The 57,462-nt window shown below is 49.3% G+C and carries 53 protein-coding genes and 4 tRNA genes (2 of these 57 running past the window's edge); 33 read left to right on the top strand and 24 right to left on the bottom strand.

All coding sequences use genetic code 11. From position 1 onward, the window contains the following. Positions 1–54: the 3' portion of an alkyl hydroperoxide reductase subunit C gene (gene ahpC / locus A5320_RS10650; RefSeq protein WP_068064151.1), read on the top strand. It extends 510 nt beyond the left edge of the window; 54 of the gene's 564 nt are visible here — the last part of the coding sequence; its start codon lies beyond the left edge, outside the window; its stop codon occupies positions 52–54. A gap of 230 nt (positions 55–284) precedes the next feature. Further along, a complete protein-coding gene (ahpF, locus tag A5320_RS10645; RefSeq protein WP_068064149.1) occupies positions 285–1,826 on the top strand; it encodes an alkyl hydroperoxide reductase subunit F in 1,542 nt (513 codons plus the stop codon). 67 nt (positions 1,827–1,893) lie between these two features. On the opposite strand, the gene A5320_RS10640 is transcribed toward ahpF, so the two are convergent. Next, on the bottom strand, positions 1,894–2,511 hold the full coding sequence (locus A5320_RS10640; protein ID WP_068064148.1) for a TetR/AcrR family transcriptional regulator: 618 nt from the start codon (positions 2,509–2,511) through the stop codon (positions 1,894–1,896). A gap of 223 nt (positions 2,512–2,734) precedes the next feature. On the opposite strand from A5320_RS10640, the gene A5320_RS10635 reads away from it, so the two are divergent. The 5 genes from A5320_RS10635 to A5320_RS10615 all read left to right on the top strand — a co-directional run bounded on the left by A5320_RS10635 (position 2,735) and on the right by A5320_RS10615 (position 8,291). Beyond that, the gene (locus tag A5320_RS10635; RefSeq protein WP_082971673.1) at positions 2,735–3,826 is read left to right on the top strand and encodes an MBL fold metallo-hydrolase; all 1,092 of its coding nucleotides are present in this window, start codon (positions 2,735–2,737) and stop codon (positions 3,824–3,826) included. 195 nt (positions 3,827–4,021) lie between these two features. Then, complete coding sequence (locus A5320_RS10630) at positions 4,022–6,121, top strand: protein-disulfide reductase DsbD family protein (RefSeq protein ID WP_231916711.1); 2,100 nt, start codon at positions 4,022–4,024, stop codon at positions 6,119–6,121. Between the two features lie 52 nt (positions 6,122–6,173). Continuing rightward, positions 6,174–6,818 carry a redoxin family protein gene (locus A5320_RS10625; protein ID WP_331712107.1) on the top strand — a complete coding sequence of 215 codons (645 nt, stop codon included), beginning with the start codon at positions 6,174–6,176 and terminating at the stop codon, positions 6,816–6,818. Between the two features lie 149 nt (positions 6,819–6,967). Then, positions 6,968–7,798 (top strand): helix-turn-helix domain-containing protein, encoded by an 831-nt coding sequence (locus A5320_RS10620; protein WP_068064915.1) that lies wholly within the window; start codon positions 6,968–6,970, stop codon positions 7,796–7,798. A 40-nt stretch (positions 7,799–7,838) separates the two neighbouring features. Then, positions 7,839–8,291 (top strand): carboxymuconolactone decarboxylase family protein, encoded by a 453-nt coding sequence (locus A5320_RS10615; RefSeq protein WP_068064147.1) that lies wholly within the window; start codon positions 7,839–7,841, stop codon positions 8,289–8,291. Positions 8,292–8,585: 294 nt separating this feature from the next. On the opposite strand, the gene A5320_RS10610 is transcribed toward A5320_RS10615, so the two are convergent. Together A5320_RS10610 and A5320_RS10605 are read right to left on the bottom strand one after the other, a co-directional pair. Further along, entirely contained in the window at positions 8,586–9,032 is a 447-nt protein-coding gene (locus A5320_RS10610; RefSeq protein WP_231916710.1) for a response regulator, read from the bottom strand. Beyond that, a complete protein-coding gene (locus tag A5320_RS10605; RefSeq protein WP_068064145.1) occupies positions 9,022–9,645 on the bottom strand; it encodes a response regulator in 624 nt (207 codons plus the stop codon). The genes A5320_RS10610 and A5320_RS10605 overlap by 11 nt, the downstream gene beginning before the upstream one ends. A gap of 218 nt (positions 9,646–9,863) precedes the next feature. Between A5320_RS10605 and A5320_RS10600 the strand changes: the two genes are divergently transcribed. Further along, a complete protein-coding gene (locus tag A5320_RS10600; RefSeq protein WP_068064142.1) occupies positions 9,864–10,205 on the top strand; it encodes an FKBP-type peptidyl-prolyl cis-trans isomerase in 342 nt (113 codons plus the stop codon). 24 nt (positions 10,206–10,229) lie between these two features. Here the strand turns inward: A5320_RS10600 and hisIE are convergent, their stop codons facing one another. The 8 genes from hisIE to hisG form a co-directional block, all read right to left on the bottom strand. Next, positions 10,230–10,856, bottom strand: a complete 627-nt coding sequence (hisIE, locus tag A5320_RS10595) for a bifunctional phosphoribosyl-AMP cyclohydrolase/phosphoribosyl-ATP diphosphatase HisIE (RefSeq protein ID WP_068064140.1) — start codon at positions 10,854–10,856, stop codon at positions 10,230–10,232. Further along, entirely contained in the window at positions 10,853–11,626 is a 774-nt protein-coding gene (hisF, locus tag A5320_RS10590) for an imidazole glycerol phosphate synthase subunit HisF (RefSeq protein ID WP_068064138.1), read from the bottom strand. Before hisF ends, hisIE begins: the two co-directional genes overlap by 4 nt. Continuing rightward, the gene (hisA, locus tag A5320_RS10585) at positions 11,608–12,345 is read right to left on the bottom strand and encodes a 1-(5-phosphoribosyl)-5-[(5-phosphoribosylamino)methylideneamino]imidazole-4-carboxamide isomerase (protein WP_068064137.1); all 738 of its coding nucleotides are present in this window, start codon (positions 12,343–12,345) and stop codon (positions 11,608–11,610) included. Before hisA ends, hisF begins: the two co-directional genes overlap by 19 nt. A 152-nt stretch (positions 12,346–12,497) precedes the next feature. Further along, on the bottom strand, positions 12,498–13,139 hold the full coding sequence (gene hisH, locus A5320_RS10580; RefSeq protein WP_068064136.1) for an imidazole glycerol phosphate synthase subunit HisH: 642 nt from the start codon (positions 13,137–13,139) through the stop codon (positions 12,498–12,500). Then, positions 13,140–14,210, bottom strand: coding sequence for a bifunctional histidinol-phosphatase/imidazoleglycerol-phosphate dehydratase HisB (gene hisB / locus A5320_RS10575; RefSeq protein WP_068064135.1), 1,071 nt, complete (start codon positions 14,208–14,210; stop codon positions 13,140–13,142). Further along, a complete protein-coding gene (hisC, locus tag A5320_RS10570; protein WP_068064133.1) occupies positions 14,210–15,328 on the bottom strand; it encodes a histidinol-phosphate transaminase in 1,119 nt (372 codons plus the stop codon). Before hisC ends, hisB begins: the two co-directional genes overlap by 1 nt. A gap of 16 nt (positions 15,329–15,344) precedes the next feature. Beyond that, positions 15,345–16,709: a histidinol dehydrogenase gene (gene hisD / locus A5320_RS10565; RefSeq protein ID WP_068064131.1), complete on the bottom strand. Its 1,365-nt coding sequence runs from the start codon at positions 16,707–16,709 to the stop codon at positions 15,345–15,347. 3 nt (positions 16,710–16,712) lie between these two features. After that, positions 16,713–17,621, bottom strand: coding sequence for an ATP phosphoribosyltransferase (gene hisG, locus A5320_RS10560; protein ID WP_068064128.1), 909 nt, complete (start codon positions 17,619–17,621; stop codon positions 16,713–16,715). Positions 17,622–18,290: 669 nt separating this feature from the next. On the opposite strand from hisG, the gene A5320_RS10555 reads away from it, so the two are divergent. The 7 genes from A5320_RS10555 (at position 18,291) to A5320_RS10525 (ending at position 24,013) form a co-directional block, all read left to right on the top strand. Next, positions 18,291–18,614 carry a hypothetical protein gene (locus A5320_RS10555; RefSeq protein WP_068064127.1) on the top strand — a complete coding sequence of 108 codons (324 nt, stop codon included), beginning with the start codon at positions 18,291–18,293 and terminating at the stop codon, positions 18,612–18,614. Between the two features lie 224 nt (positions 18,615–18,838). After that, entirely contained in the window at positions 18,839–20,788 is a 1,950-nt protein-coding gene (locus tag A5320_RS10550) for an ATP-dependent DNA helicase (protein ID WP_068064126.1), read from the top strand. Further along, positions 20,785–21,474: a tRNA (adenosine(37)-N6)-threonylcarbamoyltransferase complex dimerization subunit type 1 TsaB gene (gene tsaB, locus A5320_RS10545; protein ID WP_068064124.1), complete on the top strand. Its 690-nt coding sequence runs from the start codon at positions 20,785–20,787 to the stop codon at positions 21,472–21,474. The genes A5320_RS10550 and tsaB overlap by 4 nt, the downstream gene beginning before the upstream one ends. A gap of 259 nt (positions 21,475–21,733) precedes the next feature. Further along, positions 21,734–22,054 (top strand): hypothetical protein, encoded by a 321-nt coding sequence (locus A5320_RS10540; RefSeq protein ID WP_068064122.1) that lies wholly within the window; start codon positions 21,734–21,736, stop codon positions 22,052–22,054. A gap of 115 nt (positions 22,055–22,169) precedes the next feature. Continuing rightward, the gene (locus tag A5320_RS10535) at positions 22,170–22,949 is read left to right on the top strand and encodes an SDR family NAD(P)-dependent oxidoreductase (protein WP_068064120.1); all 780 of its coding nucleotides are present in this window, start codon (positions 22,170–22,172) and stop codon (positions 22,947–22,949) included. After that, a complete protein-coding gene (locus A5320_RS10530; RefSeq protein ID WP_068064118.1) occupies positions 22,942–23,448 on the top strand; it encodes a DUF2878 domain-containing protein in 507 nt (168 codons plus the stop codon). The genes A5320_RS10535 and A5320_RS10530 overlap by 8 nt, the downstream gene beginning before the upstream one ends. Further along, positions 23,420–24,013 (top strand): chalcone isomerase family protein, encoded by a 594-nt coding sequence (locus tag A5320_RS10525; RefSeq protein ID WP_082971670.1) that lies wholly within the window; start codon positions 23,420–23,422, stop codon positions 24,011–24,013. The genes A5320_RS10530 and A5320_RS10525 overlap by 29 nt, the downstream gene beginning before the upstream one ends. Before the next feature lie 116 nt (positions 24,014–24,129). Here the strand turns inward: A5320_RS10525 and A5320_RS10520 are convergent, their stop codons facing one another. Beyond that, on the bottom strand, positions 24,130–25,491 hold the full coding sequence (locus tag A5320_RS10520) for an alkaline phosphatase (RefSeq protein WP_068064117.1): 1,362 nt from the start codon (positions 25,489–25,491) through the stop codon (positions 24,130–24,132). Positions 25,492–25,839: 348 nt separating this feature from the next. Between A5320_RS10520 and A5320_RS10515 the strand changes: the two genes are divergently transcribed. From A5320_RS10515 to rnd, 5 genes are all read left to right on the top strand, one after another. Further along, the gene (locus A5320_RS10515) at positions 25,840–26,439 is read left to right on the top strand and encodes a Slp family lipoprotein (RefSeq protein ID WP_068064115.1); all 600 of its coding nucleotides are present in this window, start codon (positions 25,840–25,842) and stop codon (positions 26,437–26,439) included. Positions 26,440–26,476: 37 nt separating this feature from the next. Continuing rightward, positions 26,477–27,253: a class I SAM-dependent methyltransferase gene (locus tag A5320_RS10510; protein WP_231916709.1), complete on the top strand. Its 777-nt coding sequence runs from the start codon at positions 26,477–26,479 to the stop codon at positions 27,251–27,253. A gap of 5 nt (positions 27,254–27,258) precedes the next feature. Further along, complete coding sequence (locus tag A5320_RS10505; protein ID WP_197490063.1) at positions 27,259–28,134, top strand: alpha/beta fold hydrolase; 876 nt, start codon at positions 27,259–27,261, stop codon at positions 28,132–28,134. A gap of 289 nt (positions 28,135–28,423) precedes the next feature. Next, complete coding sequence (gene fadD / locus A5320_RS10500; protein ID WP_068064109.1) at positions 28,424–30,082, top strand: long-chain-fatty-acid--CoA ligase FadD; 1,659 nt, start codon at positions 28,424–28,426, stop codon at positions 30,080–30,082. A gap of 142 nt (positions 30,083–30,224) precedes the next feature. After that, positions 30,225–31,370, top strand: a complete 1,146-nt coding sequence (gene rnd, locus A5320_RS10495) for a ribonuclease D (protein WP_068064108.1) — start codon at positions 30,225–30,227, stop codon at positions 31,368–31,370. A gap of 123 nt (positions 31,371–31,493) precedes the next feature. Here the strand turns inward: rnd and minE are convergent, their stop codons facing one another. Genes minE through minC form a run of 3 tightly spaced genes read right to left on the bottom strand, consistent with a single transcriptional unit; the run spans position 31,494 to position 33,308 of the window. Beyond that, positions 31,494–31,754, bottom strand: coding sequence for a cell division topological specificity factor MinE (gene minE, locus A5320_RS10490; RefSeq protein ID WP_068064106.1), 261 nt, complete (start codon positions 31,752–31,754; stop codon positions 31,494–31,496). 3 nt (positions 31,755–31,757) lie between these two features. Beyond that, positions 31,758–32,567 (bottom strand): septum site-determining protein MinD, encoded by an 810-nt coding sequence (minD, locus tag A5320_RS10485; RefSeq protein WP_068064105.1) that lies wholly within the window; start codon positions 32,565–32,567, stop codon positions 31,758–31,760. 12 nt (positions 32,568–32,579) lie between these two features. Further along, positions 32,580–33,308 (bottom strand): septum site-determining protein MinC, encoded by a 729-nt coding sequence (gene minC, locus A5320_RS10480; protein WP_068064906.1) that lies wholly within the window; start codon positions 33,306–33,308, stop codon positions 32,580–32,582. A gap of 173 nt (positions 33,309–33,481) precedes the next feature. Between minC and A5320_RS10475 the strand changes: the two genes are divergently transcribed. The 5 genes from A5320_RS10475 to A5320_RS10455 all read left to right on the top strand — a co-directional run bounded on the left by A5320_RS10475 (position 33,482) and on the right by A5320_RS10455 (position 36,972). Then, entirely contained in the window at positions 33,482–33,763 is a 282-nt protein-coding gene (locus A5320_RS10475; protein WP_068064104.1) for a YcgL domain-containing protein, read from the top strand. A 68-nt stretch (positions 33,764–33,831) separates the two neighbouring features. Beyond that, entirely contained in the window at positions 33,832–34,977 is a 1,146-nt protein-coding gene (locus A5320_RS10470) for a lytic murein transglycosylase (RefSeq protein ID WP_231916708.1), read from the top strand. A gap of 12 nt (positions 34,978–34,989) precedes the next feature. Further along, positions 34,990–35,742, top strand: coding sequence for a fumarylacetoacetate hydrolase family protein (locus A5320_RS10465; protein ID WP_082971668.1), 753 nt, complete (start codon positions 34,990–34,992; stop codon positions 35,740–35,742). 58 nt (positions 35,743–35,800) lie between these two features. Then, positions 35,801–36,301 carry a YcgN family cysteine cluster protein gene (locus A5320_RS10460; RefSeq protein ID WP_068064102.1) on the top strand — a complete coding sequence of 167 codons (501 nt, stop codon included), beginning with the start codon at positions 35,801–35,803 and terminating at the stop codon, positions 36,299–36,301. Between the two features lie 26 nt (positions 36,302–36,327). Continuing rightward, positions 36,328–36,972, top strand: a complete 645-nt coding sequence (locus A5320_RS10455) for a mechanosensitive ion channel domain-containing protein (RefSeq protein WP_082971667.1) — start codon at positions 36,328–36,330, stop codon at positions 36,970–36,972. A gap of 71 nt (positions 36,973–37,043) precedes the next feature. Here A5320_RS10455 and creD read toward each other — a convergent pair whose 3' ends face one another. The 4 genes from creD to cysZ form a co-directional block, all read right to left on the bottom strand. Beyond that, entirely contained in the window at positions 37,044–38,393 is a 1,350-nt protein-coding gene (gene creD / locus A5320_RS10450; protein ID WP_068064101.1) for a cell envelope integrity protein CreD, read from the bottom strand. Positions 38,394–38,480: 87 nt separating this feature from the next. Beyond that, entirely contained in the window at positions 38,481–40,016 is a 1,536-nt protein-coding gene (creC, locus tag A5320_RS10445; RefSeq protein ID WP_068064100.1) for a two-component system sensor histidine kinase CreC, read from the bottom strand. Then, on the bottom strand, positions 40,009–40,725 hold the full coding sequence (creB, locus tag A5320_RS10440) for a two-component system response regulator CreB (protein ID WP_197490062.1): 717 nt from the start codon (positions 40,723–40,725) through the stop codon (positions 40,009–40,011). Before creB ends, creC begins: the two co-directional genes overlap by 8 nt. A gap of 87 nt (positions 40,726–40,812) precedes the next feature. After that, positions 40,813–41,526, bottom strand: a complete 714-nt coding sequence (cysZ, locus tag A5320_RS10435; protein ID WP_068064099.1) for a sulfate transporter CysZ — start codon at positions 41,524–41,526, stop codon at positions 40,813–40,815. Positions 41,527–41,813: 287 nt separating this feature from the next. Between cysZ and smc the strand changes: the two genes are divergently transcribed. The 5 genes from smc (at position 41,814) to A5320_RS10410 (ending at position 52,306) form a co-directional block, all read left to right on the top strand. Beyond that, positions 41,814–45,245: a chromosome segregation protein SMC gene (gene smc, locus A5320_RS10430; RefSeq protein WP_068064097.1), complete on the top strand. Its 3,432-nt coding sequence runs from the start codon at positions 41,814–41,816 to the stop codon at positions 45,243–45,245. A gap of 22 nt (positions 45,246–45,267) precedes the next feature. Then, on the top strand, positions 45,268–46,101 hold the full coding sequence (gene zipA, locus A5320_RS10425) for a cell division protein ZipA (RefSeq protein ID WP_068064094.1): 834 nt from the start codon (positions 45,268–45,270) through the stop codon (positions 46,099–46,101). A 472-nt stretch (positions 46,102–46,573) separates the two neighbouring features. Further along, complete coding sequence (locus A5320_RS10420; RefSeq protein ID WP_197490061.1) at positions 46,574–49,546, top strand: TonB-dependent receptor; 2,973 nt, start codon at positions 46,574–46,576, stop codon at positions 49,544–49,546. A gap of 204 nt (positions 49,547–49,750) precedes the next feature. After that, entirely contained in the window at positions 49,751–51,772 is a 2,022-nt protein-coding gene (ligA, locus tag A5320_RS10415) for an NAD-dependent DNA ligase LigA (RefSeq protein WP_068064092.1), read from the top strand. A 21-nt stretch (positions 51,773–51,793) separates the two neighbouring features. Beyond that, on the top strand, positions 51,794–52,306 hold the full coding sequence (locus A5320_RS10410; protein ID WP_068064091.1) for a DUF2919 family protein: 513 nt from the start codon (positions 51,794–51,796) through the stop codon (positions 52,304–52,306). Positions 52,307–52,345: 39 nt separating this feature from the next. Here the strand turns inward: A5320_RS10410 and A5320_RS10405 are convergent, their stop codons facing one another. Then, positions 52,346–53,965 (bottom strand): tetratricopeptide repeat-containing response regulator, encoded by a 1,620-nt coding sequence (locus A5320_RS10405; RefSeq protein WP_068064090.1) that lies wholly within the window; start codon positions 53,963–53,965, stop codon positions 52,346–52,348. Positions 53,966–54,152: 187 nt separating this feature from the next. Between A5320_RS10405 and A5320_RS10400 the strand changes: the two genes are divergently transcribed. Continuing rightward, the gene (locus tag A5320_RS10400; protein WP_068064088.1) at positions 54,153–54,872 is read left to right on the top strand and encodes a hypothetical protein; all 720 of its coding nucleotides are present in this window, start codon (positions 54,153–54,155) and stop codon (positions 54,870–54,872) included. A gap of 185 nt (positions 54,873–55,057) precedes the next feature. Here A5320_RS10400 and A5320_RS10395 read toward each other — a convergent pair. The 4 genes from A5320_RS10395 to A5320_RS10380 all read right to left on the bottom strand — a co-directional run bounded on the left by A5320_RS10395 (position 55,058) and on the right by A5320_RS10380 (position 55,517). Continuing rightward, positions 55,058–55,133, bottom strand: a tRNA-Val gene (locus A5320_RS10395). Positions 55,134–55,166: 33 nt separating this feature from the next. Next, a tRNA-Val gene (locus A5320_RS10390) sits at positions 55,167–55,242 on the bottom strand. A gap of 57 nt (positions 55,243–55,299) precedes the next feature. Further along, positions 55,300–55,375, bottom strand: a tRNA-Val gene (locus A5320_RS10385). A gap of 66 nt (positions 55,376–55,441) precedes the next feature. After that, positions 55,442–55,517: transfer RNA gene (locus tag A5320_RS10380), tRNA-Val, on the bottom strand. A 202-nt stretch (positions 55,518–55,719) separates the two neighbouring features. Between A5320_RS10380 and gltX the strand changes: the two genes are divergently transcribed. Together gltX and A5320_RS10370 are read left to right on the top strand one after the other, a co-directional pair. Further along, the gene (gene gltX, locus A5320_RS10375; protein WP_068064086.1) at positions 55,720–57,132 is read left to right on the top strand and encodes a glutamate--tRNA ligase; all 1,413 of its coding nucleotides are present in this window, start codon (positions 55,720–55,722) and stop codon (positions 57,130–57,132) included. A 120-nt stretch (positions 57,133–57,252) separates the two neighbouring features. Then, positions 57,253–57,462, top strand: partial view of a DUF481 domain-containing protein gene (locus A5320_RS10370; RefSeq protein WP_068064085.1) — the beginning only. It continues 723 nt past the right edge of the window; the window shows 210 of its 933 coding nt (coding positions 1–210); it begins with the start codon at positions 57,253–57,255; the stop codon falls past the right edge of the window.

Below are 57,462 nucleotides of genomic sequence, written 5' to 3'. Positions count from 1 at the left end.
ACTCCGGGTGAAAAAACTCTGGCGCCATCACTGGATCTGGTTGGTAAAATCTAAGCTGCTTCAGCAGGCTTTGAATCAAGCGTTTTGAATCAAAACGCGGAAACTGAAAAGGTCGGACATTGTCCGGCCTTTTTGCATTTAACAAAGGTCCGTTATTGCTGTTTAATCGAATATAATGATTGGTTTCATTTGTTTTATTCGTTATTTATGTTTGATGGTTTTGGTTATGATGGCTTTATCGAATTCAGAAAAAATTGAACAGCCAAATTTAGAGGAATCACCCCATGTTAGATGCCAACCTGAAAAACACTTTGCGTAGCTACCTGCAGAATTTAAAAACGCCGGTCGAGCTGTCGTTAGCAGTTGACCAAAGCGAAAAAGGTCAGGAACTGAAGGCACTCGCGCTGGATATTGCGACCTTATCTGATCTGATCCTGGTGACCGACAACCCTACCGCCAAACGTGTACCTTCGATGCTGGTGAGCTCGCAAGCTAAAGGCACCGAAATTACTTTTGCCGGTGTGCCGATGGGTCACGAATTTACCTCTTTAGTGCTGGCCTTGTTGCACTCCGGCGGTCATCCAATTAAAGAAGAAACTGCGGTGCTGCAGCAAATTGCCCAGCTTGAAGGTGAATTCCAGTTTGATATGTACATTTCGCTGAGCTGCCAGACTTGTCCGGAAGTGGTGCAGGCGCTGAATTTGATGGCGGCAGTGAACCCAAAGATCAAAACCAATATGATTGATGGTGCGGTGTTTGGCAACGAAGTGGCTGAACGCAATATAATGGCGGTGCCAACAGTATTTTTAAACGGCGAGCAGTTCTCGCAAGGCGCTATTACGCTGACCAATATTCTGAACAAAGTCGACAGCTCTGCTGCTAGTCGCCAAGCCGAAGCACTGGCGCAAAAAGACAATTTTGATGTGTTAGTGATCGGCGGTGGTCCAGCCGGCGCGGCTGCAGCCATTTACTCCGCCCGTAAAGGTTTAAACACCGGCGTACTGGCTGAACGGTTTGGTGGCCAGGTGGCAGATACTGTAGGTATCGAGAACTTTATTTCGGTAAAAGAAACCGAAGGTCCAAAACTGGTGGCCAATTTAGAAGCACATGTCCGGCAGTATGAAGTCGACATCATGAATAGCCAAAAAGCCGTGAAATTGTCACAGCATGAACTGTTTGAAGTGGAACTGGCCAATGGCGCAGTACTGAAATCAAAAACTGTCATTCTTTCGACCGGCGCGCGCTGGAGAGAAATGAATGTTCCTGGCGAAAAAGAATACCGTGGTCGTGGTGTGGCGTATTGCCCGCACTGTGATGGCCCTTTATTTAAAGGCAAACGTGTAGCGGTGATTGGTGGTGGTAACTCTGGTATTGAAGCGGCCATCGACTTAGCTGGGATCGTTGAACACGTCACAGTTCTGGAATTTGACAGCAAATTACGCGCCGACGCCGTACTGGTGAAAAAAGCCAATTCGATGGGCAATATCGACATCATTCTGAACGCGCAAAGCACTGAAGTTTTAGGCGATGGCAACAAAGTGACCGGTATTAACTTTACTGACCGCGTGAGTGGCGAAGCCAAACATGTCGCCCTGGCCGGTATTTTTGTGCAAATCGGTTTGGTGCCAAACACTGAATGGTTACGTGGCGTGGTGGAATTAACACCACGGGGTGAAATTATTGTCGACAGTCATGGTCAGACATCACTTAAGGGGGTATTTGCGGCAGGCGACGCCACCAACACGCCATTTAAACAAATTATTATTGCGATGGGTTCAGGCGCAACTGCATCTTTAGGCGCTTTTGATTATTTAATTCGTAATTAGTACCGTTCGATTTCCGTAGCACTCCATCTTGCCGCAGCTGGTCTGCGGCTTTTTTTTGCCTGCAACTTCAAGGATGACGGGTATACAGCGCCAAAAACATCGCTACATTGCTGTCGATAATCTGTTGTTGTTGCCCATCGTAACTGCCGAGCTGAAACACTTTGGGCCAAAACGAAAAGGTTTTAAACAGACCCCAGAATTGCGAAGCGGCCAGTTTTAAATCAGGAATGTGCAACAGTCCTGCGGCCGTGGCGGCTTTAAGCCAGCTTTCTAAACCACCTTCCTGTTGCTCCAGTTGCGTCATGGCAGCCACGGCGCGTTCCGGCTGGCGGATATATTCGGCCATCACCACCCGGGCCAGTTCAATAAAATCGTCCTGCTGATAATAAGCCCAGCTTTGGCGGGCAATTTGCGCCAGTTGATCAGCGAGCGGTCTTTTGGCATCAAAAGGCACAGTCGCTGCGGATTTGCTGCGTGACCACAACAACACCGTGGCTTGCTCAAACAAAATTTCTTTACTGGCGAAGTGGTTGTACACAGTGCGCTTGGACACCTGTGCCAGTTCAGCGATCGCATCCATACTGGCGCCGCTAAAACCACAACGCTGGAATTCCGCCACTGCGGCATCGAGCACTGCCTGACGTTTTTGTTCAGAACGACTTTGTGTCACAACAACTTGCACCATGATGTCCCCGATCTATTTGATCAATGCGAATGAGCACACTGAATAAGTACTTTGAAAATTGTACACTAATGAGTTTACTTTTGCATTTCTATGTGTAAACTACACTGTGTAGTTTACTTTTAGTTGTGGAAATTCCACCGTGCAAAAAAGCAAGTTTAAGATCCGTTCAATCAACAAATCAAAGCTGTGGTTCTGGCTCGGATTAAGCCTTGGAGGCGCAATCATGATCAAATCTGTGTGTTGGCAACAAAATGCTGAAATGGCGCAGGCAGTGCGCGGGCCATTTAAAAACCAGGCTGCCAAAGTCGACAGCGGCGATGGCAAAATTGGTGCGATTTTATGGCGCTATCTGACCGAAACCGTGGCCGATAAAACGCCGGCGCAGGCGTTACCAGTACAACGGATGCAATTACCGGCGCAAGCGGGCGCAAACGATCTGCTGTATAAAATCAGCCATTCCACTGTGTTGCTGCAGCTGAACAGTCATTATTGGCTGCTTGATCCGGTGTTCTCAAAACGCGCTTCACCAAGCCAACTGGTGGGGCCGGCGCGGTTTCATTCGTTACCGCTTGAACTTGCCGAAGTACCTGAACTCGCAGGTATTATTATTTCACATGATCACTACGATCATTTAGATAAAGCCAGTATTCAGGCGCTTGCAGAGCGCACCGCTTTGTTTATCGTCCCGCTAGGTGTGGACCAACATCTGCGCGACTGGGGCGTACCGGCTGCGAAAATTGTCGCGCTGGATTGGTGGCAGCAGCATCAAAGCAAAGGTGTGACTTTTACCGCCACGCCGACTCAGCATTTTTCCGGCCGTGGTTTGTTTGATAAAAACCAAACCTTGTGGGCATCCTGGGCGATTAAAACTGAAAAGCTGAATTTATACTTCAGCGGCGATTCTGGTTATTTCCCGGGTTTTGCCGAAATTGGCCGCAGATTAGGACCTTTTGATCTGACGTTGATTGAAACCGGTGCTTATGACGATATGTGGTCTGATATTCATATGCAGCCGGAACAATCGCTGCGCGCGCATTTGGATTTACTCGGCAAAGTGATGATCCCGGTGCATAACAGCAGCTTTGATTTGGCGATGCACCCCTGGTATGAGCCGCTGCTGCGCTTGAGCACTGCGGCGGCTGCATATCAGGTGCCATTATTAACGCCGATGTTTGGGCAGACGGTGTTGTTGGCGGAGTCTGCCAGCATCAATCAGAATGAGGCCGTATTTGAGGCCGCAACTGAGCAGTGGTGGCGGCAGTTATTGCCAGCCGAAGTTAAGGCGGCTGAGATCCTGTTGCCACAAAGCTTGTAATAGCCGTTACCTTGAACCGCACTGAGGCAGAATGCTGCTCTGGTGCGGTTGATGGCAATTGTATAGCCGATCGGATGTGGCGGAATTTCGTACACTAACTTATCCGATAGTGACGATACAGGTTGGCTTGGTTTGCATAAGCTTGGTTTGAGTACAAAACTGGCGCTGTTTGCTCATTTCCGATGGATCCGGCTGTTGACCTGGCTGTATTTGCTATGGTGCCCGGCCGCCTATGCCGCAAGTAGTGGCTGGGTGCAAAGTACCCACTTAAAAGCCGAGCTGGTCAGCGAATATCGTCAGCTGCAACCGGGCCAGACCGTGACGCTGGCGCTCAATACTCAACACGAGCCGCATTGGCATAGCTACTGGTTAAACCCTGGCGATTCGGGGCTTGCCACCACAATAAACTGGCAGTTGCCAGCTGGCGTTAGCGCTGGAGCTATCCAGTGGCCAACACCAAAAGTGATCAAAGTTCCGCCGCTGGTTAATTATGGTTATGAAGGTCAAAGTGTTTTACTGACCGATCTTAAGATCCCAGCTGATTTTACTGACGAAAGTCTGGATATTGTCGCCACCGTCGATTGGTTGGTGTGTCAGGAAATTTGTATTCCGGCAACCGCCAGCTTTCGTCTGACGTTGCCAGTCGCAGCCACTGCTGAAGTTTCTACTGCCGCCAGCGCTTTGTTTGCGAAAGCCCGGCAAGCGTTGCCGCAGGCATTGACCTTGGTAGGGCGATATCAAATGCAGGATCAGTCGTTTTCTGCGGTGATTGAGCTGCCGCAAGACCTTCAAGTCAGCGCATTTTTTGTGGGGAGCGGTGAAATTGTTGACCATGCCGCCAATCAACAAATGCACTATCAGGCAGTGCAAGGCGAACCTGGACAGCTGACGCTGCGACAACCACAAAATACTTATTTTAGTCAGGCTCCGGCAGCGTTGCCGCTGGTACTGATCACCGCTAGCGGTGCCAAACAACTGCTGTTGCACCATCAAACTACGACATCGCCAGCCTTTGCTGCGAAGAACCCCAAAAATCCACCACCTCAAACATTTGCGTTGACTGAATTTGCGTCGATGCTGCTGTTTGCGCTCGCAGGCGGGCTGATCCTGAATCTGATGCCTTGCGTCTTTCCGGTATTGTCGCTCAAAGCACTGAGCCTGTCGCGCGCCGGTCAACAACTGGCCGCGCAGCGCGCTGAAGCTTTGTGGTACAGCTTGGGCGTGGTGGTCAGTTTTGTGGCACTGGCGGCGCTGTTGTTATTGCTGCGTGCCGGTGGCGAAAGTCTGGGCTGGGGTTTTCAGTTGCAAAACCCATTGTTAGTGGCGTTGTTGGCATTTTTACTGTTTGCGCTGGGCTTAAGTTTGTCCGGTTTATTGCAGTTTGGGCTGGGGCTGATGAATAGCGGTCAACAGCTAACGCAACAAAGCGGCCACCGTGGTTCGTTTTTTACCGGCGTGTTGGCGGTGGCAGTCGCTAGCCCTTGCACTGCACCGATGATGGGCACTGCTTTAGGTTATGCGGCCACGCAGTCGGCTGCAGTGGCGTTGTTGGTGTTTGCAGCGCTGGGCTTAGGGATGGCATTGCCATTTTTACTGCTGGCGCTATGGCCGCAATTGGCGGCAAAACTACCCAAACCCGGGCCATGGATGGAACAGTTAAAACATTGGCTGGCGATCCCTTTGTACCTGAGTGCGGTTTGGTTGTTGTGGGTGTACGGCCGGCAAACCAGTATTGATGCTTTGGCGCTGGCGTTATTGGGTTTAGTCGCGTTAGCGGTGGCGTGTTGGCAATGGGGTTTGGTGCAAGTTGCTCAACAGCAAGGACACAGAACCTTTCTAAAACAAGGTATTGCGTTGATTGCTTTGGTGTTAGCACTGCTGAGTATCAGTCAACCTGAGCTGACGACAAAGTCGGCGTCAGCAAGCCCGGCATCAGCGCATTCGGCAGAAACCTGGTCAATTGCACGGTTACAAGAATTACGAGCCCAGGGCAAACCTGTACTGGTGAATATGACTGCAGATTGGTGCATTACTTGTCTGGTGAATGAACGGGTGGCGCTCAATACCGTACAGAGTAAAGCTGCCATGCAGCAGTATCAGCTGAGTTATTTAAAAGGCGACTGGACCAAACAAGATCCGGTCATTAGCGCCTATTTAAAACAATATGGCCGCGATGGCGTGCCGCTGTATGTGTTGTATTTTCCGGGGCAGGACGGCCAGGTGTTGCCGCAAATTCTGACACCAAACACCCTGTCGGAAGCACTTGCTGCGGGACCGCAGCAGCCAAAGCTCTAAGACAGAACAACGATGATTTTTTAACAGTGTTTTTTAATCAGGAGCTCAACAGATGATCCATCAGATGAAAATACAACAATTTCAAGCAACAAGCCGTTTGATGTCCAAAGCAATTTTGGTTGCTGGTCTGAGTTTTAGCAGTACTTTGGCCCTGGCAATGCCCCAGGTTGGCCAGCCAGCGCCGGATTTCACCGTCGTCGATAGCCAGGGCAAGCAGCATCAACTCAAAGATTTTGCCGGTAAAACGCTGGTGCTGGAATGGACCAATGACCAATGTCCGTTTGTAGTCAAACACTACAGCGGCAATATGCAGGCGCTACAAGGCGAATTTACTGCCAATGCCGATCAGGTGTGGCTGAGCGTCATTTCGTCGGCGCCGGGTAAACAAGGTCATGTTAGCGGTGAGAAAGCTGATGAACTGACAAAAAGTCGCAACGCCAAACCCACAGCAGTGGTATTCGACGGATCTGGCGCTGCTGGCAAAGCCTATGATGCCAAAACCACCCCTCATATGTACGTGATTGATAAGAATGGCGTTTTGCAATATATGGGCGGCATCGACAGCATCCCGACCGCCAAAGTTGAAGATATCGCAAAAGCCACGCCGCATTTTGCCAATGCCATGCGTGCAGTGCTGGCGGGGCAGGTGGTGAATCCAGCTGTGACCAAACCTTATGGCTGCAGTATAAAGTACTAACGCAAACCACAGTGCATGGCTACCTCCAGAGTCATGCACTGCTGCTTGTCGCCTGAGTTGACGCGGTTTAAGCTGTATCGACAAATCGACGGATTTCTACCAAATTGACTGATGCCAAATTGCCACCTGCCACATTAATTGACACTAAAATGAAGGTCTCTGCGACGCCAACTCAGCTGGTTTTTCAGCTGGATCCTCGGCTCGCCGCGTTAGGGCTGCAGCAACATCTGCCTTGTATACAGCTACAACCCTGGGTGCAATTGTATTGGTCACTCAAGGTGACTGGGTTACAGGATCCAGCGCAAAGCCATGCACTTTATCCGGACGGTGGTAGCAATTTACTGTTTGAATTTCAGCCAAATCAGCGGCCAACTTGCCATTTTCGTTACAAACAACAATTAAGTCAGGCACGCTTTAGTGCTGGCATGCAGCTCCTCAGCGTCCGTTTTCATCCAACCGGCGCTTTTCAGTTGCTGGGGTTGAGTCCTACAGAAGTACCTGATCTGCCAATAGATTTACGGCTGGTAAACCCGCCAGGGCTTGACTGGCTGTTGGATCAGCTGGCTCAGCATGCAGAGCTTTCGACCCAACTGACTGCCGTTGAATGTTGGTTATTACATTTGGCAGAGCAGAGTGGCATGCAAGGTAGTTTGGTGCAAAAAAGCCTGCCGCTTTTACAACAACCTGCCGCTGACTTACAGCATGTCTATCAGCAGTTGCCAAAAAGCCGCCGCCAGTTTGAACGGCAGTTTAAGTTGGAAACAGGCTTGTCGCCGGCGCAATTGCAACTGCTACTAAAAGTGAAACTAGCCCGGTTTATCATCAGCAACGATCCGACCTGCAGCTTAGCGGCCGTGGCGCAACAAGCGGGTTTTTATGATCAAGCCCATCTGCATCAACATTTTTCCAGGATCACCGGTCAAACCCCGGGGCAATACAAAAAACGCAAGATGTCGCATATCTCCAATTCTGCCCGATAGCCACTTTGTAAACTGGCCACCTCAACCATTGGAGGTGTTTATGTCAGAACGTATTAGTCGTACCCAGGTTTATAAAAACCAACCTGCCATCGTGCAGCATTTGGTCGGACTTGCCAAAGCCGCTGAAGATTCCGGGCTGGAAAAAAGCTTGATCCATTTAATGAAAATCCGCGCCTCTCAACTCAATGGCTGCGCTTTTTGTCAGCATATGCATGCAGCAGAGGCCAGAAAAGATGGCGAACAACAACATCGACTGGACGTGTTGCCAGCCTGGCATGAAGTCACTTCAGCTTTTAGTGCGCGTGAACAAGCGGCTCTGCGCTGGACCGAAGCCTTAACTTTAGTGGCAGCCCATGGTGTTTCAGATGAAGACTTTTCGGCGGTTGCTGCGGTTTACACCGAGCTGGAAATTCTGAATCTGACGGCATTAATCGTGACCATCAATAGCTGGAACCGTATTGCGGTGGCGTTTCATTTTCAGCCAGAGTTCTAATTGGCTTTGAGGTGAATGGATGTCGGGCGACTGAGATATTGCAGTCGCTGTTGCCATTCCCGGTCATGTAAACATAAGCAAGCACTTCGCCCGGCTTCACACAAACCTACACCTAGTCCAGGCAAAATATACCCCCCGACTTTTCTGCACTAAATCAAGGTACTGCCTATAGTTTGAGTTCAGGTTATTTAACAGCATGCAATAACAGCACCGGCAAACGCAGGTGTGAGTTGGGAAATGCACTGGCTCGGTGTAACCGCTTCTGGAAGAAGTGCGAGTCTGAATTCAAGGGGATTATATTGGAGAGGAAGGGTGCTGCGACTTATTCGGTAAGCTGCGCTCATTGATAAATTTGTCGAACAATTGCAGTGCGGAAAGAATCTTATCGCCGTTAAAAGGTTTTACCACAAAAGTCGCAGCACCTTTGCTCATGGCAGTTTTGACATTTTCCAGAGTGCTGATGCCACTGACCATGACGATGAAACAATTTTCGCGGTCGATTTTCAGTTTCTGCAGTACGTCAAGGCCATTGCCATCCGGTAAATCAATATCGAGAAACACCAGTTCAGGCCGGTACAAGTTAAACATAAATCTTGCCTGCATTGCCGAATTTGCTTGTAGATAGCTGTATTTGCGTGGTTTTAGCGCTTCATGTTGGGTTACCGCTATCAGCAGATTCCGCAACAGTTGTCGGGTGTAATCCTGATCGTCGACCAACAAAATTTTCCATTCACGCAACATGGTTTTGCTCCTTTGCCAGTAATTGCATTAAATCTGTAAGCTGCTCGGTTTGAAGCGGCTTATGTTGCCAGCATCGTTGCAATTGATCGGCGGCTTCTGCGATGGCTCCGGCGCCAAAACTCTCAGCACTGCCTTTTAATTGATGAATCAGGCGGCGAATGGTTAGTTCATCCTGTGTATCCGCGGCATGTCTCAGGGCCTGCTCAATATCAGCCAACGCGGATTTAAATTGCTGTTGTAATTCAGGTGCAACAATAAAATTGAATGGCACGATGGGGTCGCCGCCGAGGCAAGCTATTAGCTCCGACATATGCAATGGTTTTTGCAGACAGAAATCAACGACTGGTGTGTCGACAACATCAGCGCTCATCAACACTAAAGGTTTGTTGTAACCAAGTTGACGTAGCAATGTGGCAGCCGCCAGGCCATTCAGTTTCGGCATTTGCCAGTCCAGCAACACCATGTCGTAACGGTAACTCAATGCTGCAGTGACTGCTTCTTCCCCATCGCCGACGATGAGTGGCAAGTGGCCACATTCAATCAACTGCAAGGCGATAAACTGCGCAAGCAATTCGTCATCTTCCGCGATCAACACTTGTTGTGGTACGGACATTAAGCATTCCTCTTGCAGCCGACTGTAAATATTCATAGTCGGAAACCGACGTTTATGCAATGTTGAGCGTTTGAATTGAGCGACCGGTTATTTATAACGTTGTAGTACCATTTCGCTCGTGCACCTGAACTGGGTCGGGCGATATACTTGCCGGGGGCATTGCGGGGTGCAGTGTTGAATTGATTCAGATTTTGGGCGTATCACTACTTGGAGCAGAAATGACGAGCGAACTGAAAATAGAAGATTTGATCGTGGGCGAAGGTAAAGCTGCGGTGCGTGGGGCACTTATTACCACGCACTATCGCGGTTTTTTGGTCGACGGTACCGAGTTTGATTCGTCCTATCGCCGGGGTGAACCTTTTCAGTGCGTCCTGAGTAATAACCGGGTGATCCAAGGCTGGATATTGGGGCTACAAGGGATGAAAACCGGCGGTACACGCCGACTTTGGGTCCCGGCGGCGCTGGCTTATGGCGAGCGCCAAATTGGCTCGATGATCCCGCCGAATTCTGATCTCACTTTCGAAATTGAGTTATTGGAAGTGTTGACGCGGGATGATTAAATCCTGCGTCAGCAGCAAAGCCGGCTACTGATGGCGGCTTTTTAGCACCTCAATCACATCATTTAGTTGTAGATCCTGACTGCGCAGCAACACCAGCAAATGGAAGATTAAATCCGCCGCTTCGTTTTTCAGCTCTTCGCGATCACCGGCCATCGCCGCTAACGCCGATTCCACGCCTTCTTCGCCAACTTTTTGCGCGATGCGTTTGACGCCGCGGGCGAATAATGACGCGGTATAGCTGGACTTCGGATCAGCATGTTGCCGCTCGGCGATCACCGCTTCTAAATCGGTTAAAAAGCTTAAGCTTGGGCTATTGGCATCGTTATCGTGCCAGCAGGTTTCGGTGCCGACGTGGCAGGTTGGGCCTTCGGGCAGGGCGAGTGCCAATAAACTGTCCGAATCACAATCCGCTGCTAACGATTGCAACTTCAAAAAATGACCTGAGCTTTCGCCTTTGGTCCAGAGCCGTTGTTTGCTGCGACTGAAAAAAGTGACATGGCCTGAAGTTAAGGTGTGGCGTAGCGCGTCGCTATTGGCATAACCCTGCATCAGGATTTTGCCGGAAATGGCGTGCTGGACGATCAACGGCAACAAACCATCGGCTGGCCATTTCAGCAGTTCGATGCTGTCGTTATCAAAAATGCTACTCATGGCCGGATCTCCACCTTGGCAGCTAATAAAAACTGCTTTAAATCACTGATTTGAATAATACCTTTGTGAAAAACACTGGCCGCTAAAGCGCCATCGACATCGGCCTGTAAAAACACGTCCTGAAAGTGGCTCATTGCACCGGCGCCACCTGATGCAATCAGCGGCACCTGACAAGCGTCGCGTACTAATTTTAGCTGCGCTAAATCATAACCTTGGCGCACACCATCCTGATTCATGCAGTTCAGGACGATTTCACCAGCACCCAGCCGTTGAACTTCTTTGACCCAATCAACGGTTTGCCAGCGGGTTTTGGCGGTGCGGGACTCATCGCCGGTAAACTGGTAGACCTGATATAAACCAGTTTCTTGATCAAAAAAACTGTCGATGCCGACCACCACACATTGTTGGCCATAAGCGCGGTTCAGTTCCTGAATAAGTTCAGGCCGCGCTAAGGCCGGGCTATTGACGGAGATTTTATCAGCGCCGAGCTCTAAAATGCGACCCGCATCTTCCACTGATTTAATACCACCAGCGACACAAAATGGAATATCAATCACTTCGGCGATGCGCCGCACCCAGCTTTTGTCAACCACCCGGCCATCGCTGGAGGCGGTGATATCGTAAAACACCAGTTCATCAGCGCCTTCTTCGGCGTAGCGTTTGGCCAGCGGAACTATATCGCCAATCACTTCATGGTTACGAAACTGTACGCCTTTGACGACGACGCCATCACGCACGTCCAGACAAGGAATTAACCGTTTTGCCAGCATGCAATGGCCTCCTCAATGCTAAATTTACCTTCCAGCAAAGCGCGGCCTAAAATCACCCCGGCGACACCGCTACCGCGTAAACTGCGGATGTGATTTAGGTTGCCAACACCACCGGATGCTTGCCACTGAATTTGAGGGTATTTCGCCGCAAGCTCCTGATAAAGTTCCACATTCGGCCCTTGTAAGGTGCCGTCACGGCTGATGTCGGTGCACAGCACATGGCGGGCGCCAGCGGTAATAAAACCATCCAGCACCTGCTCTAAAGTGATGTTTGATGCTTCAATCCAGCCATGGCTTGGCAAGGTTTTTTCGCCTTGCGCGTTAATCGATACATCAAGTGCCAGTACAATGCGATCGCCGCCGTAAATTCGTAACCACTTTTGCACCAGTTCCGGCTCGCGAATGGCCAAACTGCCAATCACCACCCGTGAAGCGCCTGCCGCGAGTAAATCAATCACATCTTGTTCACTGCGCACACCACCACCGACCTGAATGGGCAAGGTGGCGTCCAACATCAGTTGTTTGAGCAACGTCAGTTGGCGTTTGCTGGCGTCTTTGGCGCCGCTTAAATCGACCAGATGCAACACGCCCGAACCAGCTTTGGCGTATAAATCACGTAATTCAAACGGGGTTTGCGTGTAGTGGGTGGTCTGGTCATAACTGCCCTGATAGAGGCGAACCGTTTGACCGTCGATTAGATCAATTGCCGGGATAATCAAAATTGGGTCCTTTTATACCCGTCATCCTTGAAGATGCGGGGTTGTTGCCTTCTTTCGCTCGCCCAGTCACATAGATAGCTATGCTCCTGGGACTCGCTCTCTCGTCGCCTACCCGCATCGTCAATGATTTTGGGTATAAAGTTTTGCAGCAATCACTTGGTTGCTAAATCTGCGGCACTCAGCGTAATAAAATTCTGTAATAACTTACGGCCAACACTGCTGGAACGCTCCGGGTGGAATTGCATGCCAAGGTAATTGCCTTTGCCGATAATCGCCGCAAACTGGCTGCCATAATCACAGCTTGCCAGCATTAATTCCGACGGCGCCACGGCAAAACTATGCACAAAATAGACATAGTCGTCGCTGTTTAAACCTTGCAGCAAAGCATGATCAACCGTTTTGGTCAGCGTATTCCAGCCCATATGCGGCAGGCGTAAACCTTTGGCCTCTAACGGCAAAACCTGACCGGGAATTAACCCTAAACAAGCCACATCGCCTTCAGCGCTGTAGTCCGTCATCAACTGCATGCCCAAGCAGATGCCAAGCGTAGGCTGCTTCAGGTTTTGCAACACTTCGACCAAATTTTTCGCCGAAATATTGGCCATCGCCTGCGAGGCGGTGCCAACGCCCGGGATAATCACTTTATCAGCACTTTGAATGACGGCGGCATCACTGCTGATGCTAACGCGGCAACCTAAACGTTCGATGGCGCAATAGACCGAGGTGATATTGGCGCAGCCGGTGTCAACAATCACCAACGATGTTTGCGCATTTTTAGCAAGCAAATCCGTCATTTACAACACGCCTTTACTACTTGGCAGTTCATCGCCGGTTTTTAAAATCGCTTGTCCCAAAGCGCGGCCAAAGGCTTTAAACAAACCTTCCACCATATGGTGTTTATTACCCGGGCTAACCGATAAATGCAGCGTCATCAGCATGGCGTCGCTTAAACTTCTAAAAAAGTGCGGCACCATTTCCAGATTCAGCTCGCCAACCAAACCTGAGCCTAACTCTGCATCAAATTTCAGCAAAGGGCGGCCGGATAAATCTAAAGTACACTCGGCGCGGCATTCGTCCATCGGCAGCACAAAGCCAAAGCGGTTGATGCCGCGTTTGTTGCCAATCGCTTGTTTCAGCGCTTGACCGAGCGCCAAAGCGGTGTCTTCAACGCTGTGGTGATCATCAATATGTAAATCGCCTTTCACCGATACCTGCAGTGAAAAGCCACCGTGGGTGGCGATTTGATCGAGCATATGATCAAAAAAGCCAACGCCGGTGCTGATGCTGTTGCCGCCTTTGCGGTCTAAATCGACACTGACCCGGATATCGGTTTCGCGGGTGGTGCGCACTACGGTGGCGGTGCGGCCTTTGCTTAAAATCTGTTTGGTAATCTCGCTCCAACCCAGGGTTTCGCGGTCATACCGAAAGCTCGGTAAGCCCATATTTTCCGCCAGCTGCACATCAGTTAAACGGTCGCCAATCACAAAAGAATTAGTAAAGTCGATACGGCCTTGCTGCAGATAGTCTTTGACCAGCCCTAATTTAGGTTTGCGGCAGCTGCAGTTATCCGCGTCAAAGTGTGGACAAATTAAAGTGTCGGCAAAACGAATGCCTTGTGAATTTAGCAGTTGCATCATTTTTGCGTGCGGCGCATCAAAGGTGTCGCGTGGGAAACTCGCGGTGCCGAGGCCATCCTGGTTGGTGACCATCACCAGCTGGTAACCGGCGTCCTGCAGCTTTAGTAATGCCGGCACCACACCTGGCTCGTACGCTAGTTTTTCCAGCGAATCCAGTTGTTTATCAATGGCTGGCTCTTCGACCATCGTGCCGTCGCGGTCAATAAATAAAATCGGTTGGCCAGACATTAGTTGGCTCCTATGGTTTGAGTTGAATTTGAGAAGTATTGACTTAAGGCGGTCGTGACCAAGGCCATTTCTGACGGACTACCAATCGACACCCGCACCACTTGTGACAGGCCAATTTGGCTGGATTGATTGCGGATTAAAATGCCTTGCGCGGCAATTTTGGCCACGCAATCCGCAGCATCCGCCACTTGCAGCAACACATAATTTGCACTCGACGGATACACTTGTTTCACTGCGGTTTGGGTTTTGGCAAAGGCAATAAATTGGTCGCGTAGTTGATTAATCACCACCACACTTTGTTTCATCCGTACCTGACCTGCCTTTGATAACGCCTGAGTAGCAATTTCCGCCACCGGTGCGGCCAGCGGGTAAGGCGCAATCATTTTTTTCAGTGCATTGATAATTTCAGGCGCTGCTAAGGTAAAACCACAGCGCAGGCCTGCCAATGCAAAAGCTTTGGATAAAGTGCGCAGTACCACCAGATTTGGATAATCGCTGAGTAAATTCAGCACCGAAGCATCAGGGGCAAATTCGATATAAGCTTCATCAACCACCACTAAAGCTTTATCCCGATAAAAATCCAACACTTGCAGAATTTGCTGCCGTGGAATTAAATCGCCGGTGGGGTTGTTTGGGCTACAGATAAACACCAGTTTTGGAGTTGCTGCTTCGAACATTGCCGGCAGGTTCAGGGTGAAATCAGGCAGCAAAGGCACGATAGTGCGGCTCACCTGATTGCTTTCGGCGCTGATGGCGTACATGCCATAAGTCGGTGGGCAAATTAAAATACTATCTCCAGCTTGGCCTGAGGTTTTCGGCTCACAAAAGCTGCGGATCAAAAGCTCAATCCCTTCATCGGCACCACGACTGACCAGAACCTGCGATGTATCGACACCAGCATAAGAGGCGTAGGCCGCAATAAGCGCTGGCGGCTGACATTCCGGGTAGCGATTGTAACTGCCAGACAGCTGATATTCCGGCGCTAAGGCATTTTCATTGGCGTTCAGCCACACCGCGCCGCCGCTCATGCTGCTGCGCGCTGAAGCGTAGGGGACTATGGCTTTGACGGAATCGCGCGCTAAGGTACTGATATTTAACTTGTTGTCAGAACTGCTCATTTACTTTAAATCCGTATTATTTAGAAGCGGCCGGAATTTGTTTAAATTCACTGCTTTGTTTGCTCTGTTTTTCCAAAGCCGTCAATCGCACTTTCACCGCATTGGCGTGGGCAGTTAAACCCTCGGCGCTTGCCAAAGTGATAATGGCCGGGCCGATGGCGCGAATGCCTTGACTGCTAATGGTTTGCACCGTGTAGCGGCGGTAAAAATCCAGCAAACTCAGACTGGAATGGGTGCGGCTATAGCCATAAGTTGGCAGCACATGGTTGGTGCCGCTGGCATAATCACCAGCTGATTCCGGCGTCCAGGCACCGACAAAAATGCTGGCGGCGTTGGTCAGTTTGGGCAGCAGTTGTTGATCCTGATTGGTCTGAATAATCAAATGCTCTGGTGCATACAAGTTCGAAACTATGGCGGCAGTCTCTAAATCGGTAGTCAAAATAAAACGGCTGTGATCAATGGCTTTTTTCGCGATGATAGCGCGAGGTAATTTCAGCAACTGTTCGTTCATCGCCTGCACTGTGTCATCCAGTAACTCCTGGCTGTCACTAATCAGTACCACTTGCGAGTCAACACCATGCTCGGCTTGTGATAACAAATCGGCGGCGACAAAAGCCGGGCTGGCTGCTGCATCAGCAATCACCAGCACTTCCGAAGGGCCGGCCGGCATATCGATGGCTGCGCCCAGTGGATCTTTACTGACTTGTTGTTTGGCTTCGGTCACAAAGCGATTACCAGGACCGAAAATTTTATCCACCTTGGCAATCGAATCTGTGCCATAGGCCAGAGCAGCAATCGCCTGTGCGCCGCCGACGGTATAAATTTCGCTGATGCCGCAAAGCTGCGCCGCATAAATAATTTCCGGTGCAATATCAGAGGCTTTGGGTTGACCGGGTGGCGTTACTAGCACCACGCGCCGACAATTGGCCAATTGTGCCGGTACACCCAGCATCAACACGGTTGAAGGGAGCGGTGCACTGCCACCCGGAATATACAACCCAACACTGTCAAAAGCGGCATGTTTCAGTTCACAAAGCACACCGGGGCTGGTTTCCAGTTTGATGTCTTTTGGCAACTGCGCGCTGTGAAAGGCGCGGATATTGTTGTAAGCCAAATCAATCGCCGCTTTGCGTTCAGCGGTCAGTTTCGCCAGCTGTTGTTGTTGTAATGATTTTGATAACACCAACTCATTGCTGTCGACCGCATCAAATTTCTGGCTGTAAAACCGAAGCGCTTTATCGCCGGTGTTACGGACTGCTTTGATAATGCTGCACACTTGCTCTGGTAAATCGTCGGCATTTTTCAGTTTTGGCCGTGCCAATAACCGTTTTTTGCCATCTTCATCTAACTCTGCCCAGACACTGATCCTGACCTCGAGCATGATTTACTCCATCATTTTTTCGATCGGTAATACCAGTATAGAACTTGCACCCAGTTGTTTGAGCTGTTCCATCGTTTCCCAGAATAAAGTTTCGCTGCTTACCACATGTAAAGCCACTAAATCGTCATTGCCAGCCAGCGGCAGCAACGTCGGGTTTTCAGCTCCTGGCAACAAGGCAATCACATCGGCCAGTCGGGCGCGTGGAGCATGCAGCATAATGTATTTACTTTCATTGGCTTGCATCACACCCTGAATACGTGGCATCAGCTTTTTCAGTAGCTTTAGTTGGGCACTGTCGGTTAAATCACGACGCTGAATAAGTACCGCTTTGGAGCGATAAATCACTTCTACTTCTTTTAAACCATTGGCTTCAAGCGTGGCACCAGTGGAGACCAAATCACAAATCGCATCAGCCAAACCAGCCCGTGGCGCGACTTCGACTGAACCTTTCAGATTCACAGTACGTGCATTCACGCCATTTTGTTTCAGGTAACGGTTTAATAATCTTGGGTAAGTGGTGGCGATGGTTTTGCCTTCCAAATCTTTGACGCCACCGTAGTTTTCTTCTTGTGGCACCGCAATGGATAAACGGCAGCCACCAAAATCAAGCCGCGCCAGCACGGTATAGTCATAAGTTTCGTTATCGAGTTGGCGCTGCAGCGACATTTCTTCCAGCACGTTTTCGCCGATAATGCCCAGATCGCAAACGCCGTCCATCACCAGCCCTGGAATATCGTCGTCACGTACCCGCAGTAAATCAATGGGCATATTTTCTACATGGGCGATTAAACGTTGTTCACGCAGATTAATTTTCAGGCCGCAGCTGGTTAACAGCGCTTGCGATTCCTGCGATAACCGGCCAGATTTCTGAATGGCGATACGTAATCTTTGGCTTTCGTTGGTGACTGTCATCTGCTTATCCTCTTTGCAATTGAGTGCAGTATTAGTGCAACTCGTTGCTATTCGTTAAATTTGTAAAACCGTAAAAAACAACAACCCCGGCGTAGTTCCGGGGTTGTTGTTGAATGATTCAATGCACCGGAGCTACCATTTTCATAGCCCCTCAGCGACTTAACCTGATTGGCTATTTCGGATGATGATGGTGATGATGGGTCATCAGAATGAATTGAAGCATGGTTGTTTATCCTGTATTGAGCTTGCACCAGGTCAGTAACCTGCGCAGCGTTTTGTTGTATACAAGTTATCGTCTTTTTTTCAGCCTGACAAGAGGGAATTTAAAAATTAATCGAAGGGCTAACTTGGGTGTGTTTATATTAAGTTGTTGAATTTGCGCTTATTGTTGTGGTTTTTCGGCAGGTTGAGTTGAATTTTATTCAAAAGTGATTTCTGTAATGTAACGCAGGTATTGGTCAATAAATGCTCTGGTTGTATAGTTTTGTTCGGCGGTGAATGCCTTGTTGCTCAAGCAAAATCTAATGTTGCCGACATAGAGAACACAGCTGGTTTTCACCAAATGTGCACTTTTTGCAATGATGGTGGACTAACAGTCTGGTGGTACAAATAATGTACAGGCATAGCCTTAGGTGCTAATGAGCCTAAACAGACAATAGGTAATAAACAATGGATGCGTTTTACCCTTATCTCACGCGAACCAATACCCAGCCGGTGGAAACGCCGGTTCGGCTGATCTTGCCGGTGGCGAAATATGAACGGATCCACGCAGAGACCAGCAATGAGAAAAAATTCCGCGTTGGCTGGCAAGAGCCGAAACAGCGACAGCAACAGGCAGCAGAGCAGCAATCTTCAGACCAGCAACATCCTGAATACCCGGCCGAACCTGAAACTATCGAACAAGAATTGCATTTAATCCCAACTAGTCATGTAGTGACGCCTGATGCAGAGGCGCATGTGGATGCGGATGGTCATCTGGATATTTATGTGTGAGTTAACCGCCGCAATTTTATTAATCTAATCACCAGCTGTATTTAAACTGCAGAGCGTTTGCAGCAGCCAGCTTGCGCCGTCATAATAGCCCCCTGATTTATAACGGCTGCCCCCAAGGCGTATCTCGATGTACTCTGCATTTATCCTGTTTTTGATGGCTGTCGACGATACAGTGCAGCGCACGCACAGATGGCTGCCAACAAGTTTTGTCCGGAGTACACAGCATGCATGCTGAAATCACCGCAGCTTTTGCTGACGATGGCCGGCTCGCGAAAAACATCGACGGTTTTAAAGCCCGGGACGCGCAGCTGCAAATGGCGCAAGCGGTTGCCGACAGCATCCGCGATGGTTCGGCGCTGGTGGTCGAAGCGGGTACCGGGACTGGCAAAACCTACGCTTATCTGGTGCCAGCATTATTGGCCGGTAAAAAAGTCATTTTATCCACTGGTACCAAAAACCTGCAGGAACAACTGTATTTCCGCGACTTGCCGAAGGTATTAAAGGCGCTGGCGTTACCGCTTCAGACAGCATTATTAAAAGGCCGCGCCAATTATTTATGTTTGTTCCGGCTGACTCAACATTATCAACATGTGCCGGTGCAGGATCCGCTGTTGATCCAGGATCTGTCGCTGATTAAAAAGTGGTCCAGTGAAACCCATAGCGGTGACATCGGCGAACTGACCTATATCGCTGAAGATTCCAAAGCTTTGCCTTATGTCACCAGCACTTCTGATAATTGCCTCGGCAAAGATTGCCCGGATTTTGAAGATTGTTATTTGCTAAAAGCCCGTAAAAAAGCCATGAACGCCGATTTGGTGGTCGTGAATCACCATTTGTTTTTTGCTGATATGGCGCTCAAAGACACTGGTTTTGGCGAGCTGCTGCCGAATATGGATGTGGTGATTTTTGACGAAGCGCACCAAATTCCTGATATCGCCAGCGAGTATTTTGGCGAATCGGTGTCGTCGAAGTTGTTGTTGGACCTATGCCGCGACATTGAAATGGCCTGTAAAACTGAGCTTCGCGATCATCCGCAGCTGGCAAAAACTGCAGATAAATTAGCGTCTTTAGTCAAAGACTGGCGGCTGTTGCTGCCGGGCGATCCACAAAGAGGCAACTGGCGCGATTGTTATCAAAGGCCGGATATGCAAATTGCGATGACCCGAATCGGCGATGCGATGTCGATGGTGTATCAGGTATTAAAAACCAGTTTAGGTCGGTCTGATCAAGTCGATAGCTGTTATGAACGGCTCGCCACCGCCCGTTCCCGGCTGGATAAACTGTTGGACGTGCATCGCACCGGCGTAAGTTTCTGGTATGAAACCACACCCCGCACCATCAGCGTGCATTACACGCCACTTAGCATCGCCGATAAATTTAACGAACTGGTTTTTAATGAAGAGGACGTAGGCAAAAAACGCAGCTGGATATTCACTTCGGCAACTTTGTCGGTCGATGAAGGTTTTGCCCATTTTACCGAGCAGATGGGGTTGCAAAACGCCCGCACTATGTTGCTGGATAGTCCGTTTGATTACCCAAATCAGGCGATGTTACTGGTGCCGCGCTATTTGCCGGAACCCACAGATCCGAAAATTAATCAGGCTTTGCTGGAATTGGCGGTGAAGCTTATTACCGCCAATAACGGCCGTTGTTTTTTCTTATTTACCAGCCACCGCATGCTGCAATGGATGGCGAAAGAACTGCCGCTACGCATCAGCTTGCCGATTCTAGTGCAGGGCAGTACCAGTAAGCGGATTTTACTGGAGCAGTTTGTTGAGCTGGAACATACGGTGTTATTGGGCACCGGCAGTTTCTGGGAAGGGGTTGATGTGCGTGGTGATGCGCTCAGTTGCGTCATAATCGACAAACTGCCGTTTGCCTCACCGGACGAACCCTTGCTGCAGGCGCGTAGCGAAGATGCCAGACTGAAAGGCAAAGACCCTTTTGCTGCGGTGCAATTGCCACAGGCGGTGATCACTTTAAAACAAGGCGTCGGCCGTTTGATCCGCGATGTGTCAGACCGTGGTGTGCTGGCGATTTGTGATAGCCGGCTGGTGACAAGAGCTTATGGCGAAGTTTTTATTAAATCGTTGCCGCCGATGCGCCGTAGTCGCGATGTCGGGCAAGCGGTTGAATTTTTAGAACATATTCACAGTAGTGGAGCAAAAAATTGAAATTATTGGCGATAGATACTTCAACCGAAGGCTGTTCAGTGGCGCTGTTGAACGGCGTTGAATTGTTGCATCTGGATGAGGTTTGTCCGCAGCAACATAGCAAAAGAGTGTTGCCGATGGTGCAACAGCTGCTGACTGAAAGTGGGTTAACCTTGCAACAGCTGGACGGCATCGTATTTGGTCGCGGCCCGGGCAGTTTTACCGGGGTGCGGATTGGCGTTGGGGTCACCCAAGGTTTGGCCTTTGGCGCAGATATTCCGGTTTATGGTGTTTCGACATTAGCTGCGATGGCGCAGGCGGCGTATCGGTTGCATGGCGCGAAGCAAGTCATCTCAGCCATTGATGCGCGGATGGCGGAAATTTATCTGGGCTTTTTTGCCCTCGATGCAAAGTTGTTGATGCAAGAGGTTGCCCCAGAAATCGCCATTAAACCAACGGCTTTAACTGCCAGTCCCTTAACCGGTGACTGTGTTGGTGTGGGCACCGGCTGGCAAACATATCGGGAGCCGATGCTGCAGTGGCAAGCGGCGCAAGTTTGCGATGAGATCTTATATCCATCAGCGCAGGATATGCTGGCACTGGCTGTTCCGGCCTTTGTCGCTGGTAAATTTATCGCTGCCGAACTGGCTGAACCTGTGTATGTGCGGGATGAAGTAACCTGGAAAAAACTACCAGGCCGTGGTTAAGGACTTGTTATCAGCAAAGTTGTTTGCTTGATAAAAACACACCAGAAGCTCAAAAGAATACGCACCAAAAAAGGGCAATGGCGGCAACTAATTGCCGCTTTTAACGGCACTGTAAGCCTTATCTGACAAGGGTTTAGGCCAATTTACTGAATTTGCAACTGTAGGCTTGGCAAGACCACTTTTGCCGTTATAATGCCAAAGAGTTGCGTTTATTTTCAGTTTGGAATTCGCGTCAGAATTTGCCGGAGAATGTGCGTTTATGTCGGTTGCTGTTAGCCAGGATCTAGCCCGTAGTCAAAATGTCGCCGAAGTTTTTTCCGGTCGGCAGGCGCGTGCGATCCGGCCAAATACCAGCGCTACTGAAAAACCTTCGCTGCCGGAAATTCCACAGGGTAGTGGCATTAAAAGTTCAGCAGCAGCCATGTCGCTGTTGGATGAATCACGCAATAGCACCGCTTCGACCGGTTATGACCAGCCCGCACCGCAATATCAAAAAGCGCTCGACGCTTATCAAAGTTTTGCCAGTCAGGAAAAACGTGAACAAATACAGCAATACTTCAGCGTTGATTTATTCGCTTAAGTCATTCGACCATTTTTTGCCAGTTTCTTTTTCTACATAATAAATCCCGCCATTTTAAATCCATCCGGCAAGTTCTGACGTAAGCACTCTTAAGCTTGGTTTGGAACTATTTCTCATGCAAAAATGTTGTTTGATTACCGGCGCCAGCTCAGGTCTTGGCCGGGCGTTGGCGTTGCAGTACGCTGCTGCTGGCTGGCAGGTCTTGGCCATCGCCCGTAGTGGTGAACGATTACAGCAACTGAGCCAACAATCACCTTGGATCCAGTGTTTGCAATTAGATCTGAGCGACAGCGCCGCAGTAGCTGCCAGCGTGCCGCATATTTCGCAGCTGTTACCACGGCTGGATTTAGTGATCCTCAATGCCGGAACTTGTGAATATGTGGACGCCCCGGATTTTGAACTTGCGGCTTTTGATCGTACTTTTGCCGTCAATTTTTTCTCAGTGGTCGCTGCGGTGAAATATTGGTTGCCGTTATTAGTCACTTCACAAAGGCCGCAATTGGCAGTTGTAAGCAGTTTGGCCTGGTTATTCCCTTTTACCAAAGCTCAGGCTTACGGTGCCAGCAAAGCGGCACTGAGTTATTTCACCGATAGTTTAAGGCTTGATATTGCTGACAAAGGCATTCAGGTCAGCCTGATTGAACCCGGATTTGTCGATACGCCATTAACCCGAAAAAATGACTTTGCCATGCCATTTATGTTGCCGGTGGAGCAAGCTGCTGCACGGGTGATGACTGCGATTGATGCTGGAAAATTACGATATCGCTTTCCGAAACGGCTGGCTTTCAGTCTGAGTTTACTCAATTTACTCCCTTATCATTTGCGGCAAAAAGTCGCGGCCGGGATGAAAAGCGACCAGAAAAACGCAGCCAAAGGCGGTTTGAAAATTGACTAAGCTGCTGCAGTTTGCCGGTTTTAAGTTGTGCTGGTTCGGTTTGATCCTGATCCCGCAGATCGCCATCTGGCCTGTGCTGTTGTACTTACTGTGGAGTGTTTGGCAGCTTGCCGTTAAAGCCCGGCTGGCGGTCGTCGGCATCAGCATTGCCGGTATCGGCATGGACACGCTGTTGTTGAAAAACGCGGTATTCAGCTTTGTCGATACTGTTTATCTACCCATATGGCTGTTGCTGTTGTGGGGCTGTTTTGCCCTGGTGTTGGTGCAGGTGCTGGCAGTGTGGCTGCGTCATTGGTGGTTGGCTGCTTTGGTGGGGGCGGTGACCGGTCCTTTAGCCTATTGGGGCGGCGCCGCGCTGGGTGGCCAGCTGATTTTTGCTGACACCACTACATTTTTGCTGACGTTGGCACCTTGCTGGGGTCTATTGTTGGGATTGATTGTGTATTGCCAGTTTTTATGGAGTGAAGAACATGCGTCTAAAATCTATTCTGCGCGATAACCATCGAGCCGTTCAACTGCGCTCACGAGCCGCAGCGCTGCTGTTGGTGGGTGCTTGCAGTCTTAATTCTGGTGTTCTTTGGGCCATACAACAGCCGCAAATTGTGCCGGCAATCGCAAGCTTTGACCAATATCAGACGGTGGGTGAAGGTAAATACAGCTACTGGCTCTGGGATCTTTATCAGGCCAGGCTCGCCACACCCAGCGGCAAATTTATCGATTATCAGCAAAGTGTACCCTTGTTACTTGAATTGCGTTACCTGCGTGATATCAGCAAAACTGAGTTTGTGGAAGCGACGGTAGACCAGTGGCGTATTCAGGCAGACGGTGTACAGAAGCAGCATAAACTCTGGGCCGGCGAGCTAACGACCTTATGGCGTGATGTGAAAAAAGGCGACATGTTGAGTGCAGAACTGCATGCTGATGGTTTAATCAGTTTTTATTTTAACCAACAACTATTGGGGAAAACCAAGGACGCAGCCCTCGGCCCCGCGTTTTTTGATATTTGGTTATCTGAGAAAACTACAGCACCAGAACTGCGCCAGTTATTACTGGCGTTACCCTAAGCTAAGCAAAGCTACGTTGGGTTAGTTTCGATGGTCGGGATACAGCAGTTTTGCACAAGAAAAAACGGCAGTCGCTGCTCGCGCACTGCCGTTTTATGATGTTTCTCCAGTGCTAACTATCTAGCGTCCAGATAACCAATTAACTTGGCAGCAATATCAGTATTATCCTGAAAGCCCGCAAAATCACCCCGTTGTTTGCCCCAGGCCAGTACCGGCACGTCAATCGCCGTGTGAGCTTCGCTGGTCCAGCCGGTTTTGGAATAATGGTTGATCTGCTTTTTAACTGCAGCACTCAGCGCATCCAGTGCTTGTTCCTGAGTTTTCGGTAAGTCTTCCAGATCGGCCGGTAGTTTGGCTCCAAGCACTTTTTTGGCCTGTTGCAGCGCCAGCGTGAGCTCTGCAAATTCTGCTGCAGTGAGCTTGATACTGGTCAAAGTTGTCCATAACTTCGGAATTTCGTTAGCTGGGCTGCCAAGCAATAAGCGGCTGATTTCGGGTGCCGTATGTTTGACGCCTTTAATCACGTTGGTATTCCAGGCATATACGCCTTCAGCGCCAAGCGACAAACCGCCGGTTTCATGGTCAGCTGTGATCACTAAAATCGTATCCGGATGACTATCAACATAAGCTTTCGCGACGCGAATCGCTTTGGCAAAATCATCCATTTCAGCCATGGCGCAAGCGATGTCATTGGCATGCCCACACCAGTCAATCTGACTGCCTTCAACCATCAATACAAAGCCTTTTTCAGACGGCGTCAGCAGTTGTAAAGCTTTTTCGGTCATGGTTTGCAGCGGGTTCGCCACCGGATTATCCAATGAACTAGGCAAGCCAACCGGCGCCAATAACGCCAGCGCCGGCAGTTTGGACAGTTTGGTTAAGTCCTGCCAGTTGTCGGCATAACTAAATCCAGCTTGTTTAAATTCGGTCACCAGATTGCGGTCGTTGCGGATAAAATACTTGGTACCACCACCAAACATCACATCTGCCACAAACTTACCTGCGACTTTATTGTCGACAAAATCGTTGGCAATCTCGTTGTAGTTTTTGCGATGTTCGTTGTGCGCTATAAAGCTGGCTGGGGTCGCGTGGTTAATTTGCGAGGTGGCAACAATGCCGGTGTGCATGCCTTTGGCTTTGGCGATTTCCAGCATCGTGGTCAGCGGTTGATGCTGATGATTGACCGAAATGGCGCCATTGTAGCTCTTGACTCGGGTCGCCAGCGCAGTGGCACCTGCAGCAGAGTCGGTGACTATGGTTTCGTCATCCGGATAAGTGCTGGCCACGCCAACCCATAACTCATCATAAACTGTTGATTCAACGGCTTTTGTTGCAGGATTGTCCTGATAATACCGATAAGCCGATAAATACGCCGGGCCCATGCCATCGCCAATCATATAAATAATGTTTTTTGGCGCAGCTTCAGCCAATTGCGGCAGCATGGCAGCTAACAGGGTGGAAATGAAAATTTTGTTCATAAGGTTAGGGTGTCCAGAGCAAAAACATCGGTTTGAAATGTGCAGAACAGGCGATGTATGAAACGGTTGAAGGTACGATTCTAAGGCCATAATTTAAAATGTACAGGGAGTTCGATCAACACCAGTATAAGCGCGACAAATGACGGTTTGATGATTTCAGCAAAATGCACAGTTGCGAGCTTGCGAAGCGCAGCAGTGTCGCTTATTGTGGAACGCAGACGGAGCTCGGTGCAAATTAGGCGAAGCTTGTTGTCGATACAGCTGAGCTTGTTGTAGATACAACGGAACTAATTTTGCATTTGCAGACTCCAATAGCAGCCTTCTTCAGTTATTCAGGAAAAAAGTTGTATGAGATGGTTACCTTACGCTCTGGTCAGCGTGCTATTGATTAGCGGCTGCGCCACTTACCCGGATGCTGTTAAAGTCGCAGAAGGGACCCCACTTGTCAGTTATCAATCCGCCACTCAGGGTAAAGTTCAACAAGGAACTGCACGTTGGAGTGGTGTCATCGCCAAAGTTGAAAATAATGCCAGTAATAGCCGACTGGAAGTGGTCTACTTCCCTGGGAACGAGTCTGGCCGGCCAAAAATAAGCGATCAGACCGAAGGCCGTTTTGTGGCTTATATCAATGGCTTTGTTGATCCGATGGTGTATCAGCAAGGTAAATCCGTGACCGTACTGGGTCAGTTAGCGCAACCAGAAGCGGGCATGGTGGATAAGTTTCAGTATCTTTATCCCGTGATCCAACAGGCCGTAGTTCATTTGTGGCCGAAGCAGCCGGATACCAGAGTCGACATTGTTGACCCATGGCCGCTGTGGCGTACACCTTATCCGTATTGGGGCTATGGCCCAGCAATCCGGATCAGAACAACAACTCCAATAGGTGAAAAACCAGCACAAGGCCCGCTTCATGTTGAACAAGCTACACAAGGTACACAACAGCGTTAAAGTTTGGGGGCTAGTGGTTTGCTGCGCTTGCGCATCTATGGCCGTAACAGCCTCCGAATTAACACAAGTAGTTGATTCTGCATTTCGCAGTGCGGAAAATAAACAACGGGATCAATATCGCCATCCGGTCGAAACCTTAAGTTTTTTCGGGATTAAACCAGAAATGTCGGTGCTGGAAGTATGGCCGGCACGGGGTTGGTACACCGAGATTCTGGCGCCTTATCTGAAAGATAAAGGCAAGTTGACCATCGCCAATTTCCGTCAGAATGACGGTAGTCTGGAAGATGAGCGAAAAATTTTCTGGGCTCGGTTGGCCGCTAAACTGAAGCAGGATATCAAAAAACACGCAGATCATTTTGGCGCTGTGCAGGTGGAAGAGTTTGATCCGCCAGGACTTATGCAATTGCAGCAGGTCAACCAGTTTGATCTGGTGCTGAGTTTTCGTAATTCGCACATCTGGAATGAAGAAGGTTATTTGCTGGACGTCTACCGAGCCTTGTTCGACATGCTCAAACCCGGTGGTACGCTGGGGTTGGTGGAACATCGTTCCAGTCGCTTGTCAGAAATCTCCAGCCGCGCCGGTGAAGGTTATCTCGACGAATATTATGTGATTGCGGTCGCGCAGCAAGCAGGTTTTATTCTGGCGGACCGTTCAGAAATTAATGCTAATCCCAAGGACAGCAAAGATTATCCAAAAGGTGTCTATGCATTGCCACCAACGCTGGCGATGGGTGCATTGGACAAAGCCCGTTATCTGGCGATTGGTGAAAGTGACCGGATGACGTTAAAGTTTACTAAACCTTTGGTGCCTTGACGCTCGTGTCTGTGCCATTGCAGCTACCGGTCAGCTACCAGCTTCGCCAGTTAACCCTGCGCGGCTGGCGTAGTGGTCCGGCTGACGGGCCACTGTGTTTATGTCTGCACGGCTGGCTCGACAACGCCAATAGTTTCATCCCCTTATCGCAACAGCTTCCGCATTTGCAACTTATTGCCATTGATCTGCCCGGTCATGGCCAGTCTGATCATCGCAGCCCTGATGCCCATTACCATTTTCTGGATTGGGTTGATGATGTGATGCAGCTTCTCCTTTTGCTGAAGCTATCTTCTGACCAGCCAGTGGTGCTGATAGGCCATTCAATGGGTGGCATGATCGCAACAGCGGTCGCCGCCAGCTTCCCGGAATTAGTCAGCCGACTCATTTTGCTCGACAGTGTTGGTCTGGTGACCGGCGCTGAACAGGACACCGTGTCGCAGCTTAGAAAAGCATTGTTATCGCGTCAAAAAAGGTTGGATAAACGCAAACCGCAATACCCGGATCTAGCATCCGCAGCTGAAGCCCGGCAGGCACAAAGTGATTTTGACCTGGCCAGCGCATTATTGCTGGCTGAGCGCGGTACATTACAAGATGGTGACACACTGACCTGGTCGGCAGATTTACGCCTACGCGAAGTGTCGGCCTATCGTTTGTCCGATGCGCAGGCAAGCCAGCTGATTAAATCCGTCACAGCACCAGTTCTGGCTATTATGGCAAAGCAGGGCATCGAGCTGATGCAGCAAGGACTGCAACGCTGGCAACCGTATTATCAACAGTTGCAACTGTATGAATTAGATGCCGGTCATCATTTGCATATGACCCATAGCATTGAAGTTGCAGCAAAAATCAGCAGTGTTCTGGCTTCTTTTCCGGCTAAATGATAGGGTCTGATCGATAGCTTTGTTCGCAAGCCCTGAGCCTGAATTCGTCATATTCCGACAATTATCCTGGCCATTCCGGACAGTAAAACTGAATGCTTCACCCTAATTGTGCATTTGAGGCAATTGTGGGATGATTGAGGATTAGAGTAAAAACTCAGAGTGCGTGAAAAAGCAAAAAATACTGCACAATCATGTGAAATCTTTGAGTAGCAGATTGCATATCGGCGCGAACGTACCTATAAAAAACATACCTATAATTAAAAATAAAACTGACGACGAGGAGAAGAAGGTGGATAAAGTCTGGTTAAAGCGTTACCCGACCGGCGTGCCGGCAGAGATCGATGCCGATCACTACAGTTCATTGCTGGACATCTTCGAACAATCAATTAACACCTACAGCGACCGCATTGCCTACATCAATATGGGCAAATCTATTACCTATGGTGAACTTGGTATTTTAAGCAGCCAATTTGCCGCTTATCTGCAACAAGGTCTGGGGTTGAAAAAGGGCGATGCAGTGGCGATTATGATGCCAAATCTGCTGCAATATCCGGTGGTACTGTTAGGCGCTTTGCGCGCTGGCTGTACCGTGGTCAACGTCAATCCACTGTATACACCGCGTGAATTACAACATCAGTTGATTGATTCACAAGCTAAAGCCATTGTTATTGTTGAGAATTTTGCCCATACCCTAACCGACGTGCTGTCGGCAGTGCCGGTGAAGCATATCATTCTGACCAAAATGGGTGACATGTTGGGGCTGTTGAAAGGCACCATCGTCAACCTGGTGGTGAAACACGTCAAAAAGATGATCCCTGCCTACAATTTACCAACTGCCATTTCTTATAAAGATGCCGTGGCACAAGGCGCAGGCATGACGTACCAAAAACCTGTGGTGACCGGCGCCGATTTAGCCTTTTTGCAATACACCGGTGGCACCACTGGCGTCTCCAAAGGCGCGATGCTGACGCACCGTAATATGGTGGCAAATTTAGAGCAGGCCGCTGGTTGCATTGGGCCTATTTTAACGCCAGGCAAAGAGTTTGTGGTCACGGCCTTACCGCTTTATCATATTTTCGCGCTGACGGCGAACTGCCTTACGTTTATGAAGTATGGCGGTACCAACCTTTTAATTACCAACCCACGTGATATGCCTAACTTTGTGAAAGAGCTGGCGAAATATCCATTTACCGCGATCACTGGCGTCAACACGCTGTTTAACGGCTTATTAAATTGCCCTGGTTTTGCCGATCTGGATTTCAGCCTGCTGAAGTTGTCCTTAGGCGGTGGCATGGCGGTGCAAAAGCCGGTGGCAGAGCGTTGGCAGAAAGTCACCAATAGCCGCTTGGTTGAGGGTTATGGTCTGACAGAATGTGCACCACTGGTGACGGTAAGTCCGTTTGATTTAAAAGGTTTTAACGGCAGCATTGGCTTGCCGGCACCATCAACCGATATCCGTCTTATCGACGATAACGGTGTGGATGTAGCTCCAGGCGAAGCAGGCGAAATGCTGGTGCAGGGGCCGCAAGTGATGCTGGGTTATTTAAACCGGGTGGAAGAAACCGAAAAAGTGTTAAAAGATGGCTGGTTATATACCGGTGATATCGCTCGCATGGATGAAGAAGGTTTTTTCTATATCGTTGATCGCAAAAAAGATATGATTCTGGTATCAGGCTTTAACGTCTACCCGAATGAAATTGAAGAAGTGGTGGCGATGAACGAAAAAGTGCTGGAAGTAGCAGCTGTTGGTATTCCGAACGAAGCAACCGGTGAAGCGGTGAAAATTTTTGTGGTGAAAAAAGATCAGTCTTTAACCGATCACGAATTGATCGCACATTGCAAAGAGCATTTGACGGGCTATAAAGTACCGAAGCTGGTAGAATTCCGCACAGAATTGCCAAAAACCAATGTCGGCAAAATATTGCGCCGTGAATTAAAAGGGCAATAACCCGCCCTGAATTGGTCAGCAAAAAAACCGGCGCTTTGCCGGTTTTTTATTGAGTCAGTGACCGATGTGGTTGGCACTGCCACAACAGTTTGACCGGCCATAGTTCTAATCATCAGCAATGCCGTAAATAATGGAGTCACCGATGTCCTACCGTATGATCACTGACAATTTGCAGCTGGCAGAGTTTTGTCAGTCGTCGCTTTGTGCCCCCTTTCTGGCGGTCGATACCGAATTTGTCCGCATCAATACGCTGCTGCCAAAGCTTGGCTTGATCCAGTTGTACGCCGGTGCAGATTTGGTATTGGTGGATCCATTGACCATCACGGACTGGCAACCTCTGGCTGAATTACTGGCCGCACCTTCAGTCGTGAAATTATTGCACTCCTGCAACGAAGATTTAGAAGCTTTTGCGTCAGTGGGTTTGGTACAAATCCAGCCACTGTTGGATACGCAGCTGGCCGCTGAACTCGCCGGTATGGGTTCCAGTCTCGGTTACGCCAAAATGGTTGAACAACTGCTGGGTAAACAAGTGGATAAAACCGAAAGTCGCACCGATTGGCTGGCGCGGCCATTGGCGCAAACCCAGCTTGAATATGCCGCTTTTGATGTGCTGTATTTATTTCAGCTAAAAGATTTGTTGCTGGCAAAATTGCCGGATCCGAAATTTCTGCCGCTATTACTGGCCGAAGGCGGGCAAATGATCAACCGTCGTCAGCATCAATTACCGGTTAGTTTTAAATATCTGGAAATGAAAAATAGCTGGCAGTGCCCACCAAGGGAACTGGCGGTATTACGTGCTTTAACCAGCTGGCGCGCTGGATATGCTACGCAAAAAGACACTGCACTTGGCTTGGTACTGAAAGATGCAGTGATGTATGAACTGGCCAAAAGACGGCCGGTGACGTTGGAAGGGCTGGCGCAAATTCAGGATTTACATCCGCGGGAACTGCGGCGCCATGGTGCGGTGTTGCTGGAAATCATCGCCGAAACCAAGTTACTGAGCGCCGAGCAATGTCCACAAACCTTCTACCACCAAAGCGACTTTGCCGGTTTTAAACAGGTGCAACAGGAGTTGACCGACGCCGTAGAGCAGGCTGCCAATGCCAGCGGTATACCGGCCGGGTTTTTGAGTGTCAAACGGCAATTGAACGAGTATTTGAACTGGTGCTGGCGGGTATCGGACACCGAACGCGCTCAATTGCCAACACCGGAATATCTGCGTGGCTGGCGGCGGGATATTTTATTACCATATCTGCCAAAACCAGCGCATGTTGCTGCTTTGATCTAAAAGCATTGGTGCTGTACTTCAGCTTTTGAACAGCGTTAAAAACACAAAACCCACCATGACGGTGGGTTTTTCAAATAAACGACTTTAGCCTTCACTGACAATGATACAGCAGCTGGCTTGCGGTTAGCGTTTTTCGTCCGGGAAAGTCACGTTCAGTTCCAGCACGGACAGCTCATCCGAGCTTTTCTCCAGTGAAACGGACACCTGATCATCAGCGATATCCACATATTTGCGGATCACTTCCAGAATATCGCGCTCCAGTTGCGGCAAATAATCCGGGCTGGAACGACGACGCCGTTCGTGAGCGACGATGATCTGCAACCGCTCTTTTGCCGTTGACGCAGTATTCTTTTTGGTCGAACGGAAATAATCGAGTAACGACATAAGTTAGCCTCCGAAAATCCGTTTGAATAAACCTTTTTTCTCCACATTGAGGAAGCGGAAAGGTACATCTTCGCCGATTAAACGGGCAACAGTATCAAGGTAAGCCTGACCAGCATCACTTTCGGTATCCAGAATAACTGGTTGACCCGAGTTCGATGCATTCAGCACCGCTTGTGATTCCGGGATCACGCCCAGTAATTTGATCGCCAGAATGTCATTGACGTCTTCGACGCTGAGCATTTCGCCTTTGACCACACGTTCTGGATTGTAGCGGGTTAACAACAAATGTTCTTTGATGCCCGGTAAACCTTGCTCAGCACGGCGTGATTTGCTCGACAACATCCCTAAAATACGGTCAGAGTCGCGCACTGACGATACTTCTGGGTTGGTCACGACAATCGCTTCGTCAGCAAAATACAGCGCCATCATCGCGCCAGATTCAATACCGGCTGGTGAATCGCAGATAATAAAATCAAATTCATCCGACAATTCGTTGAGTACCCGCTCCACGCCTTCTTTGTATAAAGCGTCTTTGTCGCGGGTTTGCGACGCTGGCAGAATATATAAATTGTCCAGGCGTTTGTCGCGGATCAGTGCTTGTTTTAAATTTGCTTCATTGTTGATCACATTGACAAAGTCATAGACGACACGGCGCTCACAACCCATGATTAGGTCAAGATTCCGCAGGCCGATATCAAAATCGACGATAACAGTTTTGTGGCCTTTTAATGCCAGGCCAGTGCCGATGGCAGCACTGGAGGTGGTTTTACCAACACCACCTTTGCCTGAAGTCACAACTATGATTTTTGCCATAGCACACAATCCTTAGAATAATTCTGCTAATACTAATTGACCGTCCTGCAAGCTGATACAGGCTGATTTGCCCCAAAACTCGCCTTGCAGGCTCTCGCTTAACCAATAGTTACCTGCAATCGAGATTAACTCGGCTTGCATATTGTAACAATAGATCTTTTTACTGCTGTCTCCGCCCGCGCCGGCAATTGCCTTTCCGCGCAAAGAACCGTAGATATGGATGTTGCCATCAGCGATGACTTCAGCACCGGCGCCGACTGTGCCTTTGATAATTAAATCAGCACCTTTGACATAAATTTGTTGGCCAGAGCGGATATTTTGTTCAATGAATTTGTTTTCGACCGCGGCCTGAACTACCGGAGCTACAGGTGGCGGTGGTGCAACCGGTGCCGGAGCTGCCGCTGCTTTGGCCGGGGCTTCAGTGGTTTTACCGTTGTTTTTGCTCAGTTGCAGCGCGGCCAATCCAGCCTGCTGCGCGGCTTTTTTCAGTTCGCTATTGGCGCCGCAAACGCCGACCAATACCAGCTGCAACTCAGTGAAAAGTTGCTTGATAGCAATGAAATCAGGGGCTTGTTTCGCATTTTCAACGTTGATTACCACGGGTGCCTGATGGAAAAAACCAGGTGCCTGCGCCAACTTTTGCTGTAACTGCGCTTGCAGCGCTGCCACACTAAAATCCTGACAATATAAAACTGATAAAGGAAATAAACTTCCTTTTAACTCAAATGAGTGATCCGACATAGCAACCGTGAGTGCAAAATGAATGAAAAGGTTAGGGTTCTTATCAGGGCCTGCCGGTGGCACAAAGCTGAAATTCAGCCGTTGCGTGTCCGAAGCGACGGTTCGCAAGATAAGCGCTTCATGGTATAGTCAACGCCTGTGTTAGGCAAGTTACCCAGAGTAGATTTTGTCCCATGTTAACTGTGATTTATAAAAGCCCCCGCAAAGATCAGACTTATCTGTATGTTCTCAAACGTGATGATTTCAGCGCTGTGCCTAAGGCTTTATTAGAAACTTTTGGGAAACCAAAGCTTGTCAGTCTATTAGATTTAGCCAAACGCGATAAATTAGCCGGTGCTGATATCGAAAAAGTTGTCCAGGCACTTACCGCACAAGGATTTTATCTGCAAATGCCACCGCAGCCGGAAGACTGGTTGGCTGAGCATAAAGAATGGCTGGGCGATCACAATAATTAATTTAGCGCCGCGCACAATAGCAAATAAGCGCAGCGACAAACTGATAGCGCAACAATAAGGATTTGGTTTTGTTTCGTATTCTTTTAGTAAGTTCAATGGCATTGACGTTGGCGGCCTGTAGCAGCAATGCCGCCGATAGCCCTGTTTCCCCTGCAAAAACTGCTGTTTCGGCCGCCGGTTCTGCTGCCACTCAAACAAAGCCGATTCCGGGCAAAGCTGCAGCGTCCGCTAAAACCTCTCCAGCGACCAGCACTGCCGAAGTCAAAGACGAAGCGGGTTTTAAGTTGTACGCCGCAAAGCTACAACAAGAAGCAGAGCAACGTGGTTATCCAAAGCCGCTGCTTGAGCAAGTCTTTGCCAGTTTAAGTTTTCACCCGCGCGCCGTGGTGGCCGACAAAGGTCAGCCAGAATTTGTCGAAACGCTAGACACTTACTTGCCAAAACGGGTGAACAAACAACGCATCGACATGGCGCGGAAGATGTATCAGCAGCATCGGACTGAGCTTGCCAGAGTTGAGAAAAAATACGGCGTGCCGGCGCGGTTTATCGTGTCGTTATGGGGTCTGGAAAGTGCGTTTGGACGCATTACCGGTAATTTCTCGGTACCCTCGGCATTAGCGACCATGGCCTATGATGGCCGGCGCGAAGATTTTTTCAAAACTGAGTTTTTCCTGGCGTTGGATATTCTGGCACAAGGTCATATCGAACTAGCCCAGATGAAAGGATCCTGGGCTGGCGCTATGGGTCATACCCAATTTATGCCAAGTTCTTTTATGAAATACGCGCAGGACGGTGATGGTGACGGCCACAAAGATATCTGGACCAATAGATCCGATGCTTTTGCTTCAATTGCCAATTATCTGAAAATCGAAGGCTGGCAACCGGGACTCACCTGGGGTCGGCAGGTGCAACTCCCCAAGAATTTTGACTACAGTCTGGTGATCCCAACCGGCAGTAAAGACCGGGCGCAGTGGCTACAATGGTGGCAAAAATCTGAACGCTCATTGGCCGCCTGGCAGAAACTTGGGGTGCGCAATGCCGATGGCGGTGCTTTACCCAAGCGTGCGGTCAACGCTGCGCTAGTGATGCCGGACAATAAAGACGGCCGGGCTTATCTGGCCTATCACAATTATCAAACGCTGATGCACTGGAACCGCTCTTATTATTTTGTCAGCAGTGTTGGTTATCTGGCTGATTTAATTAGTGAAGGCTAACGGGAAATGAACATGAGCTCCGCAACGGATCAAGCTACACCTGATCAAACAACTCCTGATCAAACAACGCTGCCTGCAGCTGTCGCGGCAACCACCGGCTATCAACACCGCGATTGGCAAGGGCAGGTTATTGCGCTGCCGGTTGGTAAAGTGGTCTGTATTGGTCAGAACTATCTGGACCATATTCAGGAAATGAATAGCAAAACTGCGCCGCAAGCATTGTTTTTTATCAAGCCTGCGACTGCACTGCGGCCGCTGGCGCCAGCCTTTGTGATCCCAGGCGAACATGGCGCTGTGCATAACGAAACCGAAATTGCCGTGCTGATTCAGCAACCATTATCCAAAGCAACGCAAGCAGAAGTGCAAGCGGCCATTTGGGGTTATTCACTGGCGCTGGATTTAACGCTGCGTGATGTACAGGCAGAGCTGAAGAAACTCGGTCGTCCCTGGGAAATCGCCAAAGGTTTTGATGGCGCTTGCCCAACCGCAGGGTTTATACCGGCTGCTTTGGTGGAAGAGCCGCAACAGCTGCAGTTCAGTTTGCATGTGAATAATGAGGTACGCCAGCAAGGTGATGCCCGGTTGATGATCCGCAGCATTTCGCAAATGTTGGTGGAAATGAGCCAGTGGTTTACGCTACTGCCTGGCGATATCGTGCTGACCGGTACGCCAGCTGGTGTTGGCCCGCTACAACATCAAGACCAGTTACAATTAACCTTAAGCCCGTGGTTGGATGTTTTTACCACTGTGCATCAGACTATTTAAACGAATCGAACCTGCAGTCAATTCCAAAATGACCGCAAATTAAGTGACAGGACCCAGCATGACCGAATCCGTAAATTTTTGGGAAACCAAAAGCCTGCAAGAAATGACCACCGAAGAATGGGAATCGGTCTGTGATGGCTGCGCCAAGTGCTGTCTGAATAAATTTATCGATGAAGAAGATGAAAATCTGGAAGGTCCGACCGACTATATTCTGCCGGAAGAAACAGTGTATTTTACCAATATTGCCTGTCAGTACCTGAACAGCAATAAATGCGAATGTACCTGTTACGATAACCGCACTGTGCTGGTACCGGATTGCGTCAAACTGACCAAAGAAAATCTGAAAGATATCTTCTTTATGCCAACCAGCTGCAGTTATCGCCGGTTGCAGGAAGGGCGGGGTTTACCGTCCTGGCACCCGCTATTAAACGGCGGTAAAAAAAGTCTGATGCACAAAAAGCAAATGTCGGTGCGTAATAAAACGATTTCTGAAGCCGCTGTGCATTTACATGATTTTGAAGATCATATTGTCAGCTGGCCATTAAACGACCTGGACTAATTCTGGGCTAATTCTGGACTATACCGATGTTACAAGAACTCAATGATCTGAACTGGGTCACTCAGCTCAAAGCTGTGGCCGAACATTTCAGTCCGACCATTGCGCAGCTGGTGATCAGCCTGATTGTGATGGCGTTTTATGCGCTGCTTAGCCGCCGTATCGCACCATTTATTTACCGCACTATTGCTGCGACTATGCTCAAAGAAGAAATGAACCGCCGCGCTATGGTGGTGTTTCATATTCTGCTGTTCCTGTTATTGGTGGTGGTGCTCAGTATTATCTGGGGCGTCGACATCAAAGGCTTGCTAGTTCTAGCCTCGTCAATGATCGCAGTGGTCGGGGTGGCGTTATTCGCCGCCTGGAGTTTGCTGAGTAATATCACGGCGTTTTTTATCCTGCTTGGCCAACGTAGTTTTGCCCAGGGCGTGTCGGTGCGGGTCATTGATGGCAGCAATCATGTCGAAGGCGTGATTGTTGAAGTGAATTTGTTCAGTACTGTATTGAGGACCAGCGAAGGCGAATTGGTGGTCTATCCGAATAACCTGATTGTGTCACGGCCGGTGGTGGTGAAACAAACAGCGGTTGTCGAGGCTGTACCAACTGCAGTAACTCCCGCCGAAAAAAGGCTATATCGCCGCGAAATGCTGCTAAAAACCGCTCATCGCAAATAATGTTAATGCCGGGGTCAGAGTCAATTGTTAACAGAAGTCTGTTAACAATTGACTCTGACCCCAGATGTAACTTATTCGGTTTTATTGTCTTGTTGCAACTGATACCAGTTCAGGTGTCTGGTGCTCAGCATTATTGCAGCAAGAACCAGAAACATCAGTAAGCTACCTGCCAGCAGTGCTAAATCTTCCGCCCGTAAAATCATCAGCAACAAGGCGTATAAGCAGCTTAAGCCAACGCTACAAGCCAACGCTTTTGAGATACTTTTCAGCACTGATGCGGTATAACCACCGATTAAACTGACACAACAAAAAGTGGCGATCCCATAAGCCATGGCGAATCCAACCACTTCTGATAACGACAATAACAGCAAGTAAAACATCGCTAACGCCAGACCAATAAACAGGTATTGCATCGGGTGAATTTGCAGCTTGCCTAAAAGTTCAAACAGATAAAACACCGCAAACGAAATAACCAGTACCATCAGCGCGTATTTCACCGCACGGTTGGCCTGCAGGTAATGATCAACAGGCTCCACCAGACTGACCTGAAAACTATGCTCGGCCAGCGAGTCACAGTCATCACTTTGCACACATTTTTGCAATTGTGGTTGGACGTTATTGGCAAACAAAGTGCTTTGCCAGTTGGCGTTAAAACCTTCGGCAGTGATGTTGCGTTGTTGCGGCAAAAAACGACCGAAGAAACCAGGATGTGGCCAATCAGCGGTTAAATTCCAACTGCTGTGGTCAGCCGTTGGCAGCAAACTAAGCTGATCAGTGCCGGTCAGGCCAAGCGTGACTTCAAGTTGCAGTTGTTGTGGTTCTGCTAACAAGGTGGCTAGGTCTAGTTTGGCATGGACACCAGAAAGCGCTGAAATACCTGTTCCAGGCAAGATTTGTAATGTTTGCTGATTGAGCCTGAACTGCGGCATCCCGATCAATCCACGCACATCACTGAGTGCCAATACCAAATGCGCCGATTTCAGTTTCACCGCGCCCGGAGCTGCCATTGGCGCTACTTCAGGAGCGACCTCAAAGCCCAAATTCTGTTCCAGCACAAACTGCAGCGCCATGGTGTTTTGCGTGTGATAAAGCCGGGTTTGATAAATGCCACGGTTACGTATTTCACTTTGCAGTTGGCTGTCGGCCTTCAGCGTTTTTGGCAGGATCAGATATTGGCGGTTGACTGTTTTGAGGATCGGCTGACCATTGTTGAGATCCTGCTGATATTGTTCGGTTTCCAGCACCAGAAAAGGTCCGATGACTTGCTGCGCCCGACTCGAACTGTTGGCGATATCCTGATGCACTTGCAGACTCATCCGATGGCGTTCGCCGACCAATTCATTAATCATGGCCAGTGGGATTGATAACAATAGTAATAACAAAGCGATAGTGATGGGTTTGAGCTTAAGTAGGTTAAACATAGTGATCTCCTTGTGATGTTGCGGCAAGTCTGACGCAAGCAGATGGAGAGCTAATGGAGCTTAGATGGAGACTGTGTGGAGTTTTGGTTATTGCAGTTGCAGCGGTAATCGCACCGTGACGAAAACGCCTGAGATCGGATCCCTTGTAACGTTTTCAATCTGCAATTCACCCTGATGTAGCTTTACGACTTCGGCGACAAAATTCAGACCAAGGCCGGTACTTTTTTGCTGTTTCCCGGGGCGGGGCAGTGAATAAAATCGTTCGGTCAGTCGCGGCAGGGCATATTCAGGAATAGCCGGGCCCTGATTAAATAACGTCAGTACCGCCTGTTGCGCCATCAATTGCAGACTCAACCGCACCTGAGCGCCAAGATCGGCGAAATCCAGCGCGTTATCCAGCAGATGGCCGATGCTCTGTTGCAATAACAGGGCGTCGCCTTCAAGGGTCAAAGCTGGTAAATCAAGTTGTAGCTGCCATTGTTGCTGATCAATCCGGCCTTGGCGTTGCTGTATGGCCTGCTGACAAAGCACTGCTAAATCCAAAGGCTTTGTTTCAAGTAAATGCTGACGTTGCTCCAGCTCCGACAGTTGCAACAACTGTTCGATTAGCTGATGCAGCCGTTCACTTTGCTGCTGAATATTGCGGGCAAACCGTTGTCTGTCTGCATCTGGCAAGGGTTGTTGTAATAATTCGCTGGCGGCCTGAATGGCGGTCAGCGGACTTTTCAGCTCGTGCGTCAGAGTTTGCACATAGCGTTCGGCATAAGCACGACCGGCCAAAGTCTGGCGCATTTTGTCCAGCGCCCGGGCCAGGTTCGCAAATTCGAAAAACATCCGGAATTTCGGCGGGCCAACCCGCTCACCGGCACTCAGTTGATTGGCGTAAGTTTCCAACCGGTTCAGACCTTGTTGTAAGCGCCAGGCCAGCAAAGCGCCAACTGCTAACCCCAGCAACATCAGCAGCAAACCACGTTGGGTCAGATAAGCCTGAGTCCGGTCAATAAAAGGCTGCATGCTGTGATTGGGTTTGGCGATGGTGAGCACGCCGATGATCTGATCCTGATGTCTAACCGCCGCCGCAACATGCATCACAGTGCTGTTTTCATCGTTGGGATCGGTTCTGCTGGAGCGGGCGCCATATTGGCCTTTCAGCGTCAAATACACATCGTTCCAGCGTGAATAGTCTTTGCCCAGATCTTGATTGGCCGAGTCGTATATAACGATGCCGGCGACATCCGTGATATAAATCCGATGGGGGATAGAGGCTTTTTCGACACCCCAAATTAGCGCTTGCGTGCGGTGTTTACCATAACTAGCCAGCACTTTTTGCAGTTGGTGGGGCAGCGCTTGCGGTTGGTTTTGCCCGGGGGTTGGATCGAAATTTTGGCCGGAATTTTGAGTGTAATGTTCAGCCATGTGCGGCGCGACTAACTGTGCTAATAATTGCGCGGTATCAAACAACACTTCTTCGCTACTTTGCCGCACGCCCGGTTTAATTTCTTTCACTACCAAATCGAGCATAAAATAGCCCGACATACCGACGAATACAAAATACAAAGCAAACACCCGCAGTGCAAAAGGTAGTTGAAACCAACGCCACAACGGCTGTCGCGGTTTAGTCATTGTGGATCCCGGCGGGCTCAAAGCTATAGCCAAAACCACGTTGAGTCAGCAAATACGACTTTGGTGATAACTGACGCATTTTTGCCCGCAAGCTTTTGATATGGGTATCAATATTGCGATCATAACCGGCTTCGACGGCAACGCCACAACCCTGCAGCAATTGCTCGCGGCTCAGTACTTGCGACGGATGCTGCAGCAGATAACACAATAAACGATACTCCAGCGCGGTGAGTGCCAAAGGTTGCTGCAGTAATTGGATTTGCACTTGCGCGGCCAATAGCGTGAAGTCGCCCCGGTTTTCCTGATTGTGTGGCGCGGTATTGGCTACTGCTGAAATAACGGCCTGCTGGCGCTGACTCCGTTTGAGGATCGTTTTAACCCGCGCCACCAGTTCGCGTGGGCTAAAAGGTTTCACCACATAATCATCGGCGCCAATTTCCAGCCCGACCACCCGGTCAATTTCGCTGCTACGGGCGGTTAAAAAAATCACCGGTACTTCGCTGCTGCGACGAATTTGCTTACAAAGTTCAAAGCCATTGCCGTCTGGCAGCCCGACATCCAGGATTAATAAATCATGCTGCGAAAAATCCACCAGCGCTTGTTGCACCAATTGTACCCACTGCACCTGAAAACCTTCCGCTTGCAGGCTGTAAAGCAACGGATCGGCGATGGCGGATTCATCTTCTAACAATAAAATTTTTATGGTCAATATAACTCCGGACTCATCGGCAAAACGGCGCGCCAAACAAGACAGTACGCCGCAGGGTGAAACAATAAATGTCGATGAAACAACAGCTTAACGTGGATAATAACTGCCGCGATATTTATCGACCCACATCGCAGTGCCACCGCAGACAGCAATCGGCATGACCAGTAAATTCAGAAACGGCACCATACTGGCGATGGCCACTGTCATGCCAAAACCGTAACTGCCGCTGACATCGGAGCGCAGTTGTTGGCGCATTTTATCAAAAGGTACTTTGTGATTGTCATATGCATAATCGCAATATTGAATAGCCATCATCCAGCTGGTGAACAAAAACCACATCAACTGGCCAATCAGCGGAATAAAGAAAAACGCCAGTAAAAACACCAGCGCTCGCGGGAAACAATAGACAAATTTGGTCCATTCACGGCCCAGCATGCGGGGCACATCTTTGACAAAACCGCTAAAACCCTGCTCCGGCAACGCCTGGCCACTTAAATGCAGTTCGACTTTTTCACTGAGCAAAGCATTAAATGGCGCGGCGATAAAGTTCGCCACCATGGTAAAGGTAAATGCCAGCGTCAGCACACTGCTCAGCACCAGCATCGGCCACAAAACATAGGATAAAAACGACAACCACTCCGGCACAAACCCAATTAAAACTTCAACCCAGCCGCCGACTTGTTGTAGCAAGTAGAAAAATGCCAGCGCAAATAACACCAGATTAATCGACAATGGCACCAGCACGTAACGGCGTAGGCCTTTGGTGCTTAATAACGACAACCCCTGGAAAAAATATTTCATATGGCCTCCGACTGCTGAAACAGAATACAGAACAAGCGCGTTTGTACGCTGATTTGGCCTAGCTTAGAAGGCAAAGCCCTGATCGGCAATAGTTTTACCGTGACACCCCAAAGTCATTTTGTTACATTCTGTAAGGGATAACAGCGTCTATACCCAAAATCATTGACGATTCGGGTAGGCGACGAGTAAATGAGACTGCAGGAGCATAGCTGTCTATGTGACTGCAGCGAACGAGCGAAGTCAACAACCCCGAATCTTCAATGATGAAGGGGATATTTAGCCAGGGCATGCGTCTAAAACAAATCAAACTCGCCGGTTTTAAATCATTTGTCGACCCGACCCAGGTGCCATTTCCAGCGGCAATGACCTGTGTGGTTGGGCCTAATGGTTGTGGCAAATCTAATGTGATTGATGCAGTGCGCTGGGTGCTGGGCGAAAGCTCGGCTAAAAACCTGCGTGGCGATGCCATGACCGATGTCATTTTTAACGGTTCAACCCAGCGCAAGCCGGTGTCGCAGGCATCCGTTGAACTGTTGTTTGAAAACACTCAGGGCAAATTGCAGGGCAGCCTGGCCGATCGCAGTGAAATTTCGTTAAAACGCCTGGTGACCCGCGATGCCCAATCGCATTATTTCTTGAACGGCACCAAATGTCGCCGTCGTGATATCACCGACATCTTTTTAGGCACTGGATTAGGCCCGCGCAGTTATGCCATTATTGAACAAGGCATGATTTCCAGACTGATTGAATCCAGGCCACAGGACCTTCGGGTGTTCCTGGAAGAAGCGGCCGGTATTTCCAAATATAAAGAACGCCGCCGCGAAACCGAAACCCGCATCAAACATACCCGCGACAATCTTGACCGACTGGCCGATGTGCGGGAAGAACTGGGTAAAAACCTCGATAAATTAAAGCGCCAGGCGGCCGTGGCGGAGCGTTACAAAGAACTCAAAGCCAGCGAGCGGCGCTACAAAGCCGAGCTTACGTGTTTAAGGTGGCTGTTTTATCAGGAACATCTGCAACAAGCCGAGCAGATGCTGGCGGCGCTGGAAGTCGATTTTGAGCGTTTTCAGGCGCAGGGCAGTGGTGACTTCCGGGTACTGACCGAATTTAAACAGCAGCTGGAAGCCGCACGTGAAGCAGTGGCCGTCAGTCAGCAAAAGTTTTATCAGCTGGGCGCCGACATCAGCGCGCTGGAGCAACAGCTGTTACATCAGCGGCAGCGTAAACAATCTTTATTAGATGATGAACGCAATTTAACTCTGAGCCTACAGCATGGGCTGGATCAAATGGCGCAAGAGCAGGCGCAACTGGAAGAACTACAGCAACAAATGCTGGAGCAGCAGCCCGATGCCGAAATCTGTGCGCAACAAGCAGAAGAGCTAAGCGAATTAGTATTTCAGTCTGAGCAGCGTTTGGTTGATCAGCAAGCGCTGCAGCAGCGTCTGCAACAGCAGCTGTTTGATTTACAGCAACAACAGCGACAACTGCAGCTGCAGAGCCAGAATCAACAGCAGCAGAGTCAGCAACTGACTCTGCGCGAACAGCAGTTAACACTGCAACAGCAGGAATTGGCGGCGACCGATTATCAGCAAAAATTACAAGCAGCTTCAGAGTTACAGCAACAATTACAGCATGACCTTGGTTTGCAGCAAGCGACTTTAACGCAAGTAACAGGCGACTTTGAACACACGCAACAGCAGCTGCAAACGCAGCAGTTGGCGTTATCAAGTTTGGAGTTATCGCGCCAACATCTGCAAAAGCAACAACAAAGCTTGCAACAGCAAATAAAGCAATTAATGGCCCAAAAGCCGTTATTGCCTGATTTAACCATTGCGGCAGGTTGGTCGGTGGCTGTGGCGGTGGCGTTAGCGAAACTGAATTTCAGTGCGGTATTACAAGATCATCACCCGGAAGCGTCAGGCAATTATCTGTTTTTAAAAGATTTTCCGAAAGCGATACCTCCAACAAGCCTGGCCGCGAAAATCAGCAGTGGTGTGGTACCAGAGTATTTCGCTCACATTCACTGCGCTGAAGATGATGCCAGCGCGCTGCAACTGCTGGCTGAACTTCGAGTGACAGCAGCAGGCGAAGCCACGTCAGTGATCTGCAAAAACGGCCATTGGTATGGTCTGAACTGGCGATTAGTCGCGGGCACACATGAGCAGGACAATCCACAGGCTTTAACCGAACGGGAACAACAGCTTGGGTTGGAACTCGCTGATTTGGATCAAGAAAAATCAGCATTACAGCAAAATATCGAAGCGCTGACCAGTAGCCGTCAGCAGCAACAATTACAGCTGCAGCAGCTACAAGCATCGTTGCAACAACTACAACAGCAAACCCATCAGGCGCAAACCAATGCGCAATTACTGGCGCAGCAACAGCAGCAAGTGAGCGCGCGGTTAGCGCAGATAGCCGAAGAGTTGGCGCAAGTGCAGCAACAGCTGGCGCAGGCAGAGCAGAATATAGAGTTGTGGCAGCTGCAACTGGCGGAAGTCGGCGAGCAGTTATTGCAGCAACAGGATAAACACAGCGCTCAGCAACAACTGCAGCTGCAATTACAGCAGCAACTGCAGCAATATCGGCAGCAGCAACAACAGCTGAGCCAGCAGCAACAACAATTTGCGCTGAGCCAGGTAAGCATCGAGCGGCAAATTGAAGCAGCACGTTTGCACTTGCAACGGACCAAACAGCAACATCAGCAGCTGGCGGAGCGTTTGCAATTATTAACAGCGCAACTGGAACTGCTGGATGAACCTGATGGGGCAGGGCAAGAGCAGCTACAAATTCTACTGCTGCAACGGGATGAAATTGCTGAACAAAAATTGCAGCAACAGAACCTGCAAAGCAGCTTAGAGCAACAAGTGCGCGAGCTGGAACAAGGTCAGCATGGCTTGCAGCAGCAACTACAAAGCAAGCAAAAACAAATTGAAAGTGCACGGTTAGAGGCTGAAGGGTATCGGGTGCGGGCCAATAATATGCTGGAACTGTTGTCCGAACAAAAAGTGAATTTCAGTGAATTGCAGGCCACGCTGCCGGGTGATGCAACGGAATCGGTGTGGCAACAACAGCTGGATAAAGCCAGTGAAGCGCTGAACCGGCTGGGTCCGATTAACCTGGCCGCGATTGAAGAATATGCGCAGCAGGATGAACGGAAAAAATATCTCGATTTGCAACATGATGATTTGATTGCAGCTTTGGATACCCTTGAAACCGCCATTCGCAAAATTGATCGCGAAACGCGGCAAAAATTTAAAGAAACTTTTGATCAAGTCAACTCTGGTCTGCAAAACTTGTTTCCAAAAGTGTTTGGAGGAGGCAGTGCTTACCTTGAGTTAACAGATGAAGATTTATTGGAAACAGGTGTGAGTATAATGGCCCGGCCACCTGGTAAAAAAAACAGTACTATTCATTTATTATCCGGTGGAGAAAAAGCGTTAACAGCTTTATCATTGGTGTTCTCAATTTTCCGATTAAATCCAGCACCTTTTTGTATGTTGGATGAGGTTGATGCCCCCCTGGACGACGCTAACGTTGGGCGCTTTTGCAATTTAGTCCGGGAAATGTCAGAAACGGTGCAATTTATTTATATCAGTCACAATAAAATTGCGATGGAAATGGCTACACAGTTGATGGGGGTGACGATGCAGGAACCCGGCGTATCGCGTGTAGTGGCAGTAGATGTGGAAGATGCCGTGAAAATGGCTCAAGCCTGACAGAACAAAAAGGTAAAAAATGATGGCTGAAGAATTTCGTTATGCGTTAATTGTCATTGGTGTGCTGAGTATGGTGGCACTGGTGATTCATGGGCTCTGGTCGGCCCGCAAAAATTCCCATGAAACCAAAAGTCGCTTTTTTCAGGATGAAAATTCAGGTACTGGCACTGGCGAAGGTTTTGACGAGTTTGGCGTTGGCAAAATTCGCAAATTAGGACCAGGTGAAAAACCGCAGCCTAAACCCGAAGTGGTCAAGGCGCCACGTGCCAGCAAGTTGCGCGAACCGGCGAAAAAAATCCGTCGGGATGATGTGGAACCACAATTTTCTGCAGATAACGACCGTGAAGAACCTTCGATGTCGTTTAGTGCTGCTGATGACGATTATGAAATGGATCCTGCACAATCAGCGCCAGCCGCTGAACCTATGGCCAATGAAGTTCTCATTTTATATGTGCTGATGCCTGAGGGGACCGACATTAACGGCGCTATGCTGTTACCAAGTTTACTGACTTTGGGCTTTAAATACGGTGAGATGAATATTTTCCACCGCCATCAGGACAGTGCCGGTTCGGGTGAAGTGTTGTTCAGCCTGGCAAACATGTTTAATCCAGGCACCTTTGATCTGGAAGAAATGGACAAGCTGCAAACCCGCGGTTTAAGTTTGTTTATGACCTTGCCAGGGCCTGGTGAAGCACTGCAAAACTTTAATCTGATGCACAATGCCGCGAAAAAGCTGGCCGAAGAATTTGGTGGTCAGGTGTTGGATGGCCAGCGCAGTATGTTGACTGTGCAAACAGTGCGGCACTATGTCGAACGTATTCGTGAGTTTCAGCGCCAGCAGCTGTTACGCCAGTAACATTCAGCAGGCAACTGCGCGGCGTGATTGAGCGCAGAGTTCGACCAAAAATAGCCCCCAACCCTTTCAAGTAAGCACTTTCAGAAAACCCGGCTAGTCCGGGTTTTTCTATTTTTACCTGCAAAAATTTTGGTTAAAACCTGTCAGTATTTATGTTAGATAGTAACATTCAATGTCTTTCCTACCACTCAAACTACTCAAACTGGCAAAAGTTTCGCCATGTTTTGCAATAAATCTGCGCACCTTCAAAAATAAAGTTGTTTTTTTCAGAAATTTTATGTTAGAAAGTAACAAGTGAGACTGAGGTTATGGGGCAGTTAGTCAAAGTTTCGCCGACCACTGCAGGAAGAACAATCAGCGGGCCAAGATCCCGCGGTAAAATCGAACAATAACAAGAGCGAGTATCACTATGTCCGGAACACAATTTCGTTGTAAACCCCTCAGTTTTGCCGTCCGGTGCGCGGTTATCGGCATGGTGCCGTTTTTTTCCGTAGCACAAGATGACAGCGCTGTCAAAGCCGCTGACGACAAAGAGATTGAAAAGATTGAAGTTATTGGTATGCGCGGCAGCGTGATCACGTCGCAGGAACTGAAGCGTCAGGCCAATACGGTAAAAGATGTGATTAGTGCCGACGATATCGGCGCCTTACCGGATAAAAGCGTCACCGAAGCGTTGATGCGGGTGCCGGGCGTGACTATTGAACGTTTTGCCTCTTCTGAAGATCCAAACCACTTTGCCGCGGAAGGTACCGGTGTGGTGGTGCGCGGTCTGGATCGGGTTCGCAGCGAAATTAACGGCCGTGACGCATTCAGTGCCAGCACTGGCGGTGGCTTAAGTTATGAAGATATTCCAGGCGAATTACTGGGCCAGGTCGAGGTTGTCAAAAACCAGACTGCCGATTTAATTGCCGGTGGTGTGGCAGGCACTGTGAATCTGGTGACGCGTAAGCCATTCGACAGTGAAGGTTTTTTTGGTACAGCTTCGGTCAAAGGTAGTTATGGTGATCACCGTGAAGAATGGACGCCGATTGGCTCGGTCGTGGTCAGTAACCGCTGGGAAAGTGCCGTTGGTGAATTTGGTGCGTTAGTCGCCGCTTCATCCTCGGATTATAAAGACCGTGGTGATGGCGTCGCTTTAGGCAACTATTACGAACGTAGCGCCACTGCCCGCGAAATGCCGCAATTCGGTAACTACGGTACTGAATTAGCCCACTACAAAGGTCAAACCAAATTTGTACCGGCTGACGCCTCAATCCGTAGTGCTGATTCAGAGCGGGAACGTCGTGGTCTGGCGAGTTCTTTGCAATTTCGCAATACCGATAAAACCCTGGAAATTGTTGCTGAATACATCCGCTCTAAAGCCGGTTTATCCTGGGATGAGCGCGTGATCCAACAAGGTGAACAAGGTTTTAACGTCAGCCCGAATCAGGTTCAGGTCTCAAACGCGACTTTTGACAGCAATAACTTTATGACTGCTGGCACGCTGTTAATGAACAACCGCTCACTTGCTCAGACCCGTTGGCGCAAGACTGATCAAGTGGTTGAAGACAGTAGTTTGCGTTTGACTTACAGCCCGATTGAAAAATTAAAACTTGAATTTGATTATCAGCATATTGAGTCTGCCTACGATGTAGTGGATTACACCATCAACAATAGTTTTGAAAACAACGACTTGACCTTTGACATCAATGGCAGCAAGCCGATGGTCGATTTCCTTGGTAAGAATCTGACATCACCACTGGCTCCGGCGCCATACAGTGAAATGTATCTTAACTCCGCGATGGACAAAGAAGATGATACCGACGCTGAAGCCGATTCATTTGCCTTTGATGGTACTTATCAGTTAGATCACCAGTGGCTGACATCGGTCCAGTTTGGTGCTTATGCATCGACGAAAGAACAAATCAAACGCGATTCCATCTGGAACTGGGGTGAAATGGCCAACGGTACCTGGCAATCATATGCCGACGGTGGTCAGCGAACAGCTCACACCGGCACCGCCGCTGTGCCAGGGCATCCTGAGCTGTATGAAGCGTATACCTTTAACGCCAATGATTTCCACGGTGGTGGAGTGTTAGGCCGTAATCAAAGTATTCTGTTTGCCAGAATCGCCGATATCCGCAACTGGCAGGATTATCATACCAATAACAAAAAAGCGGGTTTTGCCACCTTTACCCAACTGCGAGATCGCAATTGTGTAACACTCGCTGGTGAATGTGAAATGGATGGCGCTTATCTGCCGTCAGAAATCTCCAGCAGTAAAGAAGAACGTCGTGAGTTTTACACCCAGCTGAACTATGAAAACAACGATTTAACCTATCCAATCCGCGGCAATGTTGGTTTACGTTATGTCAGCTGGCAGGTTGAATCCAGTGGAGCCACGCAGTTCCCGAACGCAATACCGTCATGGGATAGCGGCACTCAGGCCATGTACACTGCTGCGCAACTGGCGTATCAGAATGCGCTGAATACTGAAGTTATTCATGTTGAAGGCGACAAGTACACCAAAGTTTTACCAAGCTTCAATATCAGTGTGGAACTGGCAGATGATCACATCTCCCGGTTTGCCATTTCGCAAAATATTTTCCTGCCAAACTTTGAGAATTTCCGCTATTTCCGGACTATTTCTGAGTCGCATACCTCGCCACGGGGGCCAAATGGCGAAGCATTGCCATTCGCCAACATTGGTTTTGACGGTGTCAGCGGTAATCCAAAAAATATCGAGCCAGAAGAAGCGCTGAGTATCGACCTGACCTACGAGTGGTATATCAGCACCAGTAACTCGCTGACTGCCAGCTTGTTCCGCAAAGAGCTGAAAAACCTGATCCGGCAACGTCTGTACGTTGAAGATGTCACCAATGAATTGGCAAAAGTTACCATGCCAGTGAATTTCCAGACCGATACCAACGAAGGCTCTGGCACGCTGCAAGGCTTTGAAATTGCTTACACCCAGTTCTTCGACCAGTTACCTGGCTTGTGGTCTGGCTTAGGTATTCAAACCAACTACACCTTTATCGACCAGAGTAATGTCGACGATAAAGTAGGCTTTGGTGCTGGTTCCGGTGGTTTAGGTGGTCGTAACCGTTTCCGTGCCTTTAACAATCTGCCATTACCAGGCTTCTCGGAAGATACCCTGAACCTGACAGCGATGTACGAGAAAAACGATATTTCAGCACGACTGGCTTGGAACTGGCGCTCTGAATATCTGTTAACCCGTCGTGATGCCGATTTGTTTGCACCAGTTGTCGCTGAACCAACAGGTCAATTAGATATGTCGGTTGGTTATCATCTGACGCCAAGTATCAAAATTGGTTTGGAAGCAACCAATCTGCTGGATGAGATCATCAAAACCAAGCTGATTTACAACCAGGCCGGCGATACCACCTTACGCAATCAGTTTAAAACCGACCGCCGGTTAGGGGTTTATGTCAGCGCCAAGTTCTAAACTTCGTCGCGAAAACCTAACTGCGCTATCGTTCTGACAACACTCGTCAGCCGCTATATAAGCTGCTGGCGAGTTTTCTTTTTTAGCACAACCATCACCTAATCTCGGCGCATCAGCGACTGAATTCTCACTCACCCCTTGCAACAAGGCCGCCGAATCCTCATCCTATCAAACAGTTTTCTAGGATCTGTGAGTTTTGTGCCGATGTCTGATATTCAAACCCAAATCGACACGCTGCGCCAGCAGCTAAATTTTCATAATAATCAGTACTATGTACAGGATTCACCCAGTATTCCTGATGCTGATTACGACCAGCTGTTTCAACAATTACAACAGCTGGAACAGCAACATCCAGAGCTGATTACCGCCGACTCGCCAACCCAAAGGGTAGGAGCCAAGCCGCTGGAAAAATTTGGCCAGGTGACGCATCAAATTCCAATGTTGTCACTCGATAACGCCTTTGAAGATGCCGATTTTAGTGCTTTTTGTCAGCGCATGGCCGACCGGCTGGATCAACAAACTGAATTTTCATTTTGTGCCGAGCCAAAGCTGGATGGTTTAGCGGTCAGTATCCGTTATGAACAAGGGCTGCTGACCCAAGCAGCTACCCGTGGTGATGGTTTTACCGGCGAAGATATCACCAGTAATATCAAGACCATTCGCTGTATTCCGCTGAAGTTGCACGGAGAGTTTCCGCCGGTGCTTGAAGTACGTGGTGAAGTGTTTATGCCGCTGGCCGGTTTTGAAAAAATGAATGAAGAGGCCAGATTGCGTGGTGACAAAGTGTTTGCTAATCCACGCAATGCTGCCGCCGGTAGCCTAAGACAACTTGATCCAAAGATAACTGCCAGCCGTCCACTGAGCTTTTATGCCTATGCAGTAGGAGCGGTAGAAGACCCGGCAGCGGTGCTCAATAGCAGTAGTCATTATCAGCGCTTACAACAGCTCAAAAGTTGGGGTGTGCCTGTATGTCCGGAAATTCAGCTGTGTCAGGGCGAAGCTGCGGCACTGTTGTATCACAAAACCATTCTGGCCAAACGCGCTGCGCTGCCTTATGAAATTGATGGCGTGGTGCTCAAAGTTGATTCATTGGCGCAGCAACTAGCGCTCGGTTTTGTGTCTCGAGCGCCGCGCTGGGCCACTGCTTTTAAGTTTCCAGCGCAGGAAAAAATCACCCGCTTGCTGGATGTTGATTTTCAGGTGGGCCGCACCGGGTCAATTACGCCGGTTGCCCGGCTGGAACCGGTGTCGGTGGGCGGGGTAACAGTCTCGAACGCCACACTGCATAATCAAGATGAAATCAATCGCTTAGGCATTGAAATTGGCGATACGGTGATTGTGCGCCGTGCTGGTGATGTGATCCCGCAAATTGTCGCAGTGGTGCTGGAGCAACGCAGCGAAACCAGGCCCATCGTGTTTCCGGCGAGCTGTCCGGTCTGTCAATCCGACGTCGAGCGCGTTGAAGGCGAGGCGGTTACCCGTTGTACGGGCGGCTTGTATTGTGCGGCACAGCGTAAAGAGGCGCTGAAGCATTTTGTCGCGCGCAAAGCGCTGGATATTGAAGGTCTTGGCGATAAGTTAATCGAGCAGTTGGTCGACGAGCAATTGGTGAAAACGCCGGCCGATATTTTTAAACTGGATATGCCAGCCTTGGTTGGATTGGAGCGGATGGGCGAGAAGTCTGCGCTGAAATTACTGCAAGCCATTACTGGCGCCAAACAAACCACCTTGCCGCGTTTTATTTATGCGTTGGGTATTCGTGATGTCGGCGAAGCCACGGCGCTAAATCTGGCGCAGCATTTCCGCAGTTTGGCTGAGTTACAACAAGCCAATCTGGAACAATTACTGGCAGTTCCAGACGTTGGTACCGTGGTCGCCGGGCGTTTATTGCACTTTTTTCAGGATGAGCACCATCAACAAGTGGTGGCGGCGCTGGTCGAGGTGGGGTTGCAGTGGCCTGATATCGAAGCCAAGGCGCAAACTGCGCAGCCGCTGGCCGGACAAACGGTAGTGCTGACCGGCACGCTAACTGCGATGGGCCGGGACGAAGCCAAAGAAAAACTACAGCAACTGGGTGCAAAAGTGGCCGGTTCGGTGTCGGCGAAAACCCATGCGGTGATTGCCGGTGATAATGCCGGTTCCAAGCTCGCCAAAGCGGAAGAGCTGGGGGTTGCGGTGTGGACTGAGCAACAGATGCTGGATTTATTCGCCGAGCATGGCTTGTAACATGCGCAGCCGGAGCTTGGTATGAGCGATAAACCCAAAGTCTATGCCGATTTACCGCTGTTGGATCAAGATGGCCTGCACCGGGTACCGCTGCGGCTTTATCTGCTGCTGTTGGTACTGCTGCGGCCCTATATCTGCTGGATTGCGACTTTAACTTTGCCCTCAGATCAACGCACCATGCTCAGTTATATTTACCCGCACAGCAGCGACTTTGTCCGTGCTTGCCTGATCGCAATACCGGTGCTGCTGATTGTAGCGGCGCTGACACAGCGGGTGCCTTACGACAAAAAATTAAAACGCGGTCGGGCGAAACGGTTTTGGTTTGGGATCTGGCGACAAAGCCGTTGGCTGTTGCTGGGGGTCTGCGCAGTCGATTTATACTGGACAGTCAGCCACTTACCACCTTATGTTTCGGTGAATGCCCCCTGGTTATTGCTGGCGCCGTTGGTGTTGATACTGGGGTTAGGTTGGTTACTAAGAAGCCGGCGTCTGCCGTTGGTTTTTGCCGAATGGCCTGAAGACAAAGCGGTTTAAGGTTGTGGTTGTTAACACTGCAGTTAGAGTCGTCAGCAACTATAGCGGCGCCAGATGTTTTTGTTTTAACTGTTCAAAACGACGGCTCTGTTCAGGGTTTAATTTACCTTTTTCAATGGTATTTAAACAGGATTGGATCAGCGCTTGCCGTTCTTTCGGGGCGCTATTTTGTGGCGCCATCAACACACTTTGCAGTAAATTCAACGCAATACCAGCGTTTTTGGGCAGTAACCTAAAAGCATGGGAAAATGCGGCCAATGCGGCCTGCCAATTCCCATGTTGAAAATGCATAACGGCGATGTTGTTCAGTTCGCGTGGTGCCGTGGCAAGCTCGGCGCGTTCATTGCGTTCTTGCTGCAGGTAACTTTTCAGATACGGATCAGTTTGCTGCTGTTGACAGTAAACACTGATCCGGTCGAACCAGGATTTTGACAGCTGGGTTAAACCCACTTCATGCAGTGCTTTGGCTTTATCCAGCGCATCTTCGATATTGTCGATATGCACTTCCTGATGATCCAGTTCTTCCAACATTTTTTGCGCTTTATCTTTGTGATCTTTCAGGTATTGCAACCTGGCCTGGATCACCAGTTGTTGCTGCTTCACATCAACATCCGGAAACTGGTTACGCAAACTGGTCAGGCATTCGGTAGCTTGTTTACTCAGGCGATTGGTTTCACCATCTTCATCGACACTGACAGCAAAATCGATACAAGCGCGCGCCAGATTCAAATACAGATCTGGTTGTTCGTACATTGAAAAGCGCGCGAATTTCAACATATCGCGTGCGGTTTTATACTGGCGTTCGTAATCATGATTCAGTCGTGATAACTGCAGCAGCTTTTGTTGACGATATAAATTTCGCGGTGCCAACTGGGCGGCTTGTTCCAGGTGTTGTTGCGCCGCTTCAAACTCATCCGCGGCAAACTCTTGTTCGGCAAGTTGTTCCAGCACGAACAATTTACTTTCACCGCGCATTTCCAGCTGTTGCATCTGCGCATTGGCCAGCTCGGTTTCACCATTGCCGCGCAGAGCCTTCACCAGACCAATCCGTGCCCAACCAAAGGGCTGCACTGCCAATACGGACTGAAAAAATTGCCGCGCTTTGGCAAAATCAGCCAGCTCCAGCAATAAATCACCTTTAAAGCGCAGTAATACAGGTACTAGTTTTGGCGCCTGCCCTTGCGCCAACATATTGTCGAGCTGTTGCAAAGCCCGGTCAGGCCGGCCATTTTCCAGCCATTGATAGATAGGACGTAATTCCAGTTTGCGCTTTAGTACCCGTTCAATCCGGCTTTGTAAATCGCGCATAGTGTAGGGTTTAGCAAGAAATTCATCAGGTTGCAGCTCGAGCACGCTATACACCAACGACGGATCGGTTTCGGCGCTGATAAAAATAAAACCAGTACTGAGTTTTTGCAGGCGGCGCACTTTCAGCTCTTCATACAGCTGATAACCATCTTTGCCTTGCTGCAAATTAAAGGAACAGATAATCAAATCGAATTGACGTTCTTTGCACATGACCAGCGCCGTTTGCGCTTTGTCGGTGAATTGCACCTGGCTGTAGCCAAGTTTTTCCAGGGTATAACGAAGGTAGTTTTGTGCAAGCGCCTGTTCGTCAATGATCAGGATTGTCATTTCGCGGCTGAGCGTCTGATCCATTGGTTTGCATGCACATGGCAAAAGTAGGTGTTCCTACTATAGCAGGCAGCAACTGCAGTTGAAACAGCAGCTTGATGGCCTCAATAGCGATACGGCTATTTTTACACTCTGGATACAGAAGGTTACATTGTGACGGTGTGGGGTTGGGTAGTCTGGCAACAACTTTCAACAACCAGGAATTTTCAGCATGAACCACCGCAACACCCGCCGGATTGGCGCCATCGGCCTTTGTTCTTTATTCAGCGCAATGTTACTGCAAGGCTGTAACGTCGATATTATCGACCCGGATAAACCCGTGGTTCTTGAATACGACTTTGCACAAGGCCAGCAAAACTGGCAAGCCGGTTTTGCCGATTATGATGCGGCTCAGGCCGATATTTTCGAGCTTGATTCTGGTGTAAAAACTTTGCCAACCGGATTTACCGGCACTGGTTACAAATTATCAGGCCATAACCGCAGTGACGATTTATTTATGTTCTTAAAGCGCCGTATTAGTGGTTTATCGCCATCTACCCGTTATCAGGCGCGGTTAAAAGTAAGCTTTTTATCACCAGCCGGCACCGACTGTATGGGAATAGGTGGCGCGCCAGGTGAATCGGTGTACCTGCATTTTGGCTTTGCCGATATTGAACCAAAGCAGGTTGGCTATAACCTGAATGTGGCCAAAGGTAATCAAGCGCAGGATGGTACCAATTCGAAAGTGCAGGGCAATATCGCGGTGAAAGATTTGCCTTGTGATGGCAGTAAATATCAAGCTAAAACATTAACTTCAGCCTCCGGCAGCAGCTTGCAGTTCACCACCCAAAGTGATGGCTCGATCTGGTTATTTACCGGCACTGACTCAGGTTTTGAAGGCAAAACGACGCTGTATTACCAGAAAATTGAGCTGGAACTAAAGCCTTTATAACGGCGGAAAGGGCGTAGAATGCTGGCAAGCTTTGGTGGAACAACCGGAGCTGCTAGCTATTTTTATTCTTCAGGAATTGCATGCCGGAGCCGTAGGTAACAACCACAATAGGGTCAGTTAAAACCGAAGTAATTGAAAAGTATGCCCGCAGTATTGGTCTGTATTGGAGTGCTTAAAAAGGAATTTGGTGGATGGTACTGGGCTCGAACCAGTGACCCTCGCCTTGTAAGGGCGATGCTCTCCCAGCTGAGCTAACCATCCTGGGGGGTTTCTTCGTAACTAAACTGCAGAATTTGGTGGATGGTACTGGGCTCGAACCAGTGACCCTCGCCTTGTAAGGGCGATGCTCTCCCAGCTGAGCTAACCATCCTGGGGTATTATTTTTGCTTTTCAGCAACTGTTGTCATGAAAACAACAGTTTTTGATATGGTGGATTGTACTGGGTTCGAACCAGTGACCCCCGCCTTGTAAGGGCGATGCTCTCCCAGCTGAGCTAACAATCCGCTGGATATCAATGTCTTGCAACTTCATCTAACCATTAGTTTTAATACTTAAAACTAAAAACGTTATGGTGGATTGTACTGGGTTCGAACCAGTGACCCCCGCCTTGTAAGGGCGATGCTCTCCCAGCTGAGCTAACAATCCGCTGCAACGTTCGGCCGTCATTATAGGGGGCGGACAAATGCTGTCAATCATATTTTATGTTTTTGCAGCCGTCTGCTGTAAAAGTAATCATTTTGCCAGGCCTTTGGAAATTCTGCATAAAAGCCAGGCCGAACAGCCGTGCAAGAAGGCGGCCGGGTTGGTACAATAGCCGCATTATTTCGACTGACTTACTGGATTAATCATGTCAATTGTTTCCCGTTTCGCGCCAAGTCCAACTGGCTACCTGCATGTCGGCGGCGCCCGCACCGCGTTATTCAGCTGGTTATATGCCAGAAAATATGGCGGCACTTTTATTCTGCGCATTGAAGATACTGATTTAGAACGTTCATCCCAGGAATCGGTAGATGCCATTTTAGATGGCATGAACTGGTTAGGTTTAGACTGGGATCAAGGCCCGTTCTATCAAACCAAACGTTTTGATTTATATAAAGAAGTCGTGGCACAGCTATTAGCCGATGGCAAAGCATATAAGTGTTTTTGCACCATCGAAGAAGTCGATGCGATGCGTGAAGCGCAAACTGCCGCCGGCGAAAAACCAAAATATAATGGTATGTGGCGTGACCGCACCGATCACCCAGCCGACAAACCTTTTGTGATCCGGTTTAAAAACCCACAAGACGGTGTGGTGGTGATTGATGATTTAATCAAAGGCCGCATCGAAGTTGCCAACGCTGAACTGGATGATTTAATCATCGCCCGCAGTGATGGTACGCCAACCTACAATTTAACCGTGGTCGTTGATGATTGGAAAATGGGTGTGACCCACGTCATTCGTGGTGATGACCATGTCAATAACACGCCACGGCAGATGAATATTCTGGCAGCCCTTGGTGCTGATATTCCGAAATACGCCCATGTGCCGATGATTTTAGGCGATGACGGTAAACGTTTATCCAAGCGCCATGGTGCTGTTGGCGTGATGCAATACCGCGACGACGGTTATCTGCCGGAAGCTTTGTTAAATTATCTGGTACGCCTCGGCTGGTCGCATGGTGATCAGGAAATCTTCAGTCTGGAAGAACTGGTACAAATCTTTGATTTATCTGACTGCAACCGGGCACCTTCGGCTTTTAACACCGAAAAACTGCAGTGGCTGAATCAGCATTATATTCGTACTTCAGATCCGGCTTATGTCGCAAAACATCTGCAATGGCATGTGACAGAGCAAAAGCTGGATATCAGCAAGGGCCCAAGTCTGGAGCAGCTGGTTGCAGTACAGGGCGAGCGAGTGAAAACCTTAAAAGAAATGGTTGAAGTCAGTCGTTATTTCTTTGAGGACTTTAGCGAATTCGAAGAAAACGCTGCCAAAAAACACTTACGTCCGGTGGCTGCTGAGCCATTAAAAGCGGTGCAACAAGCCCTTGCTGCAATCACCGACTGGACCGCGGAAAACGTGCACGCTGCCATTAACAGCGCCGCGGAAAGTCTGGGTTTAGGCATGGGCAAAGTCGGCATGCCGCTGCGGGTGGCTGTGACTGGCGGTGGTAATTCGCCGTCGCTGGATGTGACGCTGGCGCTGATTGGTCAGGCCCGTTGTCTGGCGCGGATTGAGCTGGCGCTGACGTTTATCAGTCAGCGTGGGGAAGCCGCGTAATTAAGCTTTTCAAAAGTTGATGTGAAGAAAGCCAGTCACTGACTGGCTTTTTGTTTGAGTCATTGTTTGCTTGAAATGGCGGCGCAGCAGCGTTGTCAGTGTGTTGTTAAGGGATAAAAAATGCAGTTGTTGTTGAATAAATCGTTGAATAAAACTCTCAATAAAACTTTAAACAAAAGCACGTGGCTGATGATCAGCCTGGTTGCTTTAGCCTTGCCATTGCAGGCGGTAAGTGCCGACACTGTCCAGGCGATGCCATTTGCCGCGTCCAGTTTGCCATCTGAAAGATTAAAACCAGGCCAGACTTTTCAGCAATTAAAAATTTCCGAA

Source organism: Rheinheimera sp. SA_1, assembly GCF_001669775.1.
Lineage (GTDB): Bacteria > Pseudomonadota > Gammaproteobacteria > Enterobacterales > Alteromonadaceae > Pararheinheimera.
Note: the sequence above shows the minus strand (reverse complement) of the source record. Positions and strands in the feature narration are given on the sequence as shown.

What these genes read in the sequence shown, in the direction of transcription:
- hisD (WP_068064131.1), bottom strand. Translation starts at nt 16,709, where the DNA reads ATGCTCGAGGTCAGGATCAGTGTCTGGGCAGAGTTAGATGAAGATGGC.
- A5320_RS10400 (WP_068064088.1), top strand. Translation starts at nt 54,153, where the DNA reads ATGAACCACCGCAACACCCGCCGGATTGGCGCCATCGGCCTTTGTTCT.
- A5320_RS10620 (WP_068064915.1), top strand. Translation starts at nt 6,968, where the DNA reads ATGAAGGTCTCTGCGACGCCAACTCAGCTGGTTTTTCAGCTGGATCCT.
- ahpF (WP_068064149.1), top strand. Translation starts at nt 285, where the DNA reads ATGTTAGATGCCAACCTGAAAAACACTTTGCGTAGCTACCTGCAGAAT.
- A5320_RS10460 (WP_068064102.1), top strand. Translation starts at nt 35,801, where the DNA reads ATGACCGAATCCGTAAATTTTTGGGAAACCAAAAGCCTGCAAGAAATG.
- hisB (WP_068064135.1), bottom strand. Translation starts at nt 14,210, where the DNA reads ATGTCTGGCCAACCGATTTTATTTATTGACCGCGACGGCACGATGGTC.
- A5320_RS10535 (WP_068064120.1), top strand. Translation starts at nt 22,170, where the DNA reads ATGCAAAAATGTTGTTTGATTACCGGCGCCAGCTCAGGTCTTGGCCGG.
- creD (WP_068064101.1), bottom strand. Translation starts at nt 38,393, where the DNA reads ATGTTTAACCTACTTAAGCTCAAACCCATCACTATCGCTTTGTTATTA.
- minD (WP_068064105.1), bottom strand. Translation starts at nt 32,567, where the DNA reads ATGGCAAAAATCATAGTTGTGACTTCAGGCAAAGGTGGTGTTGGTAAA.
- A5320_RS10515 (WP_068064115.1), top strand. Translation starts at nt 25,840, where the DNA reads ATGAGATGGTTACCTTACGCTCTGGTCAGCGTGCTATTGATTAGCGGC.
- gltX (WP_068064086.1), top strand. Translation starts at nt 55,720, where the DNA reads ATGTCAATTGTTTCCCGTTTCGCGCCAAGTCCAACTGGCTACCTGCAT.
- A5320_RS10600 (WP_068064142.1), top strand. Translation starts at nt 9,864, where the DNA reads ATGACGAGCGAACTGAAAATAGAAGATTTGATCGTGGGCGAAGGTAAA.
- A5320_RS10475 (WP_068064104.1), top strand. Translation starts at nt 33,482, where the DNA reads ATGTTAACTGTGATTTATAAAAGCCCCCGCAAAGATCAGACTTATCTG.
- A5320_RS10550 (WP_068064126.1), top strand. Translation starts at nt 18,839, where the DNA reads ATGCATGCTGAAATCACCGCAGCTTTTGCTGACGATGGCCGGCTCGCG.
- A5320_RS10615 (WP_068064147.1), top strand. Translation starts at nt 7,839, where the DNA reads ATGTCAGAACGTATTAGTCGTACCCAGGTTTATAAAAACCAACCTGCC.
- A5320_RS10555 (WP_068064127.1), top strand. Translation starts at nt 18,291, where the DNA reads ATGGATGCGTTTTACCCTTATCTCACGCGAACCAATACCCAGCCGGTG.
- A5320_RS10610 (WP_231916710.1), bottom strand. Translation starts at nt 9,032, where the DNA reads ATGTTGCGTGAATGGAAAATTTTGTTGGTCGACGATCAGGATTACACC.
- hisH (WP_068064136.1), bottom strand. Translation starts at nt 13,139, where the DNA reads ATGACGGATTTGCTTGCTAAAAATGCGCAAACATCGTTGGTGATTGTT.
- hisG (WP_068064128.1), bottom strand. Translation starts at nt 17,621, where the DNA reads ATGACAGTCACCAACGAAAGCCAAAGATTACGTATCGCCATTCAGAAA.
- A5320_RS10525 (WP_082971670.1), top strand. Translation starts at nt 23,420, where the DNA reads ATGCGTCTAAAATCTATTCTGCGCGATAACCATCGAGCCGTTCAACTG.
- A5320_RS10410 (WP_068064091.1), top strand. Translation starts at nt 51,794, where the DNA reads ATGAGCGATAAACCCAAAGTCTATGCCGATTTACCGCTGTTGGATCAA.
- hisIE (WP_068064140.1), bottom strand. Translation starts at nt 10,856, where the DNA reads ATGAGTAGCATTTTTGATAACGACAGCATCGAACTGCTGAAATGGCCA.
- A5320_RS10605 (WP_068064145.1), bottom strand. Translation starts at nt 9,645, where the DNA reads ATGTCCGTACCACAACAAGTGTTGATCGCGGAAGATGACGAATTGCTT.
- A5320_RS10405 (WP_068064090.1), bottom strand. Translation starts at nt 53,965, where the DNA reads ATGGATCAGACGCTCAGCCGCGAAATGACAATCCTGATCATTGACGAA.
- A5320_RS10455 (WP_082971667.1), top strand. Translation starts at nt 36,328, where the DNA reads ATGTTACAAGAACTCAATGATCTGAACTGGGTCACTCAGCTCAAAGCT.
- zipA (WP_068064094.1), top strand. Translation starts at nt 45,268, where the DNA reads ATGGCTGAAGAATTTCGTTATGCGTTAATTGTCATTGGTGTGCTGAGT.
- minE (WP_068064106.1), bottom strand. Translation starts at nt 31,754, where the DNA reads ATGTCGTTACTCGATTATTTCCGTTCGACCAAAAAGAATACTGCGTCA.
- creC (WP_068064100.1), bottom strand. Translation starts at nt 40,016, where the DNA reads ATGACTAAACCGCGACAGCCGTTGTGGCGTTGGTTTCAACTACCTTTT.
- hisF (WP_068064138.1), bottom strand. Translation starts at nt 11,626, where the DNA reads ATGCTGGCAAAACGGTTAATTCCTTGTCTGGACGTGCGTGATGGCGTC.
- rnd (WP_068064108.1), top strand. Translation starts at nt 30,225, where the DNA reads ATGTCCTACCGTATGATCACTGACAATTTGCAGCTGGCAGAGTTTTGT.
- smc (WP_068064097.1), top strand. Translation starts at nt 41,814, where the DNA reads ATGCGTCTAAAACAAATCAAACTCGCCGGTTTTAAATCATTTGTCGAC.
- A5320_RS10625 (WP_331712107.1), top strand. Translation starts at nt 6,174, where the DNA reads ATGATCCATCAGATGAAAATACAACAATTTCAAGCAACAAGCCGTTTG.
- A5320_RS10540 (WP_068064122.1), top strand. Translation starts at nt 21,734, where the DNA reads ATGTCGGTTGCTGTTAGCCAGGATCTAGCCCGTAGTCAAAATGTCGCC.
- minC (WP_068064906.1), bottom strand. Translation starts at nt 33,308, where the DNA reads ATGTCGGATCACTCATTTGAGTTAAAAGGAAGTTTATTTCCTTTATCA.
- hisC (WP_068064133.1), bottom strand. Translation starts at nt 15,328, where the DNA reads ATGAGCAGTTCTGACAACAAGTTAAATATCAGTACCTTAGCGCGCGAT.
- A5320_RS10420 (WP_197490061.1), top strand. Translation starts at nt 46,574, where the DNA reads ATGGTGCCGTTTTTTTCCGTAGCACAAGATGACAGCGCTGTCAAAGCC.
- A5320_RS10510 (WP_231916709.1), top strand. Translation starts at nt 26,477, where the DNA reads ATGGCCGTAACAGCCTCCGAATTAACACAAGTAGTTGATTCTGCATTT.
- ligA (WP_068064092.1), top strand. Translation starts at nt 49,751, where the DNA reads ATGTCTGATATTCAAACCCAAATCGACACGCTGCGCCAGCAGCTAAAT.
- A5320_RS10640 (WP_068064148.1), bottom strand. Translation starts at nt 2,511, where the DNA reads ATGGTGCAAGTTGTTGTGACACAAAGTCGTTCTGAACAAAAACGTCAG.
- A5320_RS10520 (WP_068064117.1), bottom strand. Translation starts at nt 25,491, where the DNA reads ATGAACAAAATTTTCATTTCCACCCTGTTAGCTGCCATGCTGCCGCAA.
- A5320_RS10465 (WP_082971668.1), top strand. Translation starts at nt 34,990, where the DNA reads ATGAGCTCCGCAACGGATCAAGCTACACCTGATCAAACAACTCCTGAT.
- A5320_RS10635 (WP_082971673.1), top strand. Translation starts at nt 2,735, where the DNA reads ATGATCAAATCTGTGTGTTGGCAACAAAATGCTGAAATGGCGCAGGCA.
- cysZ (WP_068064099.1), bottom strand. Translation starts at nt 41,526, where the DNA reads ATGAAATATTTTTTCCAGGGGTTGTCGTTATTAAGCACCAAAGGCCTA.